50 protein-coding genes, 7 tRNA genes and 1 riboswitch (2 of these 58 cut by a window edge) are annotated in these 57,671 nt (G+C 38.0%); of the genes, 44 read left to right on the top strand and 13 right to left on the bottom strand.

What is annotated here, in order from left to right; genetic code table 11:
* Positions 1-849, bottom strand: the 5' portion of a protein-coding gene (locus NGR58_RS01395) for a hypothetical protein (RefSeq protein ID WP_258087936.1). It extends 330 nt beyond the left edge of the window; 849 of the gene's 1,179 nt are visible here — the first part of the coding sequence; the start codon lies at positions 847-849; its stop codon lies beyond the left edge, outside the window.
* 706 nt (positions 850-1,555) lie between these two features.
* On the opposite strand from NGR58_RS01395, the gene NGR58_RS01390 reads away from it, so the two are divergent.
* The 18 genes from NGR58_RS01390 (at position 1,556) to NGR58_RS01305 (ending at position 14,164) form a co-directional block, all read left to right on the top strand.
* A tRNA-Val gene (locus tag NGR58_RS01390) sits at positions 1,556-1,628 on the top strand.
* Positions 1,629-1,630: 2 nt separating this feature from the next.
* Positions 1,631-1,704: transfer RNA gene (locus NGR58_RS01385), tRNA-Asp, on the top strand.
* Between the two features lie 8 nt (positions 1,705-1,712).
* A tRNA-Phe gene (locus NGR58_RS01380) sits at positions 1,713-1,785 on the top strand.
* Positions 1,786-1,827: 42 nt separating this feature from the next.
* Positions 1,828-1,898, top strand: a tRNA-Trp gene (locus tag NGR58_RS01375).
* 14 nt (positions 1,899-1,912) lie between these two features.
* Positions 1,913-1,985, top strand: a tRNA-His gene (locus NGR58_RS01370).
* 57 nt (positions 1,986-2,042) lie between these two features.
* Positions 2,043-2,126: transfer RNA gene (locus NGR58_RS01365), tRNA-Leu, on the top strand.
* A gap of 46 nt (positions 2,127-2,172) precedes the next feature.
* A tRNA-Leu gene (locus tag NGR58_RS01360) sits at positions 2,173-2,256 on the top strand.
* 379 nt (positions 2,257-2,635) lie between these two features.
* Positions 2,636-3,778, top strand: coding sequence for a trans-sulfuration enzyme family protein (locus NGR58_RS01355; protein ID WP_258087935.1), 1,143 nt, complete (start codon positions 2,636-2,638; stop codon positions 3,776-3,778).
* Between the two features lie 109 nt (positions 3,779-3,887).
* Positions 3,888-4,772, top strand: coding sequence for a 3-hydroxyacyl-CoA dehydrogenase (locus NGR58_RS01350; protein WP_258087934.1), 885 nt, complete (start codon positions 3,888-3,890; stop codon positions 4,770-4,772).
* 85 nt (positions 4,773-4,857) lie between these two features.
* Positions 4,858-5,877 (top strand): dTDP-glucose 4,6-dehydratase, encoded by a 1,020-nt coding sequence (gene rfbB, locus NGR58_RS01345; RefSeq protein WP_258087933.1) that lies wholly within the window; start codon positions 4,858-4,860, stop codon positions 5,875-5,877.
* 85 nt (positions 5,878-5,962) lie between these two features.
* A complete protein-coding gene (locus NGR58_RS01340; RefSeq protein WP_258087932.1) occupies positions 5,963-6,916 on the top strand; it encodes an aldo/keto reductase in 954 nt (317 codons plus the stop codon).
* Between the two features lie 217 nt (positions 6,917-7,133).
* Positions 7,134-7,967, top strand: a complete 834-nt coding sequence (locus tag NGR58_RS01335) for a class A sortase (RefSeq protein WP_258087931.1) — start codon at positions 7,134-7,136, stop codon at positions 7,965-7,967.
* Positions 7,968-8,076: 109 nt separating this feature from the next.
* Positions 8,077-8,583, top strand: a complete 507-nt coding sequence (locus NGR58_RS01330) for a type 1 glutamine amidotransferase domain-containing protein (protein WP_258087930.1) — start codon at positions 8,077-8,079, stop codon at positions 8,581-8,583.
* 102 nt (positions 8,584-8,685) lie between these two features.
* Positions 8,686-8,814 carry a hypothetical protein gene (locus NGR58_RS01325; protein WP_258087929.1) on the top strand — a complete coding sequence of 43 codons (129 nt, stop codon included), beginning with the start codon at positions 8,686-8,688 and terminating at the stop codon, positions 8,812-8,814.
* A gap of 560 nt (positions 8,815-9,374) precedes the next feature.
* Positions 9,375-10,886, top strand: a complete 1,512-nt coding sequence (gene glpK, locus NGR58_RS01320; protein ID WP_258087928.1) for a glycerol kinase GlpK — start codon at positions 9,375-9,377, stop codon at positions 10,884-10,886.
* Positions 10,886-12,697 (top strand): glycerol-3-phosphate dehydrogenase/oxidase, encoded by a 1,812-nt coding sequence (locus NGR58_RS01315; protein ID WP_258087927.1) that lies wholly within the window; start codon positions 10,886-10,888, stop codon positions 12,695-12,697. Before glpK ends, NGR58_RS01315 begins: the two co-directional genes overlap by 1 nt.
* Positions 12,697-13,464 carry a triose-phosphate isomerase gene (gene tpiA, locus NGR58_RS01310; RefSeq protein ID WP_258087926.1) on the top strand — a complete coding sequence of 256 codons (768 nt, stop codon included), beginning with the start codon at positions 12,697-12,699 and terminating at the stop codon, positions 13,462-13,464. Before NGR58_RS01315 ends, tpiA begins: the two co-directional genes overlap by 1 nt.
* Before the next feature lie 13 nt (positions 13,465-13,477).
* On the top strand, positions 13,478-14,164 hold the full coding sequence (locus tag NGR58_RS01305; RefSeq protein ID WP_258087925.1) for an MIP/aquaporin family protein: 687 nt from the start codon (positions 13,478-13,480) through the stop codon (positions 14,162-14,164).
* Positions 14,165-14,251: 87 nt separating this feature from the next.
* Here the strand turns inward: NGR58_RS01305 and NGR58_RS01300 are convergent, their stop codons facing one another.
* On the bottom strand, positions 14,252-14,848 hold the full coding sequence (locus tag NGR58_RS01300; RefSeq protein WP_258087924.1) for a TetR/AcrR family transcriptional regulator: 597 nt from the start codon (positions 14,846-14,848) through the stop codon (positions 14,252-14,254).
* Positions 14,849-15,002: 154 nt separating this feature from the next.
* On the opposite strand from NGR58_RS01300, the gene NGR58_RS01295 reads away from it, so the two are divergent.
* Genes NGR58_RS01295 through NGR58_RS01285 form a run of 3 tightly spaced genes read left to right on the top strand, consistent with a single transcriptional unit; the run spans position 15,003 to position 18,122 of the window.
* Entirely contained in the window at positions 15,003-15,821 is an 819-nt protein-coding gene (locus NGR58_RS01295; RefSeq protein WP_258087923.1) for a hypothetical protein, read from the top strand.
* Positions 15,822-15,837: 16 nt separating this feature from the next.
* On the top strand, positions 15,838-16,986 hold the full coding sequence (locus NGR58_RS01290; protein ID WP_258087922.1) for a lipocalin-like domain-containing protein: 1,149 nt from the start codon (positions 15,838-15,840) through the stop codon (positions 16,984-16,986).
* Between the two features lie 41 nt (positions 16,987-17,027).
* On the top strand, positions 17,028-18,122 hold the full coding sequence (locus tag NGR58_RS01285) for a lipocalin-like domain-containing protein (protein ID WP_258087921.1): 1,095 nt from the start codon (positions 17,028-17,030) through the stop codon (positions 18,120-18,122).
* A gap of 406 nt (positions 18,123-18,528) precedes the next feature.
* Here NGR58_RS01285 and NGR58_RS01280 read toward each other — a convergent pair whose 3' ends face one another.
* On the bottom strand, positions 18,529-19,536 hold the full coding sequence (locus tag NGR58_RS01280; protein ID WP_258087920.1) for a LacI family DNA-binding transcriptional regulator: 1,008 nt from the start codon (positions 19,534-19,536) through the stop codon (positions 18,529-18,531).
* A 121-nt stretch (positions 19,537-19,657) separates the two neighbouring features.
* Here NGR58_RS01280 and NGR58_RS01275 point away from each other — a divergent pair, with 121 nt between their 5' ends.
* Positions 19,658-21,697, top strand: coding sequence for a beta-galactosidase (locus NGR58_RS01275; RefSeq protein ID WP_258087919.1), 2,040 nt, complete (start codon positions 19,658-19,660; stop codon positions 21,695-21,697).
* 20 nt (positions 21,698-21,717) lie between these two features.
* Positions 21,718-23,619 carry a PTS sugar transporter subunit IIA gene (locus tag NGR58_RS01270; RefSeq protein ID WP_258087918.1) on the top strand — a complete coding sequence of 634 codons (1,902 nt, stop codon included), beginning with the start codon at positions 21,718-21,720 and terminating at the stop codon, positions 23,617-23,619.
* 156 nt (positions 23,620-23,775) lie between these two features.
* On the opposite strand, the gene NGR58_RS01265 is transcribed toward NGR58_RS01270, so the two are convergent.
* Positions 23,776-24,159: a winged helix-turn-helix transcriptional regulator gene (locus NGR58_RS01265; RefSeq protein ID WP_258087917.1), complete on the bottom strand. Its 384-nt coding sequence runs from the start codon at positions 24,157-24,159 to the stop codon at positions 23,776-23,778.
* Between the two features lie 106 nt (positions 24,160-24,265).
* On the opposite strand from NGR58_RS01265, the gene NGR58_RS01260 reads away from it, so the two are divergent.
* On the top strand, positions 24,266-24,772 hold the full coding sequence (locus tag NGR58_RS01260) for a type 1 glutamine amidotransferase domain-containing protein (RefSeq protein ID WP_258087941.1): 507 nt from the start codon (positions 24,266-24,268) through the stop codon (positions 24,770-24,772).
* A gap of 136 nt (positions 24,773-24,908) precedes the next feature.
* Positions 24,909-26,279 carry an aldehyde dehydrogenase family protein gene (locus NGR58_RS01255; protein WP_258087916.1) on the top strand — a complete coding sequence of 457 codons (1,371 nt, stop codon included), beginning with the start codon at positions 24,909-24,911 and terminating at the stop codon, positions 26,277-26,279.
* Positions 26,280-26,379: 100 nt separating this feature from the next.
* Here the strand turns inward: NGR58_RS01255 and NGR58_RS01250 are convergent, their stop codons facing one another.
* Both NGR58_RS01250 and NGR58_RS01245 read right to left on the bottom strand, forming a co-directional pair.
* The gene (locus tag NGR58_RS01250) at positions 26,380-27,111 is read right to left on the bottom strand and encodes an alpha/beta hydrolase (protein WP_258087915.1); all 732 of its coding nucleotides are present in this window, start codon (positions 27,109-27,111) and stop codon (positions 26,380-26,382) included.
* A 48-nt stretch (positions 27,112-27,159) separates the two neighbouring features.
* A complete protein-coding gene (locus tag NGR58_RS01245; protein ID WP_258087914.1) occupies positions 27,160-28,068 on the bottom strand; it encodes an ArsR/SmtB family transcription factor in 909 nt (302 codons plus the stop codon).
* A gap of 33 nt (positions 28,069-28,101) precedes the next feature.
* Here NGR58_RS01245 and NGR58_RS01240 point away from each other — a divergent pair, with 33 nt between their 5' ends.
* The 10 genes from NGR58_RS01240 to NGR58_RS01195 all read left to right on the top strand — a co-directional run bounded on the left by NGR58_RS01240 (position 28,102) and on the right by NGR58_RS01195 (position 38,760).
* A complete protein-coding gene (locus tag NGR58_RS01240) occupies positions 28,102-28,263 on the top strand; it encodes a hypothetical protein (RefSeq protein WP_258087913.1) in 162 nt (53 codons plus the stop codon).
* A 21-nt stretch (positions 28,264-28,284) separates the two neighbouring features.
* Entirely contained in the window at positions 28,285-29,547 is a 1,263-nt protein-coding gene (locus NGR58_RS01235) for an extracellular solute-binding protein (protein ID WP_258087912.1), read from the top strand.
* A 239-nt stretch (positions 29,548-29,786) separates the two neighbouring features.
* A complete protein-coding gene (locus NGR58_RS01230; RefSeq protein ID WP_281737394.1) occupies positions 29,787-30,521 on the top strand; it encodes a carbohydrate ABC transporter permease in 735 nt (244 codons plus the stop codon).
* 20 nt (positions 30,522-30,541) lie between these two features.
* Complete coding sequence (locus tag NGR58_RS01225; RefSeq protein ID WP_258087910.1) at positions 30,542-31,384, top strand: carbohydrate ABC transporter permease; 843 nt, start codon at positions 30,542-30,544, stop codon at positions 31,382-31,384.
* A 6-nt stretch (positions 31,385-31,390) separates the two neighbouring features.
* The gene (locus NGR58_RS01220) at positions 31,391-31,762 is read left to right on the top strand and encodes a hypothetical protein (protein WP_258087909.1); all 372 of its coding nucleotides are present in this window, start codon (positions 31,391-31,393) and stop codon (positions 31,760-31,762) included.
* A gap of 17 nt (positions 31,763-31,779) precedes the next feature.
* Complete coding sequence (locus tag NGR58_RS01215) at positions 31,780-33,621, top strand: sugar-binding domain-containing protein (RefSeq protein WP_258087908.1); 1,842 nt, start codon at positions 31,780-31,782, stop codon at positions 33,619-33,621.
* A gap of 41 nt (positions 33,622-33,662) precedes the next feature.
* Positions 33,663-34,769, top strand: a complete 1,107-nt coding sequence (locus NGR58_RS01210; protein WP_258087907.1) for an ABC transporter ATP-binding protein — start codon at positions 33,663-33,665, stop codon at positions 34,767-34,769.
* Positions 34,770-34,934: 165 nt separating this feature from the next.
* Positions 34,935-36,461, top strand: coding sequence for a hypothetical protein (locus tag NGR58_RS01205; protein ID WP_258087906.1), 1,527 nt, complete (start codon positions 34,935-34,937; stop codon positions 36,459-36,461).
* An 85-nt stretch (positions 36,462-36,546) separates the two neighbouring features.
* Positions 36,547-36,633: riboswitch (SAM riboswitch) on the top strand.
* Positions 36,634-36,724: 91 nt separating this feature from the next.
* Positions 36,725-37,918, top strand: a complete 1,194-nt coding sequence (metK, locus tag NGR58_RS01200; RefSeq protein ID WP_258087905.1) for a methionine adenosyltransferase — start codon at positions 36,725-36,727, stop codon at positions 37,916-37,918.
* Positions 37,919-38,121: 203 nt separating this feature from the next.
* Entirely contained in the window at positions 38,122-38,760 is a 639-nt protein-coding gene (locus NGR58_RS01195) for an NAD(P)-dependent oxidoreductase (RefSeq protein ID WP_258087904.1), read from the top strand.
* Positions 38,761-38,818: 58 nt separating this feature from the next.
* Here the strand turns inward: NGR58_RS01195 and sstT are convergent, their stop codons facing one another.
* The 4 genes from sstT to murQ all read right to left on the bottom strand — a co-directional run bounded on the left by sstT (position 38,819) and on the right by murQ (position 44,074).
* Positions 38,819-40,072, bottom strand: a complete 1,254-nt coding sequence (gene sstT / locus NGR58_RS01190) for a serine/threonine transporter SstT (RefSeq protein ID WP_258087903.1) — start codon at positions 40,070-40,072, stop codon at positions 38,819-38,821.
* A gap of 214 nt (positions 40,073-40,286) precedes the next feature.
* Complete coding sequence (locus tag NGR58_RS01185; RefSeq protein WP_258087902.1) at positions 40,287-41,144, bottom strand: MurR/RpiR family transcriptional regulator; 858 nt, start codon at positions 41,142-41,144, stop codon at positions 40,287-40,289.
* A 35-nt stretch (positions 41,145-41,179) separates the two neighbouring features.
* Entirely contained in the window at positions 41,180-43,153 is a 1,974-nt protein-coding gene (locus NGR58_RS01180) for a glucose PTS transporter subunit IIA (RefSeq protein ID WP_258087901.1), read from the bottom strand.
* A 24-nt stretch (positions 43,154-43,177) separates the two neighbouring features.
* A complete protein-coding gene (gene murQ, locus NGR58_RS01175; RefSeq protein WP_258087900.1) occupies positions 43,178-44,074 on the bottom strand; it encodes an N-acetylmuramic acid 6-phosphate etherase in 897 nt (298 codons plus the stop codon).
* Between the two features lie 460 nt (positions 44,075-44,534).
* On the opposite strand from murQ, the gene spxB reads away from it, so the two are divergent.
* A complete protein-coding gene (spxB, locus tag NGR58_RS01170; protein WP_258087899.1) occupies positions 44,535-46,355 on the top strand; it encodes a pyruvate oxidase in 1,821 nt (606 codons plus the stop codon).
* A gap of 103 nt (positions 46,356-46,458) precedes the next feature.
* Here the strand turns inward: spxB and NGR58_RS01165 are convergent, their stop codons facing one another.
* The 3 genes from NGR58_RS01165 to NGR58_RS01155 all read right to left on the bottom strand — a co-directional run bounded on the left by NGR58_RS01165 (position 46,459) and on the right by NGR58_RS01155 (position 49,162).
* The gene (locus NGR58_RS01165) at positions 46,459-47,526 is read right to left on the bottom strand and encodes a hypothetical protein (RefSeq protein WP_258087898.1); all 1,068 of its coding nucleotides are present in this window, start codon (positions 47,524-47,526) and stop codon (positions 46,459-46,461) included.
* A gap of 184 nt (positions 47,527-47,710) precedes the next feature.
* A complete protein-coding gene (locus NGR58_RS01160; protein ID WP_258087897.1) occupies positions 47,711-48,592 on the bottom strand; it encodes a class II fructose-bisphosphate aldolase in 882 nt (293 codons plus the stop codon).
* A 3-nt stretch (positions 48,593-48,595) separates the two neighbouring features.
* Positions 48,596-49,162 (bottom strand): 5' nucleotidase, NT5C type, encoded by a 567-nt coding sequence (locus NGR58_RS01155; protein ID WP_258087896.1) that lies wholly within the window; start codon positions 49,160-49,162, stop codon positions 48,596-48,598.
* A gap of 448 nt (positions 49,163-49,610) precedes the next feature.
* Between NGR58_RS01155 and NGR58_RS01150 the strand changes: the two genes are divergently transcribed.
* The 8 genes from NGR58_RS01150 to rlmD all read left to right on the top strand — a co-directional run.
* Positions 49,611-50,738: a DUF4767 domain-containing protein gene (locus NGR58_RS01150; protein ID WP_258087895.1), complete on the top strand. Its 1,128-nt coding sequence runs from the start codon at positions 49,611-49,613 to the stop codon at positions 50,736-50,738.
* Between the two features lie 185 nt (positions 50,739-50,923).
* A complete protein-coding gene (locus NGR58_RS01145; RefSeq protein WP_258087894.1) occupies positions 50,924-51,757 on the top strand; it encodes a VOC family protein in 834 nt (277 codons plus the stop codon).
* A gap of 178 nt (positions 51,758-51,935) precedes the next feature.
* Positions 51,936-52,412, top strand: a complete 477-nt coding sequence (locus NGR58_RS01140) for a glutathione peroxidase (protein WP_258087893.1) — start codon at positions 51,936-51,938, stop codon at positions 52,410-52,412.
* Between the two features lie 271 nt (positions 52,413-52,683).
* Entirely contained in the window at positions 52,684-53,736 is a 1,053-nt protein-coding gene (locus tag NGR58_RS01135; protein WP_258087892.1) for a 2,3-butanediol dehydrogenase, read from the top strand.
* Positions 53,737-53,890: 154 nt separating this feature from the next.
* Positions 53,891-54,430 carry an NADPH-dependent FMN reductase gene (locus NGR58_RS01130; protein ID WP_258087891.1) on the top strand — a complete coding sequence of 180 codons (540 nt, stop codon included), beginning with the start codon at positions 53,891-53,893 and terminating at the stop codon, positions 54,428-54,430.
* Between the two features lie 239 nt (positions 54,431-54,669).
* Positions 54,670-55,854, top strand: a complete 1,185-nt coding sequence (locus tag NGR58_RS01125; RefSeq protein WP_258087890.1) for an MFS transporter — start codon at positions 54,670-54,672, stop codon at positions 55,852-55,854.
* Positions 55,855-55,978: 124 nt separating this feature from the next.
* Positions 55,979-56,383 carry a coiled-coil domain-containing protein gene (locus NGR58_RS01120; protein ID WP_258087889.1) on the top strand — a complete coding sequence of 135 codons (405 nt, stop codon included), beginning with the start codon at positions 55,979-55,981 and terminating at the stop codon, positions 56,381-56,383.
* Positions 56,384-56,447: 64 nt separating this feature from the next.
* Positions 56,448-57,671 carry the 5' portion of a 23S rRNA (uracil(1939)-C(5))-methyltransferase RlmD gene (rlmD, locus tag NGR58_RS01115; RefSeq protein WP_258087888.1) on the top strand. It continues 153 nt past the right edge of the window, so 1,224 of the gene's 1,377 nt are visible here — the first part of the coding sequence; the start codon lies at positions 56,448-56,450; its stop codon lies off the right edge, out of view.

The following is a 57,671-nucleotide window of genomic DNA, read 5'->3' as shown; positions in this document are numbered from 1 at the left end:
ATTCAGTTCGGCCAAGATATATGCTAATAAACCATACATTAGCCAGTTGAAAACACCAGCTTTGTTCATCGCATTATCATCTAAGAAGCCAATTTCGTGGAAAATAACGCCAAAGATCAAACATAAAACATTGGCATTAATTGCGCCACCTAGCAAATCACTTATCCAATAACTGCCCGCCGCAATTATTGCCACTTTAGCTATGATGAAAGCAGAAGTTTCATAATCTTTACCAAAGCTAAAGAACTGATGACGTTTAGATTCGTCAGTTTTTTCGTTGATAACACTTGCCTGGGCTTTAGCAGGATCACTTGCATAAACTTTCTGTAAACGATGGCCTTCTTGTTTAAGCATTAATGAAATTAGTGGAAAACTAACAATATGATGTACAACAAACATTGACACAGGGTAAGCGACAATTGCAGTTAAACCAACAGACTTGATTCCTTGGGTCATTAATGCTGCTGACACGAGCCCACCAGTTAATGTTGGTACGGTAGCTAAAACTAAATTCTTACCAAAAAAAGCTAACCCAACGGATAGTGTTAATAACATCGTACCAGCGACGCCAATTAGTGCGATACAGACTGCTTTCCATTGCTGTAGTAATTTTTTTAAGTTCATTAAGGTTCCTAGATGAACTAATAGTAGACCAATGCAGATATTAACGAACGGGGTACTATAGGATACTTTTTCGATTAAATCTTTTGGTAATACTGTCCAAAATCCAATTAAAAAAATTAGTGCGGTAACAAAAATTGATGGTATCCATGATTTAGTCCTAGTTGAAATCCATTCACCAATAAACATTGCTGCCATGACAAAGCAGAAAAACAACAAATTTTCCATATAAACTCTCTCCTATAACAAGTAAATCAACATTATCTATGAGTTGTATCCCTTGGCTTATAGCCCTACACATATATATGTTTTTTTAAAAGGGGTAGTGTGATAAAAATATTTGATCATAATGTCATACCTTATCCTCTCCGTAGTTTTTTATTACTCAAAAAATAAAAAAGACCCCAGCTATTGAAAGCTGGAGCCTTTAAATCACTAGAAATAATTAATTAGTCTTAACCTAGTAAGTCCAGTTTCAAAGTTTCTGAAAAGGACTTACTGTTGAAGTCCCTTATGGAGCTAACACTAAGTCTAATAAATTGATAATAATTGCTGATATTTTATTTGAACTTGTGTTAATTACCATAACTTGGGCCTCCTTGATTAAGCTATAATTAGAATTATAATCTTATTTTAATTAAAATCAACAGTTGATTTGGATTTAAATTATTACGGGTGAATTGGTTATGAGTCGTCGGCTAGGTAAATAATTGATGAAGAATTATTTTGGATAAGATTTTTCTTGTTTTTTATGTAGTTGTAGAATATAAGGTAAGGGGTTGTAAAATAAGTCAGACGTTTCTATCTCTCTATTGAACGTCCCTCATCACTTCATATTCAGATAAAATTAAAATCATATGTCGTTAAGGGTTGCAAAGCTTGCGAAATATAGGTATAATAATTTCTGTTGTTAAGTTTACAGCAACGAGAAAATGGACGTTTAGCTCAGCTGGGAGAGCACCTGCCTTACAAGCAGGGGGTCACAGGTTCGATCCCTGTAACGTCCATTGGTCGCATGGTCTAGTTGGTTATGACGTTCGCCTGTCACGCGAAAGATCACGGGTTCGAATCCCGTTGTGACCGTTTATAATGGCGCGGTAGCTCAGTTGGTAGAGCATACGATTGAAGCTCGTAGTGTCGACGGTTCGATTCCGCCCCGCGCCATTTGACGATACAATGTATTGTCAATAATAACCATCTTTAAATAGGGGTATAGTTTAATGGTAGAACAACGGTCTCCAAAACCGTCGGTGGGGGTTCGACTCCCTCTACCCCTGTTTCTTTGATGATGGCGGTAGTGGTGAAGTGGTTAACACACCGGTTTGTGGTTCCGGCACGCGTGGGTTCGATCCCCATCTACCGCCCTCAGAGTTATTGATTAATAACTCTTTTTACATTTATATATGATAATAATTAAATATGCCGTTGTGGCGGAATTGGCAGACGCGCTGGACTCAAAATCCAGTTCTCGCAAGGGAGTATGGGTTCGACCCCCATCGACGGCATTCGGTACGACTGTTTACTAGCAATACGTTTATTTAATTATTACATGCCGTTGTGGCGGAATTGGCAGACGCGCTGGACTCAAAATCCAGTTCTCGCAAGAGAGTATGGGTTCGACCCCCATCGACGGCATATTTTAAGTTCTACAAACTTAGTTTGACTAGGTTTGTAGAACTTTTTTGTTTGGAATTGATGATGAATAGGCCAGCGTTGTATTTTCAGCGCTTGACAGTCGTATAATAATGCAGGTACACTTACACCAACAAATTCAGTGGAGGGTCATTATGAATCAATCAATGCTTAATGTAACAGCTTGTTTCTGTCGAACAATGCGCTTTATGCGATGTTCGGCCTGTTAGTATTGGTATTTTTTAAGGAATAATAACCTTAAAAGTTCAATACCCACTTGGCTGGGATTGAACTACGGGCGCGAAGTCTCTGATGAAAATCAGAATTTCGCGCCTTTTTTTATTAGGGGAAATTGAGACATTAACGAATAGGGGACAATAAAATGGAATTTGATACAAAATTAATTCATGGTGGTATTAGTGAAGACGAGTTTACTGGGGCAACATCAATGCCAATCTATATGGCATCAACTTTTCATCAAAATAAAATCGGTGAAGGTAAGTATGAATACTCACGTTCAGGTAATCCAACCCGTGAAGCGGTTGAAAAGTTAATTGCTGATTTAGAGGGTGGTACTGCCGGCTTTGCTTTTGCTTCAGGGTCTGCGGCCATCAATACGGTATTTTCACTCTTCTCAGCTGGGGATCATTTTATTGTTGGTAATGATGTTTACGGTGGTACCTTCCGTCTGATTAATTCAGTATTAAAGCGTTTTGGTATGACATTTACGATTGTTGATACCCGTGACTTGGAAGCTGTTAAGCAAGCTATCACACCAGAAACGAAAGCCATTTACTTGGAAACGCCAACTAACCCCTTATTGCGGGTGACTGATATTGCAGCGGTCGCTGATATTGCGAAGCAACATGGTATATTAAGTATTATTGATAATACGTTTGCGTCGCCTTATATTCAGCGGCCACTTGAATTGGGCGTTGATATCGTATTGCATAGTGCTTCAAAGTATTTGGGTGGACACAGTGATGTTATTGCTGGTTTGATCGTTACTAAAGACCCAGAGTTGGGAGAGCAAATTGGCTTTTTGCAAAATGCCATTGGAGGTGTTTTAGCACCACAAGAAAGTTGGCTGTTACAACGAGGCATTAAGACCTTGTCACTACGTATGCGGGCACATTTAAAAAATGCCCAAGCAGTTTTTGACTATCTAAATAAGCAACCCATGGTAAGTAAAATTTATTATCCAGGTGACCCAGAAAATCCAGATTATGAAGTCGCTAAGAAGCAAATGAATGGTTTTGGTGCGATGATTTCTTTTGAATTGCAACCAGGATTAGATCCTAAGGTATTTGTTGAACAGTTAAGAGTTATCACACTGGCTGAGAGTTTGGGAGCTATCGAAAGTTTGGTCGAAGTACCAGCTGTGATGACTCATGGTGCCATTCCACGAGACATTCGGTTACAGAATGGGATTAAGGATGAATTAATACGTTTGTCTGTTGGCATTGAAGACCAAGCAGATTTGTTGGCTGATTTGGCGCATGGGTTCCAATATTTAGCCGATTAAAAAGTTTAAATAACAAATTTTTAGCGAGAATGAAAGCGGTAACAGTGTTATAATTGATATGTGTTGTAAGGTATTATTAATGTATAAGTATAGAATTGAGGAATTTTGTATGACAATTAAAAATGTTACCGTTGCTGGTGGTGGTGTTTTAGGAAGCCAGATTGCCTTTCAAGCTGCCTTTACAGGTTTTAAAGTGACACTTTATGATATTAATGATGGCGCAATAGACCATGCCAAGCAATTGTTAGCTAGCTATGTACCCGAGTTTGAAGATTTCTATGACGATGGGGATAAAGCTTCAGCAGTAATCGACCAAATGTCATTTAGTACGAGTTTAGCTGAAGCTGTTGCTGACGCAGATTTGGTGATTGAAGCTATTCCTGAGAGTGTAAAAATCAAGGTTGATTACTACACGGAGTTGTCAAAGGTTGCTCCAGCTAAGACAATTTTTGCAACCAACTCATCAACATTTGTACCGTCACAGTTTGTGGAGTATGTTGACCGTCCTGAAAAATTCTTGGCCATTCACTTTGCTAATCAAATTTGGAAGAATAATAACGCTGAGATTATGGGGCATCCAGGTACTGAAGATAAGTATTTGGATGAAGTTGTCCAATTTGCTAAAGATATTCGGATGGTACCATTCCGCCTATACAAGGAGCAGCATGGTTATATCTTGAATTCATTGTTAGTGCCATTACTAGATGCCGCACAAAAGTTGTGGGTCAATGGGGTGTCTGATCCAGAGACGATTGATAAGTCATGGATGATAGCGACTGGTGCACCACAAGGACCATTTGCGATCCTTGATGTGGTTGGACTAAATACGCCTTACAATCTTGCTTTGGCTAAAGCTGATACAGATACACAATCTGCAGAAATTGCTAAGGCATTGAAGGCCATGATCGACGATGGTAAGACAGGTGCTGCATCAGGTGAGGGATTCTATCAATATCCTAACCCGGCATTTGCGGACCCCGATTTCTTGAAATAAAAATTATAAATTCTTAAGATAGAAACTGAGAACTAATGATGCGGTTCTCAGCTTTTTTTATATAAATGATTTTTGGAGAAACGAAATGACTAAATATCAAAATATATTGGTGACAGGTGGTGCAGGATTTATTGGCACAAATTTTGTTCGCTATGTGGTCGCTGAACATCCAGGCGTCAAAATAACAGTATTGGATAAGCTGACTTATGCCGGTAACGCCGAGAATTTAGCTGATTTACCAGCAGATCAGGTGAAGTTAGTTATTGGTGATATCAATGATGCAAAATTGGTTGATGAATTGGTACAAAAAGCAGATGCCATTGTTCATTTTGCCGCTGAGAGTCATAATGATAATTCGTTAAATGATCCGTCTCCATTTATGCAAACTAATTTAATGGGGACATTTACCCTGATTGAAGCTGCACGTCGTTATGATGTTCGCTTTCATCATGTATCAACGGATGAAGTGTATGGTGATTTGCCATTAGATAGTGCTAGTCATGATGAAAAGTTTACGCCATTGACGAGATATGATCCATCTTCGCCATATGCAGCAACCAAAGCCGGATCAGATATGTTGGTCCGAGCATGGGTGCGTTCGTTTGGTCTAAAAGCAACGATTTCAAATACATCGAATAACTATGGACCTTATCAACATATTGAAAAGTTTATTCCACGGCAAATTACTAATATTATTAGTGGTATCAAACCGAAGTTATATGGGAATGGTCGTAATATTCGCGACTGGATCCATGTTTATGATCATGTAACTGGTATCTGGGAGATTTTGGTGCATGGTAAGATTGGTGAGACCTATCTTTTGGGTGCAAATGGTGAACACGATAATTTGTTTGTCCTAAGGAAAATTTTACAAGCCATGGGAAAGTCACCAGACGATTTTGACTTTGTCAGAGACCGTGCAGGCCATGACTTACGGTATGCTATTGATGCTACGAAATCACGTCGTGCGTTGAATTGGCAACCAAAGTATACGGACTTTGATGAGGGGCTACAACAGACCATTGCTTGGTATCGTCAAAATCAAGCTTGGTGGCAAAAAGATAAAGCAAATGTAGAAGCTAACTATGCGAAAAATCAGCAATAAAGCAATCAAAATTCGTTCATAATGTTAACACTGTTTCACCCTAGAAAAGGGTGTAAAATGTACTTAGAAAGGGAGGAATGTAAAAATGTCACAAATTAATTTAGGTGGTTCTGGTTTGATGGTCCCAACGATTGCGTTGGGTGCCATGCGTATGGGGGAGAAATCAGACGCCCAAGCACAAGAAGTCGTTGAAACAGTGATGTCAAAGGGTGTTAACTTTTTTGATACCGCTGATATTTATGGTAATGGTCAGTCAACTTCAAAGTTAGCGGGTGCCCTTAAAGCAGCTGGCATTAAGCGTGAAGATATTATCCTACAATCAAAGGGTGGTATTTTATCAGACGAAGGACCCGTTGCTGGTGATGGTATTTTGGGCCCACGTTATGAATTCTCTAAGGATCATATCATTGCGTCGGTCGATGCTGAATTATCACGTTTGAATACAGATTATTTGGATGTTTTCTTATTACATCGTCCTGATGCATTGGTACAACCCGAAGAAGTTGCCGCAGCATTTGATGTTTTGTCAGCAGCTGGTAAGGTTAAGCAGTTCGGGGTTTCGAATATGAATCCTTGGCAAGTAGAATTGCTACAATCTGTCTTGGACCAGAAGTTGGTTGCTAATCAATTACAATTTGGTGTGATGCATACGGGGATGGTTGATGCAGGTCTGCATGTTAACATGTCAGATGCTCGGTCAGTTGATCATGACGGTGGTATCCTACCATATTCACAGTTAAAGAACATGACGATTCAAGCATGGTCACCATTCCAATACGGTATGTTTGAAGGTCACTTTGTGGATAACGATAAGTTCCCAGAGTTAAATGCCAAGTTGCAAGAAATTGCGGACAATCATCATTCAACTAAGAATGGCATTGCTGTCGCATTCATTTTGACAATGCCAGCAAACATGCAGGTTATTTTGGGTTCAATGACACCAAGTCGTTTGACAGAAATGATTGATGGTCGTGACGTCCAATTGACACACCAAGAGTGGTATGATATTTACTTTGCGGCAGGAAATGATTTGCCATAAGTTTGGATGCGTATAATATAAAATAAAAATTGCCAGGTACTTTATCAAAGCACCTGGCAATTTTTAGCTATCCATGGTGTGATATATTGTGAAGGGTACTTAATTATAAAATAGTTGCACACAAGTTAAGTTACAGGAAAACTAACGTCGAGCTATTTGCGTGTTGTTAGAGATATAATGGGTTATGCATTAAACTATGTTGGAGAATTGACTTGAAATGAAAAATATTAAGAGATTTTTTCTATTTATATTACTGGTTGTGATTTTAGGTAGCATTGGTTATGTTGGCTACCAGCAAAATTGGTTTGGTATCCATAATCAAATCGTACAAAAAATCCGTTCGCGGAAGATACAAGTTGATGACAGTCATAAGAAGATATCTCTAAATAAGCGTCAGAAAATCAGGAAACGACTGATGCGTGAAACACAACCTGGCTTGAAAAAGCAGGGGTTTGTTAGTGTGCCGACAGTTGGCATTTTAGAGCCAATTTTTAATGATGCCTATTCTGAAAAAGGACTGCAGGCAGGAGCTAATTATGCTAATCGAAGTGGTGCTGATCCGACTGGTAAACCAGAACCAGTTATGGGAGAAAGCAACTATGGGTTAGCCAGTCATAATTTTGATGATGGCCTAACAGGGTTTAGTGGTTTACAGCAAAACTATCAAGATGATAAACCTTATTTAGTGAATGGACGGCGTCAAACAAATGATTGGCTGAATCACAAAGTTATTTACTTAGCTAATGATCATGGTATTTATGAGTATCGTATCAAGCAACAATATTTAGTTAAGGCTGATAACGTACATGTACTTGATCCAACTAAGCAGCCACAAGTAACAATTGTGACGTGTCTATTTCCAAGTACGTCCTATCGCATTATTACAACAGGATATTTGAAACATAGTTATTCATGGAAGAAAGCACCCAATCAGGTTATGCAATATTTTGACTTAACGAAACAAAAAACTAATGCCCATGCTGATTGGTACAACCCAGGTGTTGAAGAAGGCGTTAATGGCGATGCCGGTGGTACAAAAACAGTGAAATAACGGTTGAATGAGATAATTTTTCTAGAACCTACCACTTAACAAGGATAAAAAAGTTGTGTTATTGTATACGCGTGGTAATCAAATGCTACACCACGGGAGGTTATTAACAATGAAAAAGCAAGTTGCAGTTCTTGTTACTGATTTTGTAGAAGATGTTGAGTATACTGATCCGGTTACAGCAATTGAAGATGCCGGCCATGAAGTGACGTCAATTGGCTTTGAACAAGGAACCGTCACAGGAAAGCATGGTACAGAAATTACGGTCGATAAGGCAATTTCTGACGTAAAGCCAGAAGATTTTGATGCATTATTCATCCCAGGTGGTTTTTCACCTGATCAATTGCGTGCTGATCAACGATTTGTTGATTTTGTTAAATATTTCATGGCAAAGAACAAGCTAACCGCAAGTGTTTGCCATGGTCCACAATTAATGATCCAAACAGGGTTAGTACACGGACGGACAATGACTTCTTACCTAACAGTACAACCTGATTTGTATTATGCTGGGGCCCGTATTGAAGATAAGCCAGTGGTCATTGATGGTAACTTAATTACTAGTCGTGAACCTAAGGACTTGCCAGTATTTAATGATGCAGTCGTCGCTGCTCTTGGCTAGTCTAATAAGTCGTTTTGTTTTTAACTATTAATTATCTTTGTTAAAATAACGCCATATCCTAGCAGGATTAATTAGTTTTATTTACCAAGGAGGATTCTATTTATGACTGAGAACAACAAGAAATCAGAAGAAGTAGAGCAAGATTCTCAAGAAGAGGAAACAACACAATTTAGTCCACAAGAGGAAGTTAAGGGAAGACCAGCACCAGCCAATTATAAAGAGGCTGATTAGTGTTTGTATAATCATTTTTAATGAAAAACAGAATATCATATTGATTTAGATTTAGTTCTGGCAGGAATTGTGAAAGCAATTCTTGTCAGAATTTTTTTGTTTATCACTTTATGAATAAAAAACGGTGATAATTCTGTCTGATATTTAGTCTTATAATTTTAAAAAAATATGGAATACGGGACTAAAATCAACTTGTGAAAAAATATTTTGGGATTTTTTTTAATGAGCTTTTGTTAAAGACTTACATTATGTAAATTATATAAAACAAAAAAATGTAAAACAGTTTCACAGAACTGAATCATAAACATTTATTGGTAGGCGATTTGACAATGTTTTTCTACTAAATGATAAAAACAAAGTTATATGAGTACTAACTTATGAACTTTTTGTGAAGTTTTTAATGATATAAATTGAATTAAAATTGAACATTGTGAATTTTTTTATTTCGTTGTAACCTAGTTGTGAAGTTAGAAACCGCTTACATAAATGACGACATTAAATTTAAATGTTTTGTAAATGTGTAAGTCATCCATAAGTCATCCAATAGGGGGATATTAACTATGCCAAAATACGTATTATCAATTGATGAGGGGACTACAAGTACTCGAGCTGTCATTTATGACAAGAAGGGTCAAGTGATTGCATCGGCTCAGCGTGAGATCACAATGTTCTATCCAGAACCAGGTTGGGTTGAGCAAGATGCTAATGAAATTTGGATTGCTGTCCAAGCAGTTATTGCCACAGCGTTGATTCAATCAGGAATTCACCCAGGTGATATTTCCGGAGTAGGTATTACCAATCAACGTGAGACGACAATTGTTTGGGATAAGGAAACTGGATTACCAATTTATAATGCGGTTGTTTGGCAATCACGTCAAACAGCACCAATTGCGGAAAAGTTAATTGCTGATGGTTATCAAGACATGATTCAAGAGAAGACTGGTTTAATTCCAGATGCATACTTCTCAGCAACGAAGATTCGTTTTATTTTGGATCAAGTCAGTGGTGCTCAAAGCCGTGCTGAAAATGGGGAATTGCTATTCGGTACGATTGATTCTTGGTTGGTATGGAAGTTGACCGGTGGTGAAGTTCACATTACCGATTATACCAATGCTTCCCGTACAATGATGTTTGATATTAAGAATTTGAAGTGGGATCAAGATTTATTGAACCTATTGAATATTCCATCACAGATGTTGCCAGAAGTTCGTCAATCTTCAGAAATTTATGGAACTGCCATTCCAGTTCACTTCTTCGGTGCTGAGGTACCAATTGCTGGAATCGCTGGTGACCAACAGGCAGCTTTGTTTGGTCAATTAGCACTTAATAAGGGTGACGTTAAGAACACTTATGGTACTGGTGCTTTCGTTGTCATGAATACGGGTGATGATGTAAACATTTCTAAGAATGGTCTATTAACAACCATTGCTTACGGAATGGATGGCAAAGTAACCTATGCTCTTGAAGGATCAGTCTTTGTTGCTGGATCAGCCTTGCAATGGTTACGTGATGGTATGCGGGTCATTGAACAAAGTCCTGAAAGTGAAGACATGGCCAATGCTTCTACCGATGAAGATGAAGTTTACGTTGTACCTGCCTTTACCGGATTAGGAGCACCTTACTGGGATTCAGAATCAAGAGGATCAGTCTTTGGTTTGACACGTGGAACAACGCGTGAGGATTTCGTAAAGGCAACTTTGCAATCATTAGCTTACCAGAGTCGTGATGTTGTTGATGTGATGCGTAAGGAAACGGGACTTGATATTGCCAAGTTGCACGTCGATGGTGGTGCATCAATGAATAATTATCTCATGCAATTCCAATCAGATTTGCTACAAACAGAGGTATCACGTCCTGCCAATGTTGAAACGACGGCGATAGGTTCAGCATTCTTAGCTGGTCTAGCAGTTGGTTTCTGGAAAGATGTTGATGAGTTAAAGACAATGACGCAACAATCAACTGAATTTAAGCCAGAAATGGCAGAAGATGATGCTGATGAGTTGTATGAAGGATGGCAAATGGCTGTGAAGGCAACACAGACCTTTAAGCCTAAGAAGCGAGGCAAGAAATAATGCAGTTTAAAAGTGATCAGCGCATATCAGCAATCCAAAAACTGAAAGAAGACGACTTTGATGTTGTCATCATCGGTGCTGGAATTACTGGTGCTGGTATCGCGCTTCAAACAGCCGCTTCCGGATTACGGACAGCGATTATTGATATGCAGGATTTTGCTGAAGGAACTAGTAGTCGTTCAACAAAATTAGTTCACGGTGGTATTCGTTACTTAAAGACGTTTGATGTTGATGTGGTTGCTGATACAGTTTCGGAACGTGCGCGTGTGCAGCACGTTGCACCACATATTCCGCGTCCATCACATATGTTAATGCCACTTTATGATGATGCTGAAGCAACATTTACGCCAATGAGTGCTGAAGTTGCGATGGGAATTTATGATAAGTTAGCTAACGTTCCTAAGGATAGTCCTTATGTGCATCGTTTATTATCGGCTGAAGAAGCCCATGATTATCTACCAATGTTGGATAGTGAAGGACTAGTGGGCTTAGCCATTTATCTAGATTATCAAAATAATGATGCCCGTTTAACAATTGAAAATATTAAACAATCCGTTAGTGATGGTGCAGTTGCTGTTAGTCATTTGAAGGCAACTTCAGTTACTCCTGATGGTTCTGGTAAGCGTATTAGTGTTGTAGATACATTGACTAAGGAATTATTTGATATTAAAGGAAAAGTTGTGATCAATGCGGCTGGACCTTGGCACGATTCGATTACAGAATTTGCGGATGAAACAACACAAGATGCTATTCGCCCAACTAAGGGTGTGCATTTAGTGATTAATCAGGACCGTTTGCCAGTACCAAATACAGTATACTTTGATTCTGGTTTCCATGACGGCCGTATGTTATTCGTTATTCCACGTGCAAATAAGACGTACTTTGGAACGACAGATACCGATTATACCGGTGATTACTTACATCCAAAGGTCGAGAAAGCCGATGTGGAGTATCTATTGACGGCCATGAATAACCATTTCCCTAATGCAAATATCACTGTTGATGATATTCAAGCAAGTTGGGCAGGACTACGACCATTGATTGGTGGTACCGGTGATTATAACGGGAATACCAAAAAGAAGGTTTCCTCTGATGAAAATCTACATGCATTAGATGAAAAGCTTAATAAGTATTTCAAGCATGAGATTGATCGTGAAGCTGTCGATGAGCAACTAGAAAGCTTAGCAGGTAATAAAAAGAGTACTTCAAGTGTCTCACGTGGTTTCCAAATTAAGGCAGAAAACGGCATTGTCAATGTGTCAGGGGGTAAGCTTACTGATTACCGTTTGATGGCAACGGAGACAATGGCAGAAATCGCAAAGATTTTTGCTGATAAATTTGAAAAAACGATTACACCAATTGATGCCACACAGTACCCTGTTTCAGGTGGTCATTTTGATCCAAACAATGTTGATGGTGAACTTGAAAAGTACGCTGAAGAGTTAATGAAGTATGAAGTGAATGAAGTGAAGGCTAAGGAGATTGCTAGCCTTTATGGATCTAACACACCTGAAATTATTGAATATATCAAGACAGGTGTTTCAGCGCCTAAGTTATCTGTTGCTGAAACAAGTATGTTGCATTATGCCATTGAAAAAGAATTTGTTTTACGTCCAATTGATTACTTCCTACGACGTACAAATTACTTATTGTTTAAGTCAGAGGACTTGGCACGTCTTGAAACGCCAGTGATTGATGAAATGGCTAAAATGTTATCTTGGTCTGACGAAACAAAGCAGGCAATGACAGAAGAATATATCAGCGCACGTGATGAATCACAATTAAAAGCGCTAAAAAAGGAGTTTAAATAATGTCAGAGAGAATTCCTTTAATTGTTGCAAATTGGAAAACAAATAAAAAAGTAGCAGAGGTCTATGATTTCTTACAAGAAATTCAAGGAAAGTTACCAGATGCTAAAAAAGTAAAAGTCGGGATTGCAGCACAAGATATTTATTTGCATGAGATGGTTAAGCAAAGTAAAGAACTAAAACTACCAATTTCAGTGATTGCTGAAAATGTTCACTGGGCTGACGAAGGTTCTTATACGGGTGAAACTTCACCAGCTGCCTTGGCAGATATCGAAGTTTCAGGATCAATTATTGGCCACTATGAGCGACGCAAGATGTTTAAAGAAACCAACGGATCAGTGGGACTGAAGGTTACTGCATCGCTACGTAATGGGCTAATTCCAATTGTTGCCATTGCTGAAGATACCACACGTTATAATCCAGATGACGAAGATATGGCACCTTTGACCGAAATTGCGGTTGGATTAGCCGGTGTTGATCGGCAAAGGGCAGAGAATATTGTGATTGCATATGAGCCAGCTTGGGCAATTGGTGCCGCCGAAACACCTTCATTAGAAGTTATTGAACATGCAGCACGGGTTATCCGTAAGTCGTTAGCCATCTTGTTTTCACAAGAAGTTGCTGATAAGATTCGTATTCAATACGGTGGTTCAGCTACACCAGAGAATTCAAAGGATATTCTTGAATTAGACGATATTGATGGATTATTAATTGGGCGTGCGTCACTTGAACCAACTGCATTCTTGAGTATGGTTAACGATGCTATTTAGGGGAAAATAAAAAATGAAAAAGAAAATCTTTGGGGAAGCTTTTGGAAGTGCATTGTTGGTCTTCTTCGGACCAGCTTTGGTAGTTATGGGTGGGTATAATGACCTATTAGGACCTTCACTTGGATGGGGTGTTTTGCTAGCCGTTTTGGTTTATGCATTTGGTCCATTATCAGGTGCCCACTTTAATCCAGCTGTTACACTCATGATGTTTTTAACGAAACAAATGAAAGCTGCTGAAACGCTTATTTACATCGTTTCACAATTAGTTGGTGGTTTGATTGGTGGTTTCTTCTTGGCTTGGACTTATGGTGCTTACCTAAAGGGTGCCGGTTTAAGCTGGGCAACTGAAGTCGCTAAGAATAACTTGAACGCAACAGTATTTCCTAATATTTCAGCTGGTACAGCGTTTGTTGTTGAGGTGGTTTTGACCACAGTACTGTTAGTGGTTGTCTTGGTATTGAACAATGATAAGACTAAGGTATATAACCTACAGGCACCAATCGCTATCGGGTTAACGATCGCCATTTTGGTTTTCGCTGCTGGTAACTTAACTGGTGCATCAATGAACCCGGTTCGTTCACTATTCCCAGCTATTTTCGCTGGTGGTTTGGCCATGGACGATTTGTGGGTATATCTAACAGCACCATTTGTGGGATCAATTATTGGGGCATTGATCGATCGTTACATTTTGCGTGATTAAGATATTTAGATTATAAATAAACTTTAATTAGTAAAATCCCGTTTCCGATATTTTATTGGAAACGGGATTTTTTTTTTTGGATGTGGTCTACAATTTCTTGATGGTATCAGGATTTTTTGTTGAAAAGGGTAGCAGTTTATCAATAACACCGTGGTGCAAAATGTCCATCGCAAAAGGGTATAAATCACTTATTGGAATCATGTCTTTTTGTTCATGCCAAAACTTAAGTAAAAAAATAAAGGAATCAGCAATATATTCTAAGGAAAAGGCAACCTCAACGTTATCCTGGTTTTGAATACCTAACGTGTTTTTTATGATATTGACGAGCGTTTGTTTTATTTTTGTAGAAAACTCATTATGATGACTCTTTTGAATCAATAAAAAAAGTAAATTTCCTTTTGATTCAAAGTAATGGATAACGAGTTGCATAAATCCTTCAATTGTTGCTTTTTCGAAATTTTGTTGAATGTAACGGCTAAAGGATTCGATTTCTTCTTGTTCGATTAAATCTAAGAGAGCATAAATATCAGTGAAATGAATATAAAAGGTACTTCGATAAACGTTTGCACCGTCAGTAATTTGTTTGATAGTAATTTTTTCAATATCTTCTTGGTTGTAGAGCCGCAAAAAAGATGTTTTCAAAGCCTGTTTTGTTTTTTCGTTTTGTTGTAATTGCTTATTCATTGACTTATCCTTCCGGACGACATTTAGAAAAAGATTGTCGCTTGAGATTATACTATATGTTGTTATTCTAACAGTATAAATTAAAAGACACCTTGTCGTCTTTCACGTAAGCGTGTTGATGATAAAAGATATTAATATTTGGGAGGATAACACAATGGGGAACTTACAAGTAGACTGTCAAATTAACGGACAAGAAGTTAGTATTGATGAATTAAAGCTGATGAGATATGAACGTAACAAGCATGTTTTACATGAAATGAAGGATTTAGGTGCTTCAGTAGCGGGTGATGATGGCGAATTGTCTCATTCGGCAATTGAACAACTAAGTTATGCTAATGCAAATAAAATTAATATGGCAACACGTGGCAAATATAGTCCAACTGAAATAGAAAATTTATACCAAGATAAGATTAAAATTGCTGAAAATATGTGGCGTAATATTTGCGCTGATTTTGATCTAAAAACGAGTCCGGTAAAAATTAGTCAAACATATATGAAAATAGAGGGAGTCAATCCGGATTTAATTATTAATGGCAATCCATCTCCAGCAGAAAAGGCCTCAGAAACGCCAGAAGAAAAGATGAAACGGATTGCTAAAGAAGCTTCTGCCACGGCATTGGAAATGCACCCAGAGCACTTTTTTGTAACTACTGGTCCTAATGGTTTATATGGTATGGAAACTTTTGGTATGTATGGTGAACCATTCCCACAATTAATTACGCCGGGAGATCTTGATCAAGTACCAATCGATAGAGATGAAAGTTATCCAGTTGTTTCTACTGGACTGCCCACTTTATTAGATGGCACACCACTTTATACTATTCCCTTCCATCAGTATAAACCTTTGGAAAATGGTATTGAATTAAAACTAGCTGTCGTGATGCCAGAAGCAACACCTGATGAGATTGTTTCTGGCCATGCTATCCATTTGGCAACGGAATTTTTGCGAACAGCAGAAATGAATGCCCAATAGAAAGGAGCCCATTGGCATGGCTAAAGTAAGACTAATGAATCAAACAAGTGACTTTGAAAATTTTGGTGTAAATCCACATCAAGTCGAACCATGGGAAGACGCAAAGCGAGATGATGATCGTGCGGGCGTTTACGAGTGGTGGTATTTCGATATGATTTTGGATGATGGCTCAAAAGCAGTCATTCATTTTAATACTAAAGATAATAAAACAATTGGTAAGGATGGTACGATTCCATCAGTTGTTATTAAAATTACTTCTCCAACAGGAAAAGAATTTAAAGACAATGTCATTTTAAAAGCAGAAGAAGCAAGTTTTGGTAAAGAGCAATGCGACGTGAACTATGGTCCGCATTATGTCAAAGGTGATTTGCAGGATTATCATATTTATGTTGCGCCAACGGGTGGTGTCAATGGTACTGACGGTGCTGGTGGGACTGGTGAAGCATCTAGCGTTGGTGCTGATTTGATGTTACATAGTACTTCTAGTGCATGGCGTCCCGGTGCCGGTGGTTTTGCTTTTGACGAGGATGAAAAAGGATATTTCACTTGGCTATGTGCTGTACCAAGAGGTCAAGTAACGGGGACTTTATTTTATGATGGTGAAAGTCATCAAGTGACTGGTGCTGGATATCATGATCATCAATGGGGTAATATGAAGCACTTTTCTACTTGGGACCATTGGTTGTGGGGACGCCAAGATTTTGGTGATTATACTTTGTTGATATTTGATATTGGTACTCAAAAAACGTTTAATAATCAGCGTTTACCAATGATGTTCTTGGAAGATAATGACGGTAATCTATTATTTGAGAATACGGATCACGCTCCTAAATGTCAGGTGCTTGAAGAATATAAAGAAAAATTATCTGGTAAAAGTTACCCTAAAAAGGTTGCCTATGAATTTAAACAAGGTGATAAAACGATTAAATATGTCATTACCCAAAAAGAAGAATTGGAAGCAAGGGATGCTGCCGCAGAGATGCCAAAACCTTTGAGTTGGGTGCTTGAAAAGGCCAAAAAGTTGCACCCATCCACAACCAGAAATTTCGCTCATGGAGAATTGATCTATGATGATGGTCAACAAGTCATTAAGCGCGAAGGCGATATGATTTATGAATTTATTTATATGGGCCTAACAGCTAAAGACCAGATGGAAAATGGCTAATATGTTATGAACTTTCTAAAACACAAAAGGGGGACAATACAATGGTCAAAGCACGGTTAATGAATAAGGCAGACGATTTTAAAAAGTTAGGTGTTAATCCTAATGCGGTGGAAATGTGGGAAGATGGTAAACGTAATGATCCTAAACCGGGCTATGGTGAAGAGTACTATTTTGATGTTATTACAGAAGATGGATTTAAAGTAGTCATTTATTTCCATGCTAGCAGTCCAATGGATAAAATAGATGGGTATACACCTGAAGCAGGTATTATGGTGACAACTCCTGATGGTAAAACCCATTCTGAAGGGTTTTTAATGAAATATGAACCTGAGCAAATACATTTGGGGACAGAAAAATGTGATATTCAAGCCGGCCCACACACCGCAACGGGTGATTTTAAAACTTATGATGTGCATATCGAGCCCGAAAAAGGTATTGGTGCTGATTTACACTACGAAGCATTGGTTGATCCGTTTAGACAAGGTACTGCAGAGGTTGCATTAGGTGAACATGATGAGTATTTTTATACAGATCTAAGTGTACCTAAGTTAACGGTTACGGGTACGGTGTTTGTTAACGGTCAAAAATATGATATTAATGGTCAAGGTTATCATGATCATCAATGGATGAACATTTCGCAATTACAAGCTTGGCATCACTGGTTATGGGGACATTTATATACTGAACATTACACGGTTGTTATTTATGATTTTGTGACGAGTGAACGTTTTGGTTTCGCTAATGTGCCATTATTTGGAGTTTTTGATAATCAGACTGGTAAGTTGATTTTTGAGACAGATGGTAATATGAATCGGCAAACAGAAGTATATCTACAAGAAAAAACGCAGAAAGAGTTCCCTAAAGTTTCTAATTATATTTTTAAAAATCATGATGGTACTGAGGTTGAATTTAGGGTAGAAGCCAAAGAAGAAATAGAGATTCGTGATATGTATGGTGATGCCCAACCAGAAATAAGGCAACGATTTGATGCGATTGGGCTTAAGCCAGCGTACGTGCGTTATTTTGCCAAAGGGTCACTGACTTTAGCAATAGATGGACAAACAATAACAGAGTCTGGTGATATGATTTATGAATATCCATATATTGGTAAAGAAGATGAACGTGCAAATGTTTAGGATGAGCTAGAGAGGTAGTGTTACATTCAAATAAATTGATTTTAGTTAAAAGGCGAAGCTTATTCTAGCTCTGTGTAAAATAGCGTGAAAAATAGTGAAATCAATTAATTAGGTTTGTGAACAGCTCAATTCATTGAAACTACCAGCTTCAGAAATTGTGAATTTAGTGTTTATGTCTGTCAGTCAAACTAACTGAATTTAGTATAGAATCCCTAAAGGACATCAATAAATACCTTGTATCTGTTTTTTTCGTCGATTACATTTTACGCCGGTATCTTATTGGTGTCTTTTTGTTTGTGAAAAAGGCAAAATGAAAAACGCGAAATTTTTATTTTCACGCTAGAAAGTATAGAGCTGTCAAATCCCGTTTCTGACATTTTATTGGAAATGGGATTTTTTTCTGTTATTAATCTTTTTTAAAAGTATCACGATAAATCAGCATTGGTGTCATTAGGGTGGTCGTTTGCATAGTTTTGTTAAAGGAAATCATATCATCCAGTTTATCAAAAGCAGTAGCCACCAATTGTTGGATATCAATATGGAATGTTGTTAATGCTGGCTGCGTATACGCAGCACTGGCACTATCGTTAATACTAATAATTGCTATTTTATGGGCTAAATGAGGATCCACTTCATTTAGTGCATTGAGGACACCAATTGCTAGGGAATCAGAACTGATAAATAAAGCATCAATTGCTAAACCACTTTTAAAGATATTGGCAATTTTTTGACCAATAGTTAAGCCGCTAGACATTGTAAAATCATGGGCCTGAAATAACAGGTCAGCATTATATAAATTAGCATCCGTCATAATATTTTTAAAGTAGTTTAAACGGCTATCAAGACGTACAACTTGGTTATTAGGTATGTTAGTTGACCAATACCTTCCTGTTACAATACCGATGTTGGTAAAACCGCGATTAATAAATAAATTTACGGCCTTGGTGGTTGCGTACTCTAGATCCGGTTGGACAGAGCTAAAGTGTTCAGGATTGGGATTATCATCGATGAATATAATGTGAGAAAAATTTTGACGTAATTGTTGTAACTGTAATGTATCAAAATAACCAACGGCGATAGCCCCATCAAACGCCATGCTATCTGTACTATCTGGGGTATTCATAAATGTAATGTCGATATATTCTTGCTTGGCATATTCAGTAATACAGCGACGAAAATCATAATAGTAAACATCTTCAATTTCATGTTGAGGGTTCAGGCTAAAAAATACGGCAATTTTGTATTGCCTTTTGATTTCTTGTGGTCGTAAGGGATAATGTAATTTTTTGGCAGTTTCTAATATTTTTATTCGTGTGTTCTCTGACACGGATAATGTTTCATCGTGATTTAATAGCCGGGAAACCGTGCTTTGAGAAAAACCAGCAACGAGAGCAATTTCTTTAATTGAGGTCATGATACATCCCTTTATAAATTATTGGTAAATAATTTTACTAACTAATACTATACCATTTGTGGAAAACGCTTACAATGTAGATTAGGAATGAAATCGTTCAAAATACGTTGGGGGGTTAGTTATGAAAGAAATAACATCATTTGGACATGGTGGTGATTATAATCCAGAACAATGGTTAGATCATCCGGAAATTATTGCACAGGATTTTGAGTATTTTAAGAAAGCACATATCAATACAATTACGGTTGGTATTTTTTCGTGGGCGCAATTAGAACCAAATGAAGGAAATTACCAATTTAATTGGTTAGATGATATTTTTGATCGTGCTGAAGAGCAAGGTATTAATATTATTCTGGCAACACCTAGTGGCGCTCGACCACGTTGGTTAGCTGATACATACCCAGAAGTATTGCGAGTTGACGAAAATGGTCAGCGTAACTTATTTGGTGAACGTCATAATCATTGTTATACGAGTCCAATTTATCGTGAAAAAATTCAAGCAATTGATCGGAAATTAGCTGAACGATATGGTCAGCGTAGCAATTTAGTCTTGTGGCATGTTTCTAATGAATTTGGTGGCGCATGCTATTGTGATTTATGCCAAAACGCCTTTCGTCATTGGCTACAAGAAAAATATCAGACTCTTGAAAATCTAAACAAAGCTTATTGGGCAACATTTTGGAGTCATACGTATACCAATTGGGATCAGGTTGTTGCACCATCCCCACGTGGCGATCAAAACTTATTGGGACTAAATCTAGATTGGCATCGCTTTGTCTCAGATCAAACAATTGACTTTTATGAAGCGGAGGCAAAGGTGCTGCGTGAGGTAACGCCTGATATTAAAATAACCACTAACTTTATGGGTGGTAACCCAGATTATGAGCATGTTTTCTTTGATTTGGATTACCAAAAATTTGCTGAACACGTTGATATTGTTAGCTGGGACTCATATCCAAGCTGGCGAACCGATAATAAAAGTTCAGTACAGTTGGCGATGAATACGGCAGCCATGAATGATGTCATGCGTAGTTTAAAGCATGATAACTATATGATTATGGAAAGTACACCGTCGCAGGTTAACTGGCATCCATTTAATCGTCCAAAGGCGCCAGGTATGCATCGTATGGGTGCCTTGCAAGAAGTCTCGCATGGGGCCAATGCAATTAATTATTTCCAACTACATCAATCGCGAGGCTCTTCGGAAATGTTTCATGGTGCAGTTATCGGTCATAATTTACGAGATGATACACGGATTTTTAAAGAAGTGACGCAAGTTGGTGATAATTTAGAGCATCTACAACCAGCATTAAATGCAAAAGCTTATCCGGCTAAGGTAGCGATTGTATATGATTACGACAATATGTGGGCATTAAGTGACGTTCGTAATTATGCTAGTCAAACTATTAAATACTGGCAAACTATTCAGGAACAATATCAGTATTTCTGGGAACATGATGTGCCAGTTGAATTTATTAGTACATCAGATGAACTAACAGATTATAAATTAGTTATTGATCCAATGCATTTTATGATGACTGAAAAATTTACCAATAAATTAAAAGAGTATGTTGCACAAGGCGGTACGGTTGTTGGTACGTATATCACGGGACAGGTTGATGAACGATACCTTGCATATTTAGGGGGCTGGCCACAAGCTTTGCATGATATTTATGGTGTTGAGCCGATTGAAACAGACACATTATATCCATCACAACGTGTCGCAATCGAAGCAGGTCAAGTAAGTACCCAAGCGCATGATTATGCCACAGTATTGGAAGTAGATCAGGCAACGGTGATTGCTAAGTATACGAGTGAATGGTATGCCGATACTGCGGCAATCACAAAAAATCAGTACGATGGTGGGCAAGCCTATTACGTTGGCGCTCGCTTCGATAGTGAGTTTATGGCTAGATTTTATGCCACATTGGTCACAGAGTTAGATTTGCAGGTGCCAGCCGCAATTCATAAAACAGATGTGGCTATTCATATTAATGTACGTGCGGACGAACAAGCGAGTTATTATTTTGTAACTAATTTTAGTGATGTGGAACAAACATTTACAGTTACGACACCAATGCAAGATCTCTTAACAGGGACAACAGTGGGTGTTGGCACGTATAGCATGTCAGCTTATGATGCAAAGGTATTGGTTAAATAAGGTTAATAAAGGGAATTTTTATGAGTAAGATTAGTTATAAAGAGCGTATTGGATTTGCGTTAGGTAACCTAGGTCATTCAGCTTTTTATGGTGCATTAAGTACGTACTTTATTGTGTACGTGACCTCGGGGATGTTTGCGGGTGTTGAAAAATCAATTGCTAACAAGTTGATTGGTTTGATTACAACATTAGTTGTTATTATTCGATTGGCGGAAGTTGTTTTAGATCCAATTCTAGGTAATATTGTTGATAATACACGTACCAAATATGGTAAATTTAAGCCTTGGCTTTTAATTGGTACCATTGTGAGTGCGATTTTGTTAGTTGTTTGTTTTACGGGTATTTTTGGATTATCAAAGGTTAATTGGTTGTTGTTTGCGATTGTTTTCGTGATTATTTTCGTTGCACTGGATATTTTCTATTCATTTAGTGATGTGGCCTATTGGGGGATGGTGCCAGCCATTTCTGAAAACAGTCAAGAACGAGGCGTTTTCACAGTTTTAGGTACTTTTACTGGAACAATTGGTTGGAACGGATTAACGATTATCGTTGTGCCAATTACGACTTACTTTACTTATCTTGCAACTGGTAAACACGACCAAGGGAATGCAGGTTGGTTAGCATTCGCAATTATTATTGCTTTGTTGGCTGTTCTATGTGCATTAGCGACAGCGTGGGGCACAAAAGAGAAAAATAACATCATTCGTGATTCAGCTAATAAAGAAAAAACGTCAATTAAAGATGTTTTTGTAGGTATTGCAAAGAATGATCAAATGCTGTGGACGTCGCTAGCCTATTTGATGTATTCCGTTGCGTACGTTGCTACTAACGGTGTTTTGTTCTACTACTTTAAATTTGTGCTTGATAAGCCCAACCAATTCTGGATTGCAGGTGTTGTTGCGACGATTGTTAGTTTCTTTACAGCACCCCTGTATGGTTTCATGAATAAGTTTATTCCACGTAAAGTGTTGTATTCTATCGGACAAATTGCCATGATTTTGTCTTACGTTATTTTCTTAACGGCACATGATAACTCAACTTTGATAACTATTGGGTTAGTATTATTTAACTTTAACTATGCGCAATTAGTTACTGTCCTAACATTGACTGATGCAATTGAGTATGGGCAATTACGAAATGGTATTCGTAACGAAGCGGTGACATTATCTATCCGACCACTATTAGATAAAATTTCAGGTGCCTTTTCAAATGGAATTGTTGGATTTATTGCGGTTGCAGCAGGTATGACGGGTTCGGCGACTGCTAAGGACATGTCAGCAGGAAATATTCACACATTTGAGTTGTTTTCATTTTATACACCGCTAACGTTGGCATCATTAGCCTTAATCATTTTCTTGTGGAAGGTTAAACTGTCCGAAAAAATGCATGCCGAGGTTGTTGACCAACTTGAAGAAAAGCTAGCAACTGATAATATTAGTGTGCCAGTAGATCCGATTGCCATTAAGCATCAGGCAATTATTGCGCCAGTTGATGGTGAGATAACGGCTTTAGAAGCGCTAAAGCACACAAATCAGGATTTGGCGTTGTTCCATGGTACTGGATATGCAATTAAACCAGCAGCAGGCGAGGTTTATGCACCGTTTGATGGTAGAATTCGCTTTACCTTCTCAACGCAACATGCGTTTGGTATTGAATCTGATAATGGTTTGTCAGCGATTATTCATGTGGGTATTGGTACAGTTAACTTACGAGGTGAAGGATTTAACCTACACTTTATTGATGGACAAGAAATTCATCGTGGTGACTTGTTAATGACATTTGATCAGGAATTGATTCGTCAAAGCGGTTATGATGATACAGTCATTATGTTCTTTGTTGATCCAAAGCGAATAGAAGAATTCGAAGTTACAGATGGTGCTGTACAACATGGTGATGATTTAACACCAGTGACATTTAAGTAGACTCACGCAAAGAGTTTATGAAAGGTGATTTGTGAATCTGACAAATTTGCTAGATTTACATGAAATAAAAGAAGTTGGGACATAATAAATGTTTCCAACTTCTTTTTGCTTAAAATGGGACATGCCGTCTTCAAAACGCCTTTTGTCACGCCTTTTTTATATCTTGGGTTCATAATCAACATTTAGTGTCGCTAATCGTTCCGTCCCCCAAGTAAACATCAATTCAATGATTGGCATTAAACTTTCTCCAGTTGCTGTCAAAGCGTAGAAAACAGCTTTCCGATTTTTAACAAGTGTTTCGTGACGGGTTACTAAACCGTCTTCAACTAATTCGTTGAGTTGTTGTGACAATACTTTGTGGGTTGCGTTGTCTAACAGTTGTTGGATCTGGCTAAAACGCATTTGGCCATCATGCGATAGATGGTAGATAATGACGATTTTGTATTTGCCTGAAAACATTGATAGGGTATATTCTTTGGCACAATTAAAATCTTTTTTTTGAATTTTTTCAATGGCATATTTTCTGACGACATCAGTCATAATGTTCTCCGTTCATGTTAACGTTGATACGCACAAAAAAGTGCGTTATTGTGTTACGGTTTATTTAAGTATAAATTATATACCATAACAAAGGAGGTTGTTAATGATGACAAAGAAAGTTGCAGTTGTTGTTACCGATTTAGTAGAGGATGTTGAATTTACTGATCCGGTTGAAGCAATTAAGAACGCAGGACATGATGTGACAACTATCGGTTTTGATGAAGGAACTGTAGAAGGTAAGCATGGTACTAAGATTAACATCGACAAGTCGATTGCTGATGTAAAACCTGAAGATTTTGATGCCTTGTTCATTCCTGGAGGCTTTTCGCCTGATCAATTACGTGCCGACCAACGTTTTGTTGACTTTGCGAAGGCATTCTTATCAAAGAATAAGTTGACTGCAAGTATCTGCCACGGTCCACAATTGATGATTCAAACTGGTTTGGTACATGGTCGTACAATGACTTCTTATCTAACTGTACAACCAGATTTGTATTATGCTGGTGCACGTATTGAGGATCAACCAGTGGTTATCGATGGTAACTTGATTACAAGTCGTGAGCCTAAAGATATTCCAGCATTTAACGAAGCTGTTGTTGCAGCCTTAGCATAGACCCTAATTTAAGTATATATTAGTATTAACAACAAAAATTTAGCGTGCCGAAAAAGTGGTACGCTAAATTTTTGTTGTTATTTTTAATGGCTGATATGATGGTGGTAAATCATAGAAAGAGAGGGAAATATCAATTATGTCATATACTGCGATTAATCCATATAACGGTGAGGTTATCCAAGAATTTTCGAATACAACGGATAATGAAATTCATGATATTTTGAATCAAGCTGAGGACTATTACCAAAAAGGAAAATCAGTTTCTTTTTCTCAGCGTGCGGAGCTACTCAATCAATTAGCGGACGAGTTTGAAGAGCATTTAGACGAGTATGCACGTTTGGCATCAACCAATATGGGGAAGTTGATTGGCGAATCACGCACCGAAGTTGAAAAAATTGTGAGTTATGCGCGCTACTTTGCTGAAAAAGGGCCAGAATTTTTACAGAAAAAGAATTATGATGAGCTATCTGTGGGTTCGAATGCGCATGTTGAATTTTCAGGTATTGGAATCGTCTTAGCGGTAGAGCCCTGGAATTTCCCATTTACTCAGGTGATGCGGGTATTTGCACCAAACTTCATGCTAGGTAATCCAGTTATCCTAAAACATGCAAGCATTGTGCCACAAGCTGCTCAGTCATTTGCGGATTCTTGTCGCAAAGCCGGCTTACCTCAAGGTGCGTTTGCTAATATTTTTGCGACTCATGATCAAATTGATAAAATCATTGATGATCCACGTGTACAAGGTTTGGCTTTAACTGGTTCAGAACGAGCTGGTAGAAACTTAGCTGCTAAGGCCGCAAAGAATTTGATGAAAACAACTTTGGAATTAGGTGGTACGGATATCTTTGCCGTCTTACCTGATGCAGATGTTGATAAAGCAGCCAAAGATGCCGCTGAAGCTCGGCTAGCTAATGCAGGTCAAGTTTGCACGGCAGCAAAGCGCTATTTGGTTAGTGATGAAGTTTATGATGAATTTTTGGATAAAGTTAAGCAGGCCTTTGATAGTTATCAATTTGGTAATCCATTAGATGAGAAAACTACTTTAGCACCACTATCATCGCAGAGCGCCAAAGATAATTTGCAAGCACAAGTCGAGAAAGTTGTTGCAGGTGGTTCTGAGATATTGTATGGTGATCTGACTAAAAATGAAGGACCTGGATTTCAATTTTCACCGTTGATATTGACGGGGATGACTCATGATAATCCAATGTATGACGAAGAATTATTTGGACCAGTTGCACAAATTTATCGTGTGAACTCGGAAGAAGAGATGATTAAGATAGCTAATGATTCCCATTATGGGTTAGGTGGTGCAATTTATACAGCTGATGTTGCTCACGGTAACGAATTAGCTACCAAGATTGAAACCGGACAAGTGGCCATTAATCAAGTACTAGATGAACAAGCTGAAGTACCGTTTGGCGGCGTGAAAGACTCTGGATACGGTAGAGAACTCAGTGATTGGGGACTCTTTGAGTTTGCTAACGTCAAGTTGGTGTTGAACTAGAAGTTATAGTAGAATTAAATAATTCAAAAAGCAACTAAATTCATCATGAATTTAGTTGCTTTTTTATATAGATTTGGTATTTATTGTTATGAATTTTAATTTAATTAACAGAAGACAGAGGTAACCAAGCGAAAACTTTTTTTATTTCGGCATCCCAGAAGGTCCAATCATGATCACCAGGAGTAACAGAGTAAGTTTCGTTGATGTTCAATGAATTCATAAAGACAGTGAAATGGTCGTTAGAGTCACGCATAAAATCATGATTACCAATTGAACGATACCATTGTATTTCTTTAAGTTGATCATTTGGCGCAGCTAGTGCCAAGTTCTCTAAGTAGCTTTCAGGTAAACTTGGACCAAAAACACGTGATATATCAGGCATGATTGGAATGATATCACGTAAATTAACAGCGGGTGAGAGTGCTGCAACAGCGCTGAACCAATCAGGGTGTTTAAAACCAAATTTTATTGCACCGAAGCCGCCCATTGAATTGCCTATAACAAAGTTTTGCTTACGTAATGTACTTAGTGGCAGCATACGCCGTAATTCAGGTATTAGTTCTTCGGTTAAATAAGTCCAGTAGGGTAGACCATTGGTTTCATCCATGTAGAAACTACGATATACATTGGGCATAATCACAGCAACTTGATATTGCGTTGCCAGATTTTCAATAGTTGTAAAACGATACCAACAAGATCCGTTTTCACCTAGTCCATGTAGCAACCAAATGGTTGGCAGTGGCTTGTTGGGTAGATTATCTGGCAAGATAACACTAATTTTTAAATGTTCTTGTAAAACTGATGAAAAGCGCGTGATATGAGTTAAAGACATTGTTCCTCCATATTGTTCTTGCTTAAATAAAAATATTTCATATTTTATTTAGTCTGAATAGTAAACGTTTGCTTTTATATTTTGACGATGATTACCAAAATGTTCACCGAAAAGTGTTAGACCACCATAGACATCGTTTTTTATTGGTAACACTGACATCTTTAAAGTTAGCCGTGAACTGTCAGATAGATGTAAGTCGCTAATTTTAACGTTTGAAATACTATTACTATCAATAGAAGTATCAAGTTCACCGACTCGAAGATGTTTGAGTAGACCGTATTGGCTAAACTTTTCTGGCCACCAATCAGGTGTGTAATTGCCTTGAACATCAGAATAATTACCGGGTAATTCGGTTTCACCAATATAGTTATCATTGATCCAAAAGCCGATTCTAGAGTGCCAATTATTGTTAGATAGCGGAAATTCACTCGCCATTTCTAACTCAAATTCAATCATCTCGATTTTGCTATCGGCCGGTAGTTCGTTTGGGATGATGTATTCAATTGTTCCCTGAGTAAACCACAAAATTTGTGAACGGAAACGTTCAGCTGAGAAAAAAGCATTCACATCATCCATTTTAGAAATTAGTGAGCTTTCAGATGATAAACCACAAGATGGCATAACATGATTAATTGCAAAATAGTTACCAATGGGGATGTCGTAAGTTTTTTTATGGTACTCTGGGAATATTTTTTGTGGAAAATGAATATTAATTTGGTCAATATTCATAACTGGATAACTTTTTCGACTATCAGCATCTTTTTTGAAATTAATGATATTTGATTTTTCTAAAATATGTAAATTCTTAGAGATAGCTGCTTTACTAATATTCATTCTTTGGGCTAATTCAGTAGCAGTTACTGTTTCGCCGGAAATAATTTCCAGAATTTCCAGTCTAACCTCGGAATCCAAGGCTTGGTAGACATGTAAAGAATTTGGGCTAATGTCAATATCCATGTATCTGTCTCCTTAATAAAATAGTTAACCTTTATGTTAATTATTATAGAGACAATTATCCGTGTAAAGTGGATGGTTGTCAATGTCATTAACCGCTTTCAATACCGTTTTAATAGCATTGACATCGCTTTCATAAAGCGTGATAATTCAACCATTGGGATGGTTAATGATGATGTTAATTATTTAACAATGTAGGTTTATTAAGAGGGGATATTTATGAAGAAGGCACAAATTTTGGGTGCAATTATTGCATCATTTTTTTTATCATTTGGGCTAACAGAAGTGTTTAATCCAGTGGTTCATGCGGACTCTAACAAAGAAATCATTTTTTGGAATCCGTTTACTGGCCCAGATGGTACAAGTATGCAAAAGTTAGTGAATGAATATAACAAGACGAATCCTGAATACAAAGTGAAGAATGTGTCACTGACTGAGGCGGATATGTATTCTAAGATTCCAACAATTGTTAATTCTAAAAAAGGAATACCAGATTTACAGATTGTGCATGTGGAGCGCATTAAGGATTATGTGAATAACGGGTTATTGGACAACTATAATCCTTACCTAGATGATTTCTCTGATATTAATAAATCGAATTACGTACCTGAGGCTTGGAATAATGGTGCCTATAAGGGTAAGCGGTATGGTGTGCCATTGGATATACATACAACCTTTATGTACTACAACAAAGGATTAGTTAAAAAGTATGCACCACATGCACTTGATGACAATATCGTCACTTTTGATGAAATTAAAGCGGCTGGTGAAAAATCTCAGAAGGATGGCATAACAGGTCTAGGATTAACCTGGTGGAAGCCTAACTTCTTATCACTATATGACCAATTGGGAGGTCAATTAACAAAGAATGGAAAAAATCCTAGTTTAAATAACCAAACGTCACGAAAAGTTCTCCAAATTTATAAAGGGCTTTATGATCAAAAAATTACTTCTCAAGATGGTCAAGATCCAATGCAATTGTTTTTGACGAATAAGGAAGTATTTTTCCCAGAAGGTATTTGGATGAACAATCAAATTAAAGAATCTGATGTGAAGTATGGTGTTACCAACGCAGCGCAATTATCAGATGATCCTGACAAAATGGTTAATTGGTCCTCAAGTCATCAGTTTGTATTATTAAAACAACCAAAGCGTGATAAAGCTAAGACAGAGGCGACTTTAAAATTCCTCAGTTGGGTACGGACCAATTCATTAGAATGGGCGAAGGCTGGTCAAAATCCTGCAACGTTGGCAATTACTAAAGATAAGGAATATCAAAAAATGCAACAGTCATTCCTATTAACTGATAAGACTGAACAAGAATCATTAAAGATATTTAATTACCAATATAACGGATACTTAGCAGACTATTTAGACCGGTATGCTTATGATTCAGTTTTTGGTAAGACTAGTATTTCTAGCTATTTGAATAAGTTACAAAACACTGTCCAAGATGAAGTGGATGCACAAATGACTGACTAGTCAAAAAGTAACTTTATTTATTGCAACATATTGATAGGAGTAAAAAACAGATGGTAGATATTTCTTCTAAATCAGGAAATGTTAGTACAAATAGAAAAAAGACGTGGCACTTGCATGGGAAGAGTTTTCCTATACTGTATTTGTTACCACATTTAATAGTTTTCACAATATTCTTTTTAATTCCATTGATTTTTGGTATTTATATAGCCTTTACGAAGTGGGATTTGGTGCGGACGCCTGTGTTTGTTGGATGGGATAATTTCAAAACACTGTTGTTTTCACACTCAATATTTCACGACCAATTAACGAGTGGTTTATGGCACACAATTTTGTTTGTGTTGATTTCTGTCCCATTTTGTATTTTAGTACCACTACTTTTGGCTGTCGTATTAAACACAAAACCAATTTTTGCAAAATTCTTTCAAGGTTTGTTCTATTTACCCAGTCTATTTTCAATTTCAGCAGTTGTTATTGTCTGGTCATTAATTTTTAATCCTAATTATGGTCCTTTGAACACGTTGTTTCACTTAGATCAAGTTTGGACGGGGACACAACCATGGGCATGGATGACAATCGTTATTTTGACAGTTTGGTGGACTATTGGTGGAAATATGATTATCTACCAAGCAGCTTTAAACGGTATTCCACAAGATTATTATGAGGCAGCCGACATTGATGGTGCTTCGCGTTGGAAAAAATTTATTCACATCACATTGCCTAGCATTCGCGGGCAATTGTTATTTACCATCGTGACAACGACGATTGCGCAATTTAATATCTATGGACAACCATTAATGATGACCAATGGAGGACCAAATGGCTCGACCACTGTATTAATGATGAATGTTCAACAAAATGCCTTTGGATCTGGACAATCGTTGGCTGGCATATCATCAGCGATGGCGGTCATTTTAGGTATCTGTATAACGATTGTTTCAATGGTTCAATTATTTCTACTGAGAAATAAAGATTAATACGGGTAGGTGAGAAAATAATGAAAAATAAGAAACAAGGGTCAGCTCAGTGGCTATCGCTAATTTTTCTAATTGTATTGGGAGTTGTTTGGATTACACCATTGTTGTATGGTCTGATGTCATCGTTCAAAAGTAACCTTGAGATGCAGTCGGTTGGTTTTAAATTCTTACCAATTAATTGGTTATTTACTAATTACACAAGGCTATTGCAGAATACATCAAATACACCTGTTTTTCGCTGGTTTTTAAATTCAATTGTTATTTCAGGCGGTTCAACTATCTTGGTGCTGGTTGTGACGTCGCTTTCAGCGTTTGCGTTTTCACGTTTACGTTTTAGAGGTCGTAACGTCTTATTTATGTTCTTGTTATCGACAATGATGTTCCCGCCAGTTATGAACATTATTCCACTGTATAAAATTATGACAACTTTAGGTTGGGCAAATACACCATGGGCAATGATTTTTCCAGCTGCAACAGGAGTGTTCAATATTTTCCTAATTCGACAGTTTATGGATAATATTCCAATTGCGTATGATGAAGCTGCCAGAATTGATGGTGCTAGTGATTGGCAAATTTTTAGAATTGTTATTTTACCATTAATCAAGCCAGTTTTGTTTGTGGTTGCTCTGTTTACATTTACGGGATCATGGAATGATTTCTTGTGGCCATCAATTGTCTTTTCAGATATAAACAAGATGCCAATTACACCAGGGTTAAAGTTATTGCAAGGAATGTATGTTGCCGATATTCCAACATTAATGGCGGGAGCAATTATTGCAATTATCCCAACGTTTATCTTATATCTTGTTGCGCAAAAGTATTTCTTACAATCAATGTCTTTGTCAGTAGGCGTAAAAGGATAGTTGTTTATGTTAGATAAAAAATGGGATAAAAAATTATTGGTTACTTGTGCTACGTGGCAATTTATCGACGGGCTGATTACGATTATTTTAGGATTTTTAAATATGACGAAAATGTCTGATGTTAGTAAAACAGTGCCAATTAGTTCATTTAATGGTCTGGTGGGTACAATGTTTATTTTAGCTGGATTAATCAATTTATTAATTGCTTATTATTTCTTGTTACAAAAAGAAATTAACAAGTGGATCATGCCAATACTAGTGATGGAAGTGATTATTTCTTATTTCTGTATGGATATTATTGCAGTTGGAACTTTGGTACCGGCCGTGATTATTATCAGCTTAAAGAAAAAAAGACAAAGGTTAGTCAACACGCAGTAAAGAAAGTGAGAGAAAGTATGTATCGCACAGAATATCCGGAACCACAATTTCAAAGAGAACTTTGGATGAACCTAAATGGTACTTGGCAATTTGCATTTGATGATAAAGATTTAGGCATTAAAGAAAGTTGGTATCAGCAACACGACTTTGAGAAGAAAATTGAAGTCCCGTTTGTTTATCAAACAAAGTTGAGTGGTATTGATGATCAAAGTGAACATGGCATTGTTTGGTATCAACGTCACTTCACTGTTGAAGAGGCAGAAGATTTTTCGAAAATTTTACATTTTGGAGCTGTTGATTTTGAAACAGATGTTTGGCTTGATGCCCAACACATTGGCAAGCACTTAGGTGGGCATACAAGTTTCTCTTTTGATATTACTGATTATGTTTCAGTAGGCGAAGAACATGTTTTAACAGTTCGTGCAAAAGATCCAATTCGTGATGAAGAACTTACTAGGGGTAAACAAAACTGGACAGGGGAAAGTGCTGGTATTTGGTACACCAATACGACTGGAATTTGGCAAACTGTTTGGCTAGAAATGAAACCATTAACCAATTTGGCAAGTATTAAATATGTGACAGATATTGATAAAGGTAATGTAAACATGACGGGTGAAATTGCCAATTTTCTACCTGGGACAGAAGTTGTTGCTGATATTAAATTTAAAGGTGAACAATTAGCAAAAGTAGCTATTTATCCAGAGGAAGGCTCATTTGAATTAAGCGTCAATGTATTAGGTAAGCATATTTTCCGAATGGGGTACCACAATGAGGGGTGGATGTGGTCGCCTGAGCATCCAAATTTGTTTACTGTTAATTTTCAGACAACCGCACCAGGTGCAAAAACTGATCAGGTAGCATCGTACTTTGGTATGCGTAAAATCCATACTTCTAAGGGGATGGTTTATTTAAATAACCGTCCATATTATCAAAAATTAGTATTGGATCAAGGATATTGGCCAGAAGGGTTATTAACAGCGCCGAATGATGAAGCCTTTAAAAAGGATATTACTTTAGCAAAAGAAATGGGATTTAATGGGGCTAGATTGCATCAAAAGGTTGAAGATCCACGTTTTCTATACTGGGCTGATCAATTAGGGTTTATTACATGGGGAGAATGTGCAGCAGCGCCAGTATTTACACCTAAAGCTGAAACAACATTGTACCAAGAATGGTTAGAAATTATTGAAAGAGATTATAATCATCCATCAATTGTGACTTGGGTTCCTATTAACGAAAGTTGGGGTGTGCCACATGTACATATTGATCGGCAACAACAACACTTTACTCAGGCCTTGTATCATATGATTCATTCATTAGATACAACCAGACTTGTACAATCAAACGATGGTTGGGCACAAACCGAAACGGATATTTGTGCAGTTCACAATTATGCTCATGGGACGAAGGATGACCTTGAAACATATAACTATTACGCTGAAACATTAAGTTCTTGGGAGAAGATTATACGGAATCCGCCTGTATGGGATATCTTTGCTGATGGTTTCTCATACAAGGGACAACCCATTCTCCTAACTGAATTTGGGGGTATTGGTTACAACAAACATACACCGTCAGAAGGATGGGGTTATACAGGTGCAAAATCTGATGAGGAATTCGTAAGTGAGTATCAAAGAATTATAAGTGCTGTAAGTCAATCACATTGCTTATATGGTATTGTTTATACACAATTAGCGGATACGGAACAAGAGGTGAATGGTTTACTAACAGTTAATCGCGAACCAAAGGTTGATCCGAAAATTATTAAAAAAGCTAATGACTTTTTTATTCGTTCGTTTGTTGAAACGCCACAAAAAGATGTAGAAATTGTTGATGTTTTAGATGATAACTTGGACTAAGGGTTTAGTCAGAATTTATAGAAGGATAGGGTGACATTCTAATGGTTCAAATAGCGCTGGATCACATTTATAAAAAATATGAAAATGCTACAAATTACTCGGTGACGGACTTTAATTTGCACATTAAAGATCAAGAATTTATTGTTTTTGTTGGTCCATCAGGGTGTGGTAAGTCAACAACTTTACGTATGATTGCTGGATTGGAGGACATCTCAAAAGGTGAGTTAAAAATTGAAGACAAAGTTGTCAATAATGAGTCACCAAAAGATCGCGATATAGCAATGGTTTTCCAAAACTATGCTTTGTATCCACACATGACAGTGTATGATAATATGGCATTTGGTCTTAAACTTCGTAAATATGACAAGACTGAAATCGATAGGCGGGTTAATGATGCAGCTAAGATTTTAGGATTAAGCGAGTATCTTAAGCGTAAACCATCGGCTTTATCTGGTGGCCAACGTCAGCGTGTTGCTTTAGGACGATCAATTGTGCGTGATGCACCAATATTTTTAATGGACGAACCACTATCTAATTTGGATGCTAAATTACGTGTTTCAATGCGAGCAGAAATTGCAAAATTACATCAACGATTGAATACAACGACAATTTACGTCACTCACGACCAAACTGAAGCAATGACGATGGCGGACCGGATTGTGATTATGAAAGAGGGAAAAATCCAGCAAGTAGGAACGCCTCAGGAAGTCTATGATAATCCAGCAAATGTATTTGTTGGTGGATTTATTGGGTCACCAGCAATGAATTTTTTCAATGTGATTTTTAAGGGTGACCGAATTAGTGACGAAGAAGGGAATTTTGAGCTTGAAGTACCACAAGGGTGTGCTAAAGTATTGAACGATAAGGGATATCAAGGTAAAAAAATGATTTTTGGAATTAGACCCGAAGATTTACATACAGAGAATGCTTTTTTGGACACTTTCCCCAATGCGGTTGTTTCTGCAACAGTCGTCGTATCAGAATTACTTGGTGCTGAGTCACAATTATATAGTAAGATTGGTAATGCAGAAGTGGTTGCTAAAGTTGATGGACGTGATATTAAAGAAACTGGATCAGAATTGAAACTTGGATTTGATTTGAACCGTTCACATTTCTTTGATTCTGAAAGTGAAGTCGCAGTCTACTAAATTAATGAATAGGGTTAAAACCAGTATCGGAAATTTCTGATACTGGTTTTTTAACAATAAAACTGTTTTTTAAACGTTTGAATAATTTTGCGTCATGAAAAATATTGTTTTAAGAGCACAAACAAAGTAACATGTGACTATAATTATTTGCTGGAAGGTTACCTTATGAAGTTTAAAAAACAATGTGTAACAGGGAAAAGGAATAAGATAGTTCCTGAAATAAAAGATTTCGAACACTTTGTAAAAAAGATGGCTACAAGTGATAGTTTATTATCACGTCAACAATTGACTAAGTTGACACAAATGAGTCAAGTGACATTACGTCCATTGCAATTACGTTTGAATGGCAAATTACCGAACCGACCATTGAATTTATCATTGATTGTTTATAAAAACGACGTACGGTTAAGACGATTACATGTTATTTTGCCGACAGGTGAGGTAACCGATATCTATCAATTTTTGAATCAGCTCAACGCTCTATTAATAGAAGACATTTCTGAAGATGGTTCCTATGACAATATTATGATGAAATCTGAACCAAGCGTACAAGTAGCCACAGCCGACAAACTAGATCGCGCCAATCAAACATTGAAGCAACGGATTAAAAAGCTAACAGAAACAAAAATTCAGTTAGCATCACGATATGAAGGTGCCCAAGTAAAAGTAAAGCAACAAGCAAATCAACTAGCGACTAGCGATAAACAAAACCAGGAGTTACAGTTAAAAATTGGACAACTTAAACAAACAATCAAAGATTATCAGTTTAAATTTGCTAAGCAAAAAGAAGAAATGGGCATTATCCGTGAACAAATTCGTATTAAACAGACAAAGCAGAAACGAAAAAAATTAATGCAACAGTCCCAAGTTAGTGAACATGTTTGCCCAAAATTAGATGATACACAACTAAAGAAAGAAATTACTGATTTACATAATCAGATTGCTAAAGCACAACAAGAATTACAGGCGTATAAGAAGCAACGTACTGATAGTTTGCAAGTCAGCCGCTCAGAAAAGATCAGACAGTTGACCAGTGAATTGAATTTAAATTGTATTGAGGATTATCATCCATTACTTCGTTTAGTTCATAAGTATAATGAATTAGTTGCTGAGGATTTGGCTTTATGGCAACAAATTCAAGGCCGTTTCGTAAAGGCCGATAATCGATGGCAATTTATTGATCAAAACAGTCAGTCTTATGAATTGTCTGAACTATCTTTAAATGGCATTCTACTAGATGAACTGACAACTAATTATTATTATTCAGCACGTCAACGGTCTGATACGGGTCATATTATGTTGATTAGACGGTTAACTAAGCAGGTAACTAATGGCCAAATTGCAAATCATAAAAATGAGATGAGTGGCCCAGTACGCCTAGTGAATAAGCAAGTGTTAATTATTTCTTGGTGGGGCGAAACAGTTAAAAATGCGGCGAAAAAATTAAGCTATTTTGGCATCGACGTTGTTTGGCTAGATCCATCAGATATTAGCAATGATAAAATTATGCATGAGATGAATAAGACACAATATGTTTTTGAGTTAATTGTTATGCGGGGTGCCCACCATGAGACGGTAACAGCAGCACATCGTCTGCGTCGATCTGGTAGACAAGTCAAGGTAGCAAATAATCCTGGGGCAAGTGCAATGTTTGATTACGTTAGTGGCGCATTAGGATTAACTAATGGCTAGTAGATAGTTGATGTGCAAAAATAACTTGCAGAATGATAAAAAAATCAGTATTATAGTTTAAGTATTAGAAAGTAAATAACTCGACATCCTATCAAGAGTCAAGGAGGGACTAGACCCCGTGATCTGACACCAACTACCGTACGGTGATGTGGTAATTTCTAGCAGATGGGCGCATATCGACTGAACCCCGACGTGCCGCCTATGTGTGGTCGTCGGGGTTATTTATTTTGATTTTTCTATATAAAGGAGATATTTAATAAATTATGTCAGAAAAGCATTTATTTACATCAGAATCAGTTTCAGAAGGTCATCCAGATAAAGTATCTGATCAAATTTCAGATGCCATTTTGGATGCTGTTCTAAAAGATGACCCACAAGCACGTACAGCTGTTGAAACATCAGTCACTACCGGTTACGTTAACGTGTTTGGTGAGATATCAACAAAAGCATATGTGAATATTAATGATATTGTACGTAAGACGTTGAAGCGTATCGGATATGATGATCCCGATGCTGGCTTTTTAGCTGATGATATTCATGTGGGCGTTACGCTGGATGAACAATCACCAGATATCGCGCAGGGTGTTGATGCTGCTATTGAGCAACGTGAAGATGGTGGTGTTGATCCGCTAGACCAAATTGGTGCTGGTGATCAAGGGTTGATGTTTGGTTTCGCAACCAATGAAACCGATGAATATCTACCATTATCAGTTGTTTTGTCACATAAATTAGTTAAGAAGCAAGCTGATATTCGTCGTGCGGGTATTTTAGATTATTTGTTGCCTGATGCCAAGGCACAAGTAACGGTTGAACTTGACGACAATGGTAAGCCATTCCGCATTGATACGGTCGTTTTGTCGACACAACACCGTGCATCGGTATCATTGGAGCAATTGCGTCGTGATGTACGTGATCTTGTGATTAAGCCAATCCTACCTGCAGATATGATTGACGACGAGACACGTTACTTGATTAACCCAACAGGTCGCTTTGTTATTGGTGGACCTAAAGGGGATGCTGGTATGACCGGACGTAAGGTCATCGTTGATACTTACGGTGGTTACGCTCGTCACGGTGGTGGTGCTTTCTCTGGAAAGGATGCCACAAAGGTTGATCGTTCAGCTGCTTATGCTACTCGTCACATTGCGAAGAACATTGTTGCTGCTGGGTTAGCTGAAAAGGTTGAAATCCAAGTTGCCTATGCCATTGGTGTGGCAGCACCAGTTTCAGTTAATGTTGAAACATTTGGTACTGGTAAGGTCTCTGATGATGGATTAGTTGCCGCTATCCGTGATTTGTTCGAATTACGTCCAGCTGGTATTATCGAAGACTTAGATTTGCGTAAGCCACGTTATGAAGCAACTGCTGCCTATGGTCACTTTGGTCGTCCTGAATTGGACTTGCCTTGGGAGCGTTTGGACAAGGTTGATGAATTGAAAGCTTATTTTAATAAATAATCAAAAAATGTTTGTGAAAAGTTATTTTCATAGATAAATTGAGCCCCGTAAGTTGGCGTAATTGCCAAGACTTGCGGGGCTCAATTCATATGCTATGAATGTGGTTAATGAGTTATGTTAAAATTAACGTCACAAATGGTTTTGATGATGCTGAAGTTGGATGCGGTGTTTTGTTTTTATGTTAAAAGGAAGGTCATGATATCATGCAAATTACGATTTTTGGTGCAAGTGGTAAAACTGGTAGACTAGTCGTGCAACAGGCTTTACGTCGTGGTTATCAGTTTGTTGCTTATGTCAGAGATGCAACAAAGTTATCTTTCACGGACGCAAATTTAAAAGTTGTTCAGGGTCAGTTGGATGAATTAGATAAGATCAAACAGGCAGTGACAGGTAGTCAAGCAGTTTTAAGTGCGCTAGGTCCTACTGGTAAAAAAGAAAGTGATCAGCAGATTAGTTCGGGAATGGCTAATATTGTAAATGCGTTGGATGCGCTTGAGATTAAACGATTTATCGTGCTATCAACCACGAGTTCACAAGATCCACATGATATTGATAGTATGAAATTTAAGTTAAGGCGTGGCATGATTCGTATTGGACGGCCTAGTGCTTACGAAGCAATTGTTAAATATACTGCATTAGTACGCCAGTCTAAAAGTGATTGGACATTACTTAGAATTGCATCACTATTAACCAATGCATCATTAACTAAAAATGTACAAGTTGGCTATTTGGGTAGAGACAAATTCAAGGCTAAATTATCACGGGCTAATCTTGCTTGGTTTATGCTAGAACAGATAGATAGCACAGAATTTATATGCCAAGCGCCGGCAATCAGTGACTAAATTAAAACTCCGATTCAGTAAGGCTACGTGAACCTACTAAATCGGAGTTATTTTTTATTTAATTTGCTTGGTTGGCTCGTGCTACAGCAGCCTTAATATTAACAGGTTGACCAGCTTTACGCAGATCACTGTATTCAGCTGTTGCAGTGAATAATAAGTCGGAAGCTGAATTAACAGCTGTTTCTACGGAATCTTGGATAACGCCGATGACGAAACCAATACCAACAACCTGCATTGCAATATCATTGCTAATACCGAATAAGCTACATGCCATTGGAATCAATAGCAGCGACCCACCAGCGATACCTGAAACACCCGTTGAAGCAATTGCTGTTAGGAAGCATAGAATCAAAGCTAGTGGAATTGAAAATTCCATGCCTAGTGTGTGAGTAGCAGCAAGTGTCATGATTGAAATTGTGATAGCAGCACCACCCGAGTTGGCTGATCCACCAAGTGGAATCGAAACGCTATAGCTTTTTTCGTTTAACCCGAGACTCTTACATGCATCTAAGTTAATGGGAATATTGACCGCACTACTACGAGTAAAGAAGGCAGGAATTCCTGAAACCTTTAACGTCCACCAAGCTAGTGGGAATGGATTTTGGCGCGTTAATACCCACACTAAGAATGTATAAACGACTAAGTAGACGAATATCATGGTACCAACTAATAGTAGAACTAGTTGTCCATAACGCATCACGCCATCAGTTCCTGTCTCTACTAAGGCTTGATGAATCAGGCCAATGATACCAAAGGGTGCACATTGAATGATCCAACTAGCAACTTTACCAATGATACCTGATAAATCTTGAATAACTGACTTTGTTGTTTGACTAGCCATTTGTAGAGCGATACCTATCAAAACAGACCAGAATAGAATTGTTAGATAGTCGCCTTTCATCACGGCTGAAACAGGATTTGACACAATGTTAGTGATCAAATCATTCATGATTGATCCTAAGTCTTTTGGTGCATCAGCGCTATTAGCTGTCGTTGCTTTAGATAATGCCAATTTTATTGGGAATAAATATGAGGCAATGACTGCAGCGACGGCAGATAAAAAGGTTGCTCCTAAATATAAAACAATGACGGTTTTAAAATGATTATGAGCACCTTTTTGATATCCCGAGATCGATGACATAATGACCATAAATACCAATAGTGGGGCAATGGCTTTTAAGGCACCGATAAATAATTGTCCTAATACATCAATCCAGGTCCAGGAAGGAGCAACAACTCCAACGAAGACACCGATAATAATAGCAATTATTATTCGAGCAATTAAGGGGATTCTGATGTATTTTTGTAACATACGTTTTTCCTTCCGCGTAATTGTTCTACCTAAATTTTAGGTGAAAAATTATAATATTGTTAGCTTAGTTTATCGGTGGAATAGCATAATGTCAACAAAATAATGATAAATATTATATTTAAATGATAAAAGTCCTAAATTTTGAACTTTTAGTTAATAAAAAGGCTGAGACATTATTTGTCCCAACCTCTTCATGAGTTCATTGCATTAATATTTAAGCATGATTATCATAAATTTTATTGATTCGTGCTCGTGTTTCTTCGACTTTCTGTTGTGATTCTTGATAGTGCTTACTAATATAGGCGTAGAACAAGATGTCAACAACATATAATTGTGACAGTAATCCGGTTGTTGATGCGAAACGGACCTTGTCAAATTGCTGCGAGGTCGTTGTTAGCGTGATATCACACTCGCGAGAAATCTCAGATTTAATGTCATTGGTCAACACAATGATCTTTAACCCTAAATCAAGGCTGATTTTTTTAAATTTTAAAGCCTCGAAAGTGTGGCCCGATTCAGATATGACAATGGCTAAGTCTTGGCTGTTTGCCGTTGCCTGCATTGTTGTTATCATTTGATGGAAATCAGTGTGGTAGATAACATCTAAACCAACTCGAGTAAATTTTTGCTGAATGTCTTGTGCAACGAGCGATGAGGACGTGACGCCGTATACGAAAATATGACGGGCGTTTTCTATTAACTTTGTCGCATTTGCAAAAGCGGCCGTTTCATTTTGTGCGGTAACGACATCGGGTATTGTTTGAAAACGTGCACTGGTTTTTTCCAAAATAGCTGTAATTGGTTCGTTTGCTTCAACTTCTGTTAAATCACGATTATTTTGATCACTGTTTGTTGTGACAGCAATGTCTAATTTCATTGCAGGGAAACCGCTGTAACCGAGTTTCTTTGCAAAGCGGACGACTGCCGAGCTACTTGTCTGAGTAAGTTTGCCTATTTTCTCGGCTGTGGCATCAATAGCTAGCTGCGGTTTTTCTAAGAAAAAATTCGCTATTTTTCGTTCACTAGCTGTGAAATTTTTTTCTGAAGATAAACGTACAAATAACGAATTCATGATTAACCTCGTTTTGTGATTTAAGATGTGATACTTTATGTTTCATTAACTTGTATTATAACATCACCAGCTTCGACGGTTTTTTCTGCTGGGCTAGTCACTGATCCAAAGTCGGCACTATTTGTCAGAATAATCGGCGTTATTGTTTGATAGCCTGCAGTTTGAATGGTTGGCAAATCCATGTTGACCAGTGGGTCGCCAACTGAGACTGTTTGACCTTCTGTGACCAAAATATCGAACCCTTTTCCTTGTAGATTGACAGTGTCTAATCCCATATGAATAAGCACTTCTTCGCCTTGTTCACCCACTAAACCAAGTGCATGTTTGGTAGGAAAAATGGTTTGTACTGTACCATCAATAGGTGAAAGTATTTCGCCGTTACTTGGTTGAATAGCAACCCCTTGTCCCATCATTCCCGTAGAAAATACTTCGTCAGGAACATTGTCTAACGCTATTAGCTGTCCTTTGGCAGGTGCTTTGATTTCAAAAGATTCAGCATGTGTTACTGCCGTTGTTTCGTTTGTAACAGATGATTCTGTTGTGTTTGCTGTGGTAACGGTCTTTGCTTCAGCCTTTAATTCTTTTGGGATACCGAAGAAGTAGGTAAGGATAAAACCACCAATATAACCAGCAATCAAGCCAATAATGTAGTATAGCGTTTTATTGTGGGCAATCAGTGGGATTAGTGCCCAGCCAGATGGTCCAACAGCGATTGATCCGACATGACCAAGCATGCCAATTACGGCACCACCAATACCTCCACCAAGACAAGCAGTAATGAATGGACGACCAAGTGGCAGGGTTACTGCATAAATCAATGGTTCACCAACCCCTAACAAGCCGACAGGCAAGGCACCTTTAATATTCTGAATTAATCCTGACTGCTTATCATCTTTGCGGAGGAATAACCATAGGGCAAATGCGGCACCAACTTGTCCTGCTCCTGACATGGCAAGAATTGGCAATAGTGGGGTGCTTCCCATTTGGTTGATCATTTCTAAATGGATAGGAATTAAAATTTGGTGTAATCCAAGCATGACCATTGGTAGGAATAGGGCTCCTAGAACAAATCCAGCGACAGGACCACCAACATCTAAGACAACATTAATAAATTGTAGTAAGCCATCTGAGACAACACCTGCGATTGGCATAATCAAATAAATAGTTGCTAACCCGATTGCCAACAGACTTAAAGTGGGTGTAATGATAATATCGACAGAATCTGGAATCCATTTATGCAGTCGTTTTTCAACTAATGATAGTAGCCAAACAGCAAAAATGACCCCAATGATACCACCTTGACCAGCGGCAAGATCTTGACCATTAAATAAGTTTTGGATGGTTGTATCCGTGGTCACACCTGAAAGTAAGGTGACAGCACCGACAGTACCTCCTAAAGCAGGCGTTGCGCCAAATTCAGTCGCAGCGTTAATACCTGTATAGATGGCTAGATACGTGAATAGACCATTTTTAATAGCATTAAGTACCGTTACCAGTTGCGTCATCGCATCGCCAGTTAAAGTACCTGCAGTCAGTAAGTTTTGCAAAATAGAAGCGACTCCAGCAATGATACCAGCCCCAACCAGGGCAGGAATCATGGGGACAAAAATATTTGCCAATGACTTTAGAATGTTTTTAAATTTGTTTGGTTTATTATATTTTTGTTTTGCAGCCGCCTTATTTTGATCTGTTTGTTCATTCAAGTCAGCATCTTGCTGCGACTGATTTTGATCAGGGAATGTTTCACCTAATTTCACGCCGACAGAATCAACCATACTTTGGGCGACTTTATTAACTTTTCCAGGTCCCACAACGACTTGTAATGTTTCATCCTCAACAACGCCAAGGACGCCAGGTATTGCTTTTAATGCGTCAAGGTCGGCCTGACTTTCATCTTTTAAGGTTAGCCTAACGCGTGTCATACAGTGAATTAATTTTGAGACATTTTCTTTACCACCCACATGTTGGAAAATGGCTTGTCCTAATTGATCATAGTCTTCATTCGCCATAATAATATCTCCCCAATTAAGTGACTAAAGTGACTTGTTGATAAAACCGTTAGCATGCTGTAATTTTTCTTCAGCTTCATGACGGTCAACACCTGTTAGAATCATAACGATTGCTACTTTAACGTTTTGGTTTGCTGCGGTAAATGTTTGTTCTGCGATTTCAAAGGAGCAATCGGTTGCCTCCATAATGATATGTTTGGCACGCTCGATCAACTTTTCATTGGTTGGTTGAACATCAACCATTAGGTTTTTATATACTTTACCGATGCCAATCATTGAAATAGTAGAAATCATATTTAAAACCATTTTTTGCGCAGTACCGGATTTCAAGCGGGTAGAGCCAGTTAGAAATTCAGCGCCAACGTTGACTTCAATGGCTGTATTCGCGTGTTGACTAATCAAAGCATCAGTATTTAGGGCTAAACTAACTGTCGCTGCCTGTACACTTTTCGCGTAATCTAACCCGCCAATCACATAAGGCGTGCGGCCACTTGCTGCTATTCCTATCACCGTGTCATTTTTTGTTAAATTCAAATTTTTTAAATCATTTGGTCCTAAAGTTAGGCTGTCTTCAGCGCCCTCGACAGCGTGAATCATGGCTTCTTGACCACCGGCAATTAAACCAATCACTGTATCAGGACTGACCCCAAAAGTTGGTACACATTCGGCGGCATCCAAGACGCCTAGACGGCCACTGGTGCCAGCCCCCATATAGATAATGCGTCCGCCGGATTGCAGAGAGTTGGTTGCTTTAACAATCGCGTTTTCAATGGCGGGCAGGGCATCAGCAACTGCCAAACCTACTTTTTGATCTTCATTATTCATTAAAATGGCTGCTTCATGAATTGTTAAGCTATCTAGATTCATTGTTTGTTTGTTGCGCTTCTCTGTTGTTAAGTTGGTTAATTCATTTATATCCATTAATTTCTCCTTTTATGAAAGCGTTTTCTTATTATGTCGTCATTATATCGTCTAGGCAATTTAATTTCAATAAATTTCTTTCTAAATATATTGTTGAAATTTTATTTCAAAGAATGTTATAAAATGTTGTTTTTTAAACATTTGAAGGTTTTGTGAAAATATTCATTAATTGTTAGTCGATGGATATCCAATAAATATGATGGCGAAAAACAATTATTTTATATATGAAACATTTTTTTGCACATAGTATTATTATATAAAATAATCTTAAAGTATTGTTTATGTTAATTAAATGATTATATTAGAAATCTATTTGCAGTATACACTGCATGCGCATTTATATTGTTTTTATTTATCTAATCAAAAACTAACTTGACGCATACTGTTATTTAAAATACAATATAATTTGTAGAAGTAAGAAAGCGCTTCCAGAACGCAAACATGTAGGGAGATATGTTAAATGTCAGAGAATAAGATAACTGCTGGATTAGCAGCTTTGAAGGTTATGGAAGGTTGGGGTGTGCCCACTGTATACGGTGTGCCATCTGGAACTTTGAGTGGATTCATGAACGCCATGGGTGATCCTGAAAACAACGTTAAGTGGTTGCAAGTTAAGCACGAAGAAGTTGGTGCTATGGCTGCCGTTATGCAATGGAAGTTTAGTGGTAAACTTGGTGTTACTGTTGGTTCTGGTGGACCTGGTGCAACACACTTGATTAACGGTTTGTACGATGCAGCAATGGATAACGTTCCTGTATTGGCAATCTTGGGTTCAAAGCCAGTTCGCGAATTGAACATGGACTCATTCCAAGAGTTAAACCAAAACCCAATGTACGAGAGCATTGCCGTTTACAACCGTCGTGTAACGACTGCTGAGCAATTACCTCACTTGGTTGACGATGCTATCCGTACTGCTATTGCTAAGCGCGGTGTAGCTGTGCTTGAAGTACCTGCAGACTTTGGATTTGCTGAGCTTGATGCAGACTCAATCTACTCAACACCATTGTATTCTTCAGGACTAAAGTTCAAGAACTACAAGTCAGCTCCTGTTGATGAAAAGGATATTGATGAAGCGGTTGAACTATTGAACCAAGCAAAGCGTCCAGTTATTTACGCTGGTGTTGGTACAATGGGACATGGACCAGCCGTTCAAGAATTGGCTCGTAAGATCAAGGCACCAGTTATTACTACTGGTAAGAACTTTGAGACTTTCGACTGGGACTTCGAAGCTTTGACTGGATCAACATTCCGTGTTGGTTGGAAGCCAGCTAACGAGTCTGTTCTTGAAGCAGATACAGTATTGTTCGTAGGAACAAACTTCCCATTCTCTGAGGTTGAGGGTACTTTCCGTAACGTTGAAAAGTTTATTCAAATTGACAACAACCCAGCTATGCTAGGTAAGCGTCATGAAACTGATGTTGCTATCCTTGGTGATGCTGGTGAAGCAATCGATGCTATCCTTTCTAAGGTTTCATCTGTTGAAGAATCAGCTTGGTGGACTGCCAACATCAAGAACGTGCAAAACTGGCGCGATTACATGAACAAGCTTGAGCAAAAGTCTGAAGGTGATCTTCAAGCTTACCAAGTTTACAATGCTATTAACAAGTACGCTGCAGAAGATGCAATCTTCTCAACTGATGTTGGTAACGTTACACAAATGTCAATCCGTCACTTGCACATGACACCTAAGAACATGTGGCGTACTTCACCATTGTTTGCAACAATGGGAATTGGTTTGCCAGGTGGTATTGGTGCCAAGAACGTTTACCCAGATCGTCAAGTTTGGAACTTGATGGGTGATGGTGCGTTCTCAATGACTTACCCAGACGTTGTGACAAACGTTCGTTATGACATGCCTGTTATCAACGTTGTATTCACTAACACTGAGTATGGATTTATCAAGAACAAGTACGAGGATACTAACGAGTACAACTTCGGTGTTGACTTTACTGATGTTGACTACGCCAAGATCGGTGAAGCACAAGGTGCTGTTGGTTTGACTGTAAGCCGTATCGAAGACATTGATAGTGTCATGAAGAAGGCTGTTGAATACTACAACCAAGGCCGTGTTGTTGTTATTGATGCTAAGATCACTAAGGATCGTCCAATCCCTGTTGAGACATTGAAGCTTGATACTAACTTGTACAGCGAAGATGTTGTTAAGTCATACAAGGAAAAGTACGAAGCAGAAGATCTTGTACCATTCCGTGAGTTCCTTGAAGCTGAAGGTCTAACTTCAAAGTACATCAAAGAAGATAACGGTAACAAGTTTAGCTTCTAATTAAATAGATTTATAAAGTACCATGAGCATTTCGCTGATGGTGCTTTTTTGCTGCAATAAAAAAGTGGTTGGGACATTTATTTTTCCAACCACTTTGGGAATATTAAAATTTAATCTCTGAAACATACATCAATTTTCTGCGATAATCCAGTTCGATAAAATCAGTTGGTTGTACATGACCAGGTTCTTTATCGAAATAGTTGGCATCGGCAATCTGAAGCATGGTATAAATAAACTGTGAACAAAACATAATGTTACGACGAGTGGAATGTTTTGTCACTAGACCTAGGATATTATAAGCACTACCTGTTTGATTGATTTGTTTAATTGTATTCAAGACTTTTTGCTTTTGAGCAACTGAGACAGGTAGTCGATAAATTAATACTGATGCATCCTCTTTTTTATGAAATGTTTGAATCATTTCAGGATTTAATCCGGGTGGATAAACCCGCTCTCCACCATTATAGCTGATGATAGTTGTTAAATCGGCATCAAAGCTAAGTGAGGCATGATTAAATTGCTTTTGGGTAAACAGACCAATTAATTCGCTAGCAGCGCTACCGGTATTTGAAATAACAATATAGAGTGCTGGGTCCGCTAATGATTGTTCAGCCTTTTCAAAATAGTTAGCGTCCAAAGAACCATTATTAATATAACGGATTGAACTGTGCCGATTTAAATCACTAAAAATTTCCTGGATATTTTGGATCGATAGGGTATGCCGAAGTTTACCAAAAGTATCAGTTGCCTGATGAATGCGTTGTTGATTGAGTTTCATCTGTGCGAAGGTAATTGTGCTAACTTCTTCTACTGATGGTAGATAGAAAGAGGTGCTCTTTGCATGAACAACGACACCTTCTAATAAAAATGGTAGGGGTAACAACAAGGCAGCAATAAAGGACAGTAAGAATTGGCTAGTACCTTGATTTGAAAAAACAATAGTTGTGTAAAAAGTAAGTTGCAAAATCATAGTAAGCGCGTAACTGAATAATAGCGTCAATTTTAAGCCAAAAGAATATTGCACCATCGTGAATAGTTTAATAGTTAAAAATGCGAAAATGAAAATTGCAGTCAGAGCAAACAAAGGTAGTGTGCCAAATAGTGCGATAACCAACAATAATAAAGAAGCGATTATCCAAATAAAACGTTGGTAATTAAGGATGTTATTCATATAAAAGTTTGCCCCTGTTTGATATTAGCCTATAAATAGAATAAAGAGATGCTTTAAATATACTACCGTATCTAGTATTAAAATAGTAGATTTAATTGTGCTTGCCCACAAAAAAACAAGCCACACTTGTTAGAAATTTATCGGCAGTTATGACTTGTCTAAATAATATGATAATTTTTGTTGTTTAAGCTTGGTTAGCATTACCAAAGACGTCGATACGATCAACCAAGGCACTCTCAATTGCTTTGACACCAGTTGCTAATAACTTACGTGGGTCGTAATTCTTACCCTCTAAGTCATGATCAGCAAGGATGAAGTCACGCAATGCTTGATGGAAAGCTAGTTGAGCTTCAGTGTTAACGTTGACCTTTGATACACCCATTGAAATGGCTGTACGAATTTGGTCATCTGGGACACCTGAACCACCATGTAATACAACTGGCACTTTATGACCAGCGGTTTCGTTGATAGCAGCAGTGATCTTTTGGAGATGGTCAAGGTGGAGTCCTTTCCAGTTGTCAGGGTAAGGACCATGGATATTACCAATACCGGCAGCTAAGAAATCGATACCAGTTTCTACCATTGAAATAGTTTCTTCAACAGGCGCAATTTCGCCATTGCCAATTATGCCATCTTCTTCACCACCAATCGTACCAACCTCGGCTTCTACAGAGACACCCTTTGCGTGTGCCAATGAAACGATTTCACGGGTCTTAGCCAAGTTTTCTTCTAGTGGTAGGTGAGATCCGTCAAACATGACTGAAGTAAATCCAGCAGCAATTGCAGACTTTGCTGCTTCATAATTACCATGGTCAAGGTGGATAGCAATTGGAACGGTGATATTTAGCTCATGGTCAAGATTACGAATTAAATCAGCGACAGTTTTAAAGCCGCCCATGTATTTAATAGCTCCCATTGAGGCAGCGACGATGGTTGGTGCTTGTTGAGCTTGTGCAACGCGCAAAATTGCTTCTGTCCATTCAAGGTTGTTGGTGTTAAATGCCCCAACTGCATAACCAGATAAACGAGCCTTTGAAACGATAGCTTCTCCTGAAACAATAGTCATTTTTTATTCCCAACTTTCTTTTTTAAATTCTGTCGTGGCGTGACGAAGTTGATATTGATTCGTTTTATTTGCCAGTGCAATATCCTTGCGCAAAGTACCTTCATTAGCATTAGCAATACTAATTAAAAAGGGTACAAGTTTTTCTGTCCACACTAATTGATCGTCATAGCCATATTGTAGCCAAAAACTGTCGATTTTAGCGTCATCCCAATCGCTGGCGCCGTGATAAGGACGGTCATCTAATAACAAACTATTAGGCATTTTTACCAAATCTTTTTTGTGGGTCATAACGACCTTCTTATAGAATGGGCTGTCGACATCGTTACCAAAGTAATCGGTCAACCATTCAATTTTATCTTGCCAAGAACTAGGGTTTTCCCAAGGCGCAGTAGAAAGAATATATAAATCAAAGTGTTTTGCTAATTCTTTGACACCATCAATTGCACCAGGTAATGGCTTTAGGTGGCGGAAAATACCAGGGATTTGGTCTGGCTTCTTTACATTATATTTTTGGACATTTTGACTTTCAGCATTTAATACTGGCAAAGTATTTACTAGCGTATTGTCCATGTCAATAAATAGTTTTTTAATAACATTCCCTCTTTTCTGCGTATATGTACTAACGTGACACAAAAAGAGTATACAGCCAAAATATTTGGAACACAAGGCAATTTTCCGTAATGGTATATGTTCACAAAATGTGTGAAAATTATTTTCATTTGTGAATCTTGCACTTTTCGCGCTCATATCTGTAATGATAAAAGTATATAATCGCATAAAAGCAGCCTTTAAAACGTTTGTGCGGTTTTGTGCGAAAGGTTCATTATTAGTGGTTAATATGTGAATAATTATATTGGTATATAAAAATATTTTGGTAATTATAAAAAATAAAAATTATTTTCATCCTTTGTAGTTGGGAATTTATTATCGACATAAAGAAAATTTACATGAGTTCCCTATTATATGGGATAATGGTAAGAAGAAATAAACGTCATTAGGTTATTGGAGGATTTAAACGATGACCGATAAAGAAAGATTACGCCAGTACCAAGACTTGTTGGAAGCTGGTGCTATTACCGAAGAAGAATATAATGATATGACTAAACATCTACGAGAAAGAATTCAAGCAGATGAACAGTCAACAGGTGAACATCAAGAAGCGACGAAGGTTGATGACAAGGCCTCAGTTAGTGAAGATACGACTGATTCAGTTGTAGATGAGACACCAGCTACTGACGAAGATGTGGCTGAAAATCTATCAGTAAAGACGGGTGAATTGGATGAGACAGTGACTGATAAAGAAGAATCAGTCACTAACATGCCAGGTGAAGAGCCTGCAGATCAGGTCATTCCAGAAGTGCTTCATCCAAATGATGATCAAGAAATTCAGCCAGCAGTTAGTCAGCGACCAAAGCGTAATTACGATATGATCATTGCAGTTGTTGTTGTATTGATTGTATTGATAGGTGGTGGGGTTGTCGTGGTTAAACATAACCAGCAAAATGCACAGATTGGTACTGAAACGACCAAAAAGGATACGAGTAAGTCTGATGATGCGGCTACAAAGTCATCACAGAAAGCTACTGCCAAAAAGGATGATAGTGAAAAGGAAAAATCAAGTAGCAAGCAGAAGAAAGACTCAGAAAAGGTGGCCGCGCAATGGTCAGAGGATCAGACAAAGAAATTAGCTGATTACATGGGTGTCTGGCAGAATGCGGTAGGTCAGACATTTGTCGGGACCTATAATGGTGATACACCAAAACATTTGGCATACAAGTTCCCTGACGCGCTAAAAGAAGGCAAGCTTGATGGACATATAAAACTTGATAATGAAGATGTGAAATTTACTTGGTCAGCTAAGGCTGATAAAAAAGCGGATTATCAAGTCGTGGCAGTTGCTACTGGATCTCGACAGGGTTCAGATAAACCCACGTCATATTTCTTTGTGATACATGATGGGCAAGGGGTCGTTTATGCAACTGAGACAGCAGATGGTGACGACTTAGAATTAACGAAAACACAGAATGCTGATTTGCAGAATAATTTTGCTAGTATTGTGAGTGAAAAAGCGGATGATTCATCAGCAACGTCAGAATCACAAGCAAACATTACTTTTGATGACGATGTAACAGTATCTGAATCTTAATAAACGCGTTTATGCTATAAAATTTATAGCCTTATAATTAATACATTTTTAGCAAAAAAGGAGGTTGGGAACGTTGTTTTGTCCCAACCTCCTTTTTGCTGCGTTCGGATAAACATAGCTATTATGTGAATATTTATGATACACTTACTTTTAGTAAACAAAAATAAAGAAAGAGAAATGAAAAAATGGAAACAACAAGATATGATATTCAACATTTAACGATGCGTGTTGTGGATGAAGAGCGGACACGTGTTTTTTATGAAAAAGTTTTAGGGTTGGTAGATGTTTCATCAGATGATAAACATATCGGTTATGCGTTTCGAAAAGGCGAAGCACCATTTCTAACGATGTTATTAAATGGTAAAGCACAAAGCGTTGCCCAAACAGGGTTATACCACGTTGCCTTATTGTTTCCAAATGCAGCAGAATTAGCGTCACTATTGTATCGCTTACTAACATTACAGATTCCAGTTGGGGCAGGTGATCATACAGTTAGTGAGGCATTATATATTAATGATTTTGAAGGCAATGGTATTGAGCTTTATCATGATCGAGATCCAAAAGGTTGGCAGTGGACAGACGGTCAGGTGACGATGGGAACCAGTGAGGTAGATGCAGATGCATTGCTGAGCAAGAAAGAGCACGAATGGACAGGATTTCCTGTAGGCATGAAGATTGGTCATCTTCATTTTATGGGCAATAACTTAGACGTAGCTGATCATTTCTTTTTAGATTTTCTACAAATGGATTTAGTTACTGATATGCGACCTAGTGCTAGCTTTTATTCAAATAATCATTATCATCACCATCATGCCGTTAACTTGTGGCAAAGTCAGCATAGTGAGCTTCGTCATCTTAACGAGGCGGGCATTTTTAGTTGGCAGGTTATTGTTGACAAAAAGTATTTTTCATTATTAGCAACACGTTCTAATAACATGCCAGGATTAAGGGAAAATACTAATGACCAAATTAATATTATTGATCCAATGGGTTCGCTATTAACGATTATTCATGACTAATTGACATGGTTTTGTATTTCTTAGTGCTTACTTTTAGTCAATGTTAACCTTATAGGTTTATAATAATACTTATAAGAAAGTTTTGTTATAAAAAGATTACCTAAATAGTAAATGTACTTGTACATGGCATTGTGTGAGTGATATGTTTAATGCTTTTATTTTTAGAAAGAAGGGTACGATGGCATCAATTTATGATTTTGCGGAAACGGAAATGAACGGTAAAGAAATTAACTTAAAAGATTACGCTGGTAAAGTGGTGATCATTGTTAATACAGCCAGCAAATGTGGATTAGCCCCACAACTCGAAGGGTTAGAATCTCTTTATAAAAAATATCAGGATGATGGCTTGGTTGTGTTAGGCTTACCATCAAATCAATTTAAGCAAGAACTAGATACGGATGAAGAAACGAGTGATTATTGCCAAGTACATTATGGTGTGACATTCCCCATGACCAAGCGTGTGCTGGTTAATGGTGACGATGAAGATGGATTGTTTACGTATTTAAAAGATATGTCAGGGAATGGTCCTGTAAAGTGGAACTACACTAAGTTTTTGGTTGGTCGCGATGGGCAACTCATTCATCGCTATGCACCAATTACTAAACCTGAGAAGATGGAAAAAGAGATTATTACAGCATTAAAAGTCAAGGCATAATGTCTTTATTGTGATTTTGTAAACAATAGTAAATACTTGCAAAAATTATGATTTTATGATGTAAGGGTTTTCATGTTACAAATTTCACTATTATTGTTGTCATATCAGCGTTTCCTGAAAACAGGACTTTAATTGTCCCACTTTTTGGCAACTGACCCTATTGCACCATTTGAAATTAGAGAATAAAATGTAGTTGTTCATGAGATACGGATTTCATGAAATGATGATTTTAGTATTTATTTTTATAATTTATGTTTTTGGGGGTATTAACATGAAGGCAGCAGTATGGCATGGTGTAAAGGATATTCGTGTTGAAGATGTAGACTTGAAACCAGCAAAAGATGATGAAGTCGTTATTCGTGTGGCATATGCAGGAATCTGTGGTAGTGATTTGCATGAATACTTAGAGGGTCCTGTATTTATTCCGGTTGATAAGGTTGACGAATTAACTGGTGGTGAAGCACCAATTACCATGGGACATGAATTCTCAGGCGTCATTGAGTCAGTTGGTAAGGATGTTAAAAACTATAAAGTCGGTGATCATGTTTCAGTTAATCCAACGGTTACACATGGGGAATCACCAGACGACGTTGATGTTTATGATGGTTATAGCTTTATTGGTTTGAGCTGTAATGGTGGTTTCGCTGCGCATGTTAATGTGCCAGAAGGAAACTTATATGCATTACCAGAAGAGTTCCCACTAAAGTTGGCTGCGACTATTGAGCCAACTGCTGTTGCTGTACAAGCTGTTAAAGAGGGTGGCTTGAAGTTCGGTGAGAAGGTTGCCATCTTTGGTGCTGGACCAATTGGTGTGTTAGTTGCTGCTGCTGCTAAGGCTGCTGGTGCAACTAAGATTGTTGCGGTTGATTTATCAGCTGTTCGTTTGGAAAAGGCATTGGCCATGGGAGCAACTGATGTTGTGAACCCTAGTGAAGTTGACGATGCGGTTGCAACTGTTCGTGAAATTTTGGGTGGAGGCGCAGACGTTTCATTTGAAGTTGCCGGTGTACAACCTACCTTTGAGCAAGCAATCGATGTGACAAAGGCCCGTGGAACAGCAGTGATTGTTTCAATCTTTGCTCACCCAATCTCATTTGATCCAATGCAATTAATGAACGCTGGTGTTAAGTTGACTTCAACCATTGCATACTCACGTGAGACCTTCCAACAAACTGTTGACCTAGTTAGTTCAGGCCAGATTAATGTTGAGCCAGTTATTACAGATATCATTGGTTTGGATGATGTTGTTGAAAAAGGATTTGATCGTTTGTCAACAGACAAGTCACAAGCCAAGATTTTGATTGACTTAACTAAAGAAAATTAATTTTCAAATAATGAAGCTGGAACAGATAAAATGTTCTGGCTTTTTTGTATCACTTATAAAAAATAAGTATTCACAACTTTTAAAAAGTAAGTTAAGATAGTGGTAACGAGTTATAAGTTGTACATAATGAATAAATTTAAGGAGTGTTAATAACATGACAAAATATGGTGTAATTGTTGGATCAATTCGTAAGAACTCATACTCATTAGGTGTTGCCGAAGCTTTGGTTGCCGGCTTGCCTGCAGACGCTGAAGTGACATACTTGGATATTGCCAAGTTGCCTTTGTATAACCAAGATTACGATGAAGCTTCTCCTGCTGAGTATACTGAATTCCGTGAAGCCGTAAAGGCACAAGATGCATTTATTATGGTAACGCCAGAACACAACCGTAGTGTTCCAGCAGCATTGAAGAATGCATTGGACGTTGCTTCTCGTCCATGGGGACAAAGTGTTTGGGCAGGTAAGCCAGTATTGCCAGCTTCACAATCAATTTCTGGTATCGCTGGTGTCGCTGCTCACCATGTATTGCGTAACTCATTGGACTTCTTGGACATGAAGATCATGCACCAACCTGAATTGTTCATTGGTAACACGATGTCGCTTGCTAATGAAGATGGTAAGATTACTAACGAAGATACGAAAAAATTCTTGGCTGGCGTTGGTGCACAATTTGCTGAATTTGCAACAAAGTAAGCAACTATTTCCAAATATAAATCATTAAGTCAGTTATGATAACTGTCGAAGGGGTGGACAAAACAATTGTCTGCCTCTTTTTTGTATGAAAAATGTGTTGATTATCAGCCTGTAAATTTTATAGCATAAACGCGTTCCAAAAGTCCGAGGCCTCAAAACGACTTTTTTTACGCGCTCTCTTTTTATTTTTCTTATTTTGTTATATGGTTGGGAGTGGAATTTATTTGAAGGAGAATGAGATGAGAAAAAAGTGGGTATTTACACTGAGTATTGTGTTATTAGGTGTTGTGATGCGAGCAACATTTACCACAATACCGGTCGTGATTGACAATGTTGCACATTCATTTGGACTACCAGTCAGTCAACTCGGTATTCTAACAACTTTGCCGTTATTAACGTTTGCAATTTTTTCACCAACCACGAGCTATATGACTCGTCGTTTTGGGATAGAAAAGACCTTCTTAGGAGCACTATTGCTAGTGCTTTTGGGTTCACTTTTACGTGTTGCCAGCGCCTCAATGTTATTTATTGGAACGATTTTGGTAGGGATTGGTATTGCTTATATTAATGTGCTGCTACCAGCAACATTGGTTAAATTTACGCCTAATAAAATTGGGACTTATACGTCATTGTATAGTACAACCATGACTTTAATGACGGCGATTTTCCAAATTATCGCAGTACCAGTTACTAAAACGTTTAGCTGGCAGATGTTAGTTGTGTTCCTTTCTGTGATTGTTTTGTTAGTTGTTATCACTTGGATATTGCACATGTATGTGAATGTTGATTCATCCGCTAAGAAACGTACGCAACAATCTGAGAATAAGGCTAATCAAGTTCACCCATGGCGCAATAAGTATGCTTGGGCAATGTTAGTTATGGCTGGTATTCAATCGGCAGTTTTCTATACAAGTATCGCTTGGGTACCAACAGTTGCGCAACACACCGGATTGACAGCGACACAAGCCGGTTGGGTAATCGGTGTGATGTCATTGATTGGTATTCCAGCGTCAATGTGGGTACCTAGCTTTTTAGAGCGAGCTAATTATAAGCAACGTGTTCACTTTATGACTGGGGCAACCAGTCTATGGTTGATTGCTATCATCATGATGTATAATACGCAAGCTGGCTTGATTTGGTGGCTGATCGTGACGAGCTTTATTGGCTTGGGAGGAACAGCTGTGTTTGTTTATATGGTAACTTCATATGCTATTAGAACACGTAATCCTCTGGAAAGTTCCGCACTATCTGGTATGGCACAAACGGGTGGCTACTTAATTGCTGCTGGAGCACCTTGGGCTTATGGTGTGTTGTTCGCCCAGTTAGATAGTTGGTTTTTGCAGACGACAGTCATGGCTATTGCCATTGTCATTTTTATCTGCTTAATGTGGTTTGTTGAGCGTGATGAAACTATTTTTGAATAATTAATTATTTGTTGCGTGGGTCTGTTGACTAACGCAACTTTTTTTCTACATATAAAAGTGCGTCTATGGTCGTGCAAATATTTTGGTACAATAAATTTTACTAGTCACGAAACGAGGGAAAAACATGGCTACAGCGGATTTGGAAGTTCATAATTTAATGACCGTAGATGATTTTATGTCATTCAAAGATGATGATTTTAAACATTTACAACAAGATGTGGCATCTTTAAAGCATGATAGTGTACATTACAATCATGAAATTTCTGATTTAAAAAACGATGTCCAGGTTTTAAAAGTTAGTGTGACCGAGTTACAGGTGGATGTACGTTATCTAAAACGAGATGTTAGTGACTTAAAACAGGATGTTCAAGAATTAAAATTGGATATGGCTGAAGTTAAGGTGGGGCTAAAAACAATCGTGGCGGATATGCGTTTTTTTAAATGGTTGATTGGTGTTAGTGTGGCATTGCCAAGTATGATTTGGATGGTGCAACAACTTTGCCGCCTAATTGGTTGTCCAATTGATTAATTGCCTACAACCAATAAACTAGTATAATAGGAAAAAGAATGCTAAAGATAATGAGAGAAATAAAATGAGCCATATAATCATGCCTGTACGTTTGGGACAAAAACTGACGGGGCAGGTGATCGATGTTCGCTACAATGGGTTTGGCGTTGTGATGTTGGATGATTATCCTATTCACATGGCCAATGCATTTCTTGATGAAACGGTCACTTTTGAAATCACACAAGTTAACCGAAAGTTTGCCCGCGCAGAAGTGATTGCGGTCGTAAATCCATCACCAGATCGTGTGGAGACGGGTAAAGATTATCTACTAGATGTCGGGATTGCACCCTATATTAATTTGCGCTATGAGGCACAATTAAAGTTAAAGCAGTTTCAGGTAGAAAAATTCTATCGATCAGCAGGCATTGAGGCGAACATTGCGCCAACAATTGGCATGGAGAACCCAACTCACTATCGTAATAAAACGGTTGTACCTATTAAACGTGACGGGGATAAGTTGGTTACGGGTTTCATTAAACGACGGACACCTGGGGAAATTTTGCCTTTGAGTGACTATTATGTTAATGATCCGGTGATCGATCAAACAATTGGGACAGTCCGTGATATTTTAACTGCACACCATGTATCTGTATTCAGTGATGAAACCCAACAAGGTGAGATGCGCTATATTATGGTTCGTCGCGGCTACTATAGTCATGAATTAATGGTTGTTTTGGTTTCACAAACAGCAACTATTAAGGATGAAGCTGCAATCGCCACTGAAATTGCGGCTGTTGTGCCAGGTATTCGTAGTGTTGTTTTGAATCACAATCCCAGAGCGTTACATTTGTTGATGTCGGGTGATAATCGGACGCTATGGGGTGCAGACGCCATTCATGATACGTTGCTTGGCATTGAATTTGAAATTGGACCAAATTCGTTTTATCAAGTAAATCCACAAACAACGGAAGTGTTATATGCTTTAGCGGCTAAAAAGGCCGAATTAAAACCAACCGATACGGTTATTGATGCCTATTCCGGCATTGGGACGATTGGGTTAACAGTTGCTAGCCAGGTAAAGCAAGTACTCGGTGTTGAAGTTATTGAACGGGCAGTCATTGATGCGCAGAAGAATGTGGCAAATAATCAGGTGGAAAATGCCACCTTTATTACGGCAGACGCGCCTGAGCAGATGCATAGGTGGCAACAAGAAGGCTTGCATGCTAATGTTATTTTTGTTGATCCACCTCGCCGTGGTTTGACCAATGAATTGCTTGATGCAGTGACTGAAATGCGCCCTGACCGTTTT

This window comes from Weissella fangxianensis (assembly GCF_024718545.1).
In the GTDB taxonomy this organism is placed as follows: domain Bacteria; phylum Bacillota; class Bacilli; order Lactobacillales; family Lactobacillaceae; genus Weissella; species Weissella fangxianensis.
This window is presented reverse-complemented; position numbering and strand designations above follow the sequence as displayed.

What these genes read in the sequence shown, in the direction of transcription:
- NGR58_RS01355 (WP_258087935.1), top strand. Translation starts at nt 2,636, where the DNA reads ATGGAATTTGATACAAAATTAATTCATGGTGGTATTAGTGAAGACGAG.
- NGR58_RS01350 (WP_258087934.1), top strand. Translation starts at nt 3,888, where the DNA reads ATGACAATTAAAAATGTTACCGTTGCTGGTGGTGGTGTTTTAGGAAGC.
- rfbB (WP_258087933.1), top strand. Translation starts at nt 4,858, where the DNA reads ATGACTAAATATCAAAATATATTGGTGACAGGTGGTGCAGGATTTATT.
- NGR58_RS01340 (WP_258087932.1), top strand. Translation starts at nt 5,963, where the DNA reads ATGTCACAAATTAATTTAGGTGGTTCTGGTTTGATGGTCCCAACGATT.
- NGR58_RS01335 (WP_258087931.1), top strand. Translation starts at nt 7,134, where the DNA reads ATGAAAAATATTAAGAGATTTTTTCTATTTATATTACTGGTTGTGATT.
- NGR58_RS01330 (WP_258087930.1), top strand. Translation starts at nt 8,077, where the DNA reads ATGAAAAAGCAAGTTGCAGTTCTTGTTACTGATTTTGTAGAAGATGTT.
- NGR58_RS01325 (WP_258087929.1), top strand. Translation starts at nt 8,686, where the DNA reads ATGACTGAGAACAACAAGAAATCAGAAGAAGTAGAGCAAGATTCTCAA.
- glpK (WP_258087928.1), top strand. Translation starts at nt 9,375, where the DNA reads ATGCCAAAATACGTATTATCAATTGATGAGGGGACTACAAGTACTCGA.
- NGR58_RS01315 (WP_258087927.1), top strand. Translation starts at nt 10,886, where the DNA reads ATGCAGTTTAAAAGTGATCAGCGCATATCAGCAATCCAAAAACTGAAA.
- tpiA (WP_258087926.1), top strand. Translation starts at nt 12,697, where the DNA reads ATGTCAGAGAGAATTCCTTTAATTGTTGCAAATTGGAAAACAAATAAA.
- NGR58_RS01305 (WP_258087925.1), top strand. Translation starts at nt 13,478, where the DNA reads ATGAAAAAGAAAATCTTTGGGGAAGCTTTTGGAAGTGCATTGTTGGTC.
- NGR58_RS01300 (WP_258087924.1), bottom strand. Translation starts at nt 14,848, where the DNA reads ATGAATAAGCAATTACAACAAAACGAAAAAACAAAACAGGCTTTGAAA.
- NGR58_RS01295 (WP_258087923.1), top strand. Translation starts at nt 15,003, where the DNA reads ATGGGGAACTTACAAGTAGACTGTCAAATTAACGGACAAGAAGTTAGT.
- NGR58_RS01290 (WP_258087922.1), top strand. Translation starts at nt 15,838, where the DNA reads ATGGCTAAAGTAAGACTAATGAATCAAACAAGTGACTTTGAAAATTTT.
- NGR58_RS01285 (WP_258087921.1), top strand. Translation starts at nt 17,028, where the DNA reads ATGGTCAAAGCACGGTTAATGAATAAGGCAGACGATTTTAAAAAGTTA.
- NGR58_RS01280 (WP_258087920.1), bottom strand. Translation starts at nt 19,536, where the DNA reads ATGACCTCAATTAAAGAAATTGCTCTCGTTGCTGGTTTTTCTCAAAGC.
- NGR58_RS01275 (WP_258087919.1), top strand. Translation starts at nt 19,658, where the DNA reads ATGAAAGAAATAACATCATTTGGACATGGTGGTGATTATAATCCAGAA.
- NGR58_RS01270 (WP_258087918.1), top strand. Translation starts at nt 21,718, where the DNA reads ATGAGTAAGATTAGTTATAAAGAGCGTATTGGATTTGCGTTAGGTAAC.
- NGR58_RS01265 (WP_258087917.1), bottom strand. Translation starts at nt 24,159, where the DNA reads ATGACTGATGTCGTCAGAAAATATGCCATTGAAAAAATTCAAAAAAAA.
- NGR58_RS01260 (WP_258087941.1), top strand. Translation starts at nt 24,266, where the DNA reads ATGACAAAGAAAGTTGCAGTTGTTGTTACCGATTTAGTAGAGGATGTT.
- NGR58_RS01255 (WP_258087916.1), top strand. Translation starts at nt 24,909, where the DNA reads ATGTCATATACTGCGATTAATCCATATAACGGTGAGGTTATCCAAGAA.
- NGR58_RS01250 (WP_258087915.1), bottom strand. Translation starts at nt 27,111, where the DNA reads ATGTCTTTAACTCATATCACGCGCTTTTCATCAGTTTTACAAGAACAT.
- NGR58_RS01245 (WP_258087914.1), bottom strand. Translation starts at nt 28,068, where the DNA reads ATGGATATTGACATTAGCCCAAATTCTTTACATGTCTACCAAGCCTTG.
- NGR58_RS01240 (WP_258087913.1), top strand. Translation starts at nt 28,102, where the DNA reads ATGTTAATTATTATAGAGACAATTATCCGTGTAAAGTGGATGGTTGTC.
- NGR58_RS01235 (WP_258087912.1), top strand. Translation starts at nt 28,285, where the DNA reads ATGAAGAAGGCACAAATTTTGGGTGCAATTATTGCATCATTTTTTTTA.
- NGR58_RS01225 (WP_258087910.1), top strand. Translation starts at nt 30,542, where the DNA reads ATGAAAAATAAGAAACAAGGGTCAGCTCAGTGGCTATCGCTAATTTTT.
- NGR58_RS01220 (WP_258087909.1), top strand. Translation starts at nt 31,391, where the DNA reads ATGTTAGATAAAAAATGGGATAAAAAATTATTGGTTACTTGTGCTACG.
- NGR58_RS01215 (WP_258087908.1), top strand. Translation starts at nt 31,780, where the DNA reads ATGTATCGCACAGAATATCCGGAACCACAATTTCAAAGAGAACTTTGG.
- NGR58_RS01210 (WP_258087907.1), top strand. Translation starts at nt 33,663, where the DNA reads ATGGTTCAAATAGCGCTGGATCACATTTATAAAAAATATGAAAATGCT.
- NGR58_RS01205 (WP_258087906.1), top strand. Translation starts at nt 34,935, where the DNA reads ATGAAGTTTAAAAAACAATGTGTAACAGGGAAAAGGAATAAGATAGTT.
- metK (WP_258087905.1), top strand. Translation starts at nt 36,725, where the DNA reads ATGTCAGAAAAGCATTTATTTACATCAGAATCAGTTTCAGAAGGTCAT.
- NGR58_RS01195 (WP_258087904.1), top strand. Translation starts at nt 38,122, where the DNA reads ATGCAAATTACGATTTTTGGTGCAAGTGGTAAAACTGGTAGACTAGTC.
- sstT (WP_258087903.1), bottom strand. Translation starts at nt 40,072, where the DNA reads ATGTTACAAAAATACATCAGAATCCCCTTAATTGCTCGAATAATAATT.
- NGR58_RS01185 (WP_258087902.1), bottom strand. Translation starts at nt 41,144, where the DNA reads ATGAATTCGTTATTTGTACGTTTATCTTCAGAAAAAAATTTCACAGCT.
- NGR58_RS01180 (WP_258087901.1), bottom strand. Translation starts at nt 43,153, where the DNA reads ATGGCGAATGAAGACTATGATCAATTAGGACAAGCCATTTTCCAACAT.
- murQ (WP_258087900.1), bottom strand. Translation starts at nt 44,074, where the DNA reads ATGGATATAAATGAATTAACCAACTTAACAACAGAGAAGCGCAACAAA.
- spxB (WP_258087899.1), top strand. Translation starts at nt 44,535, where the DNA reads ATGTCAGAGAATAAGATAACTGCTGGATTAGCAGCTTTGAAGGTTATG.
- NGR58_RS01165 (WP_258087898.1), bottom strand. Translation starts at nt 47,526, where the DNA reads ATGAATAACATCCTTAATTACCAACGTTTTATTTGGATAATCGCTTCT.
- NGR58_RS01160 (WP_258087897.1), bottom strand. Translation starts at nt 48,592, where the DNA reads ATGACTATTGTTTCAGGAGAAGCTATCGTTTCAAAGGCTCGTTTATCT.
- NGR58_RS01155 (WP_258087896.1), bottom strand. Translation starts at nt 49,162, where the DNA reads ATGGACAATACGCTAGTAAATACTTTGCCAGTATTAAATGCTGAAAGT.
- NGR58_RS01150 (WP_258087895.1), top strand. Translation starts at nt 49,611, where the DNA reads ATGACCGATAAAGAAAGATTACGCCAGTACCAAGACTTGTTGGAAGCT.
- NGR58_RS01145 (WP_258087894.1), top strand. Translation starts at nt 50,924, where the DNA reads ATGGAAACAACAAGATATGATATTCAACATTTAACGATGCGTGTTGTG.
- NGR58_RS01140 (WP_258087893.1), top strand. Translation starts at nt 51,936, where the DNA reads ATGGCATCAATTTATGATTTTGCGGAAACGGAAATGAACGGTAAAGAA.
- NGR58_RS01135 (WP_258087892.1), top strand. Translation starts at nt 52,684, where the DNA reads ATGAAGGCAGCAGTATGGCATGGTGTAAAGGATATTCGTGTTGAAGAT.
- NGR58_RS01130 (WP_258087891.1), top strand. Translation starts at nt 53,891, where the DNA reads ATGACAAAATATGGTGTAATTGTTGGATCAATTCGTAAGAACTCATAC.
- NGR58_RS01125 (WP_258087890.1), top strand. Translation starts at nt 54,670, where the DNA reads ATGAGAAAAAAGTGGGTATTTACACTGAGTATTGTGTTATTAGGTGTT.
- NGR58_RS01120 (WP_258087889.1), top strand. Translation starts at nt 55,979, where the DNA reads ATGGCTACAGCGGATTTGGAAGTTCATAATTTAATGACCGTAGATGAT.